General features: G+C 41.6%; 43 protein-coding genes (1 of these 43 running past the window's edge). 16 read left to right on the top strand and 27 right to left on the bottom strand.

Annotated elements, in window-relative coordinates:
- The first annotated feature begins 283 nt into the window (after nt 1-283).
- The 4 genes from D9K81_RS07620 (at nt 284) to D9K81_RS07605 (ending at nt 4,298) form a co-directional block, all read left to right on the top strand.
- The gene (locus D9K81_RS07620) at nt 284-1,648 is read left to right on the top strand and encodes an MFS transporter (RefSeq protein ID WP_120375701.1); all 1,365 of its coding nucleotides are present in this window, start codon (nt 284-286) and stop codon (nt 1,646-1,648) included.
- A 256-nt stretch (nt 1,649-1,904) separates the two neighbouring features.
- The gene (locus D9K81_RS07615; RefSeq protein ID WP_120375700.1) at nt 1,905-3,245 is read left to right on the top strand and encodes an aromatic acid/H+ symport family MFS transporter; all 1,341 of its coding nucleotides are present in this window, start codon (nt 1,905-1,907) and stop codon (nt 3,243-3,245) included.
- 92 nt (nt 3,246-3,337) lie between these two features.
- Entirely contained in the window at nt 3,338-3,976 is a 639-nt protein-coding gene (locus D9K81_RS07610; protein ID WP_120375699.1) for a hypothetical protein, read from the top strand.
- Between the two features lie 10 nt (nt 3,977-3,986).
- The gene (locus tag D9K81_RS07605) at nt 3,987-4,298 is read left to right on the top strand and encodes an ankyrin repeat domain-containing protein (protein ID WP_120375698.1); all 312 of its coding nucleotides are present in this window, start codon (nt 3,987-3,989) and stop codon (nt 4,296-4,298) included.
- An 88-nt stretch (nt 4,299-4,386) separates the two neighbouring features.
- Here D9K81_RS07605 and D9K81_RS07600 read toward each other — a convergent pair whose 3' ends face one another.
- Complete coding sequence (locus D9K81_RS07600; protein ID WP_120375697.1) at nt 4,387-4,932, bottom strand: type 1 glutamine amidotransferase domain-containing protein; 546 nt, start codon at nt 4,930-4,932, stop codon at nt 4,387-4,389.
- A 511-nt stretch (nt 4,933-5,443) separates the two neighbouring features.
- A complete protein-coding gene (locus D9K81_RS07595) occupies nt 5,444-6,484 on the bottom strand; it encodes a TauD/TfdA family dioxygenase (RefSeq protein WP_120375696.1) in 1,041 nt (346 codons plus the stop codon).
- An 822-nt stretch (nt 6,485-7,306) separates the two neighbouring features.
- Here D9K81_RS07595 and D9K81_RS07590 point away from each other — a divergent pair.
- Nucleotides 7,307-7,702, top strand: coding sequence for a tautomerase family protein (locus tag D9K81_RS07590; protein ID WP_120375695.1), 396 nt, complete (start codon nt 7,307-7,309; stop codon nt 7,700-7,702).
- Nucleotides 7,703-7,953: 251 nt separating this feature from the next.
- Here the strand turns inward: D9K81_RS07590 and D9K81_RS07585 are convergent, their stop codons facing one another.
- The 5 genes from D9K81_RS07585 to ribF all read right to left on the bottom strand — a co-directional run bounded on the left by D9K81_RS07585 (nt 7,954) and on the right by ribF (nt 13,537).
- Nucleotides 7,954-8,496 carry an NADPH-dependent FMN reductase gene (locus tag D9K81_RS07585; RefSeq protein WP_120375694.1) on the bottom strand — a complete coding sequence of 181 codons (543 nt, stop codon included), beginning with the start codon at nt 8,494-8,496 and terminating at the stop codon, nt 7,954-7,956.
- Between the two features lie 119 nt (nt 8,497-8,615).
- Entirely contained in the window at nt 8,616-9,098 is a 483-nt protein-coding gene (locus D9K81_RS07580; RefSeq protein ID WP_120375693.1) for an FKBP-type peptidyl-prolyl cis-trans isomerase, read from the bottom strand.
- The gene (gene lspA, locus D9K81_RS07575) at nt 9,091-9,633 is read right to left on the bottom strand and encodes a signal peptidase II (protein ID WP_120375692.1); all 543 of its coding nucleotides are present in this window, start codon (nt 9,631-9,633) and stop codon (nt 9,091-9,093) included. The genes D9K81_RS07580 and lspA overlap by 8 nt, the downstream gene beginning before the upstream one ends.
- Nucleotides 9,626-12,472, bottom strand: a complete 2,847-nt coding sequence (ileS, locus tag D9K81_RS07570; RefSeq protein WP_120375691.1) for an isoleucine--tRNA ligase — start codon at nt 12,470-12,472, stop codon at nt 9,626-9,628. Before ileS ends, lspA begins: the two co-directional genes overlap by 8 nt.
- A gap of 63 nt (nt 12,473-12,535) precedes the next feature.
- On the bottom strand, nt 12,536-13,537 hold the full coding sequence (ribF, locus tag D9K81_RS07565) for a riboflavin biosynthesis protein RibF (protein WP_120375690.1): 1,002 nt from the start codon (nt 13,535-13,537) through the stop codon (nt 12,536-12,538).
- Between the two features lie 206 nt (nt 13,538-13,743).
- On the opposite strand from ribF, the gene D9K81_RS07560 reads away from it, so the two are divergent.
- The 3 genes from D9K81_RS07560 (at nt 13,744) to D9K81_RS07550 (ending at nt 16,977) form a co-directional block, all read left to right on the top strand.
- On the top strand, nt 13,744-14,895 hold the full coding sequence (locus D9K81_RS07560) for a TDT family transporter (protein ID WP_120375689.1): 1,152 nt from the start codon (nt 13,744-13,746) through the stop codon (nt 14,893-14,895).
- A 295-nt stretch (nt 14,896-15,190) separates the two neighbouring features.
- On the top strand, nt 15,191-16,267 hold the full coding sequence (locus D9K81_RS07555; protein WP_120375688.1) for an aromatic ring-hydroxylating oxygenase subunit alpha: 1,077 nt from the start codon (nt 15,191-15,193) through the stop codon (nt 16,265-16,267).
- Between the two features lie 140 nt (nt 16,268-16,407).
- Nucleotides 16,408-16,977, top strand: a complete 570-nt coding sequence (locus D9K81_RS07550) for a phosphorylase family protein (RefSeq protein ID WP_120375687.1) — start codon at nt 16,408-16,410, stop codon at nt 16,975-16,977.
- Nucleotides 16,978-17,048: 71 nt separating this feature from the next.
- On the opposite strand, the gene D9K81_RS07545 is transcribed toward D9K81_RS07550, so the two are convergent.
- The 13 genes from D9K81_RS07545 to ubiG all read right to left on the bottom strand — a co-directional run bounded on the left by D9K81_RS07545 (nt 17,049) and on the right by ubiG (nt 28,207).
- A complete protein-coding gene (locus D9K81_RS07545) occupies nt 17,049-17,663 on the bottom strand; it encodes a TetR/AcrR family transcriptional regulator (RefSeq protein ID WP_120375705.1) in 615 nt (204 codons plus the stop codon).
- A gap of 349 nt (nt 17,664-18,012) precedes the next feature.
- The gene (locus D9K81_RS07540) at nt 18,013-18,813 is read right to left on the bottom strand and encodes an ABC transporter ATP-binding protein (protein WP_120375686.1); all 801 of its coding nucleotides are present in this window, start codon (nt 18,811-18,813) and stop codon (nt 18,013-18,015) included.
- 14 nt (nt 18,814-18,827) lie between these two features.
- Nucleotides 18,828-19,643 carry an aliphatic sulfonate ABC transporter permease SsuC gene (ssuC, locus tag D9K81_RS07535; protein ID WP_120375685.1) on the bottom strand — a complete coding sequence of 272 codons (816 nt, stop codon included), beginning with the start codon at nt 19,641-19,643 and terminating at the stop codon, nt 18,828-18,830.
- A 1-nt stretch (nt 19,644) separates the two neighbouring features.
- Nucleotides 19,645-20,814 carry an FMNH2-dependent alkanesulfonate monooxygenase gene (gene ssuD, locus D9K81_RS07530; protein WP_120375684.1) on the bottom strand — a complete coding sequence of 390 codons (1,170 nt, stop codon included), beginning with the start codon at nt 20,812-20,814 and terminating at the stop codon, nt 19,645-19,647.
- A 105-nt stretch (nt 20,815-20,919) separates the two neighbouring features.
- Nucleotides 20,920-21,882, bottom strand: a complete 963-nt coding sequence (locus D9K81_RS07525) for a sulfonate ABC transporter substrate-binding protein (RefSeq protein WP_120375683.1) — start codon at nt 21,880-21,882, stop codon at nt 20,920-20,922.
- A 331-nt stretch (nt 21,883-22,213) separates the two neighbouring features.
- Nucleotides 22,214-23,560: an amino-acid N-acetyltransferase gene (argA, locus tag D9K81_RS07520; protein ID WP_120375682.1), complete on the bottom strand. Its 1,347-nt coding sequence runs from the start codon at nt 23,558-23,560 to the stop codon at nt 22,214-22,216.
- Between the two features lie 149 nt (nt 23,561-23,709).
- Entirely contained in the window at nt 23,710-24,096 is a 387-nt protein-coding gene (locus D9K81_RS07515; RefSeq protein WP_120375681.1) for an RcnB family protein, read from the bottom strand.
- A gap of 226 nt (nt 24,097-24,322) precedes the next feature.
- Nucleotides 24,323-24,727 carry an RcnB family protein gene (locus D9K81_RS07510; RefSeq protein ID WP_120375680.1) on the bottom strand — a complete coding sequence of 135 codons (405 nt, stop codon included), beginning with the start codon at nt 24,725-24,727 and terminating at the stop codon, nt 24,323-24,325.
- A gap of 263 nt (nt 24,728-24,990) precedes the next feature.
- The gene (locus tag D9K81_RS18415; protein WP_171406895.1) at nt 24,991-25,146 is read right to left on the bottom strand and encodes a hypothetical protein; all 156 of its coding nucleotides are present in this window, start codon (nt 25,144-25,146) and stop codon (nt 24,991-24,993) included.
- A 292-nt stretch (nt 25,147-25,438) separates the two neighbouring features.
- Entirely contained in the window at nt 25,439-25,858 is a 420-nt protein-coding gene (locus tag D9K81_RS07505) for a hypothetical protein (protein WP_120375679.1), read from the bottom strand.
- Between the two features lie 142 nt (nt 25,859-26,000).
- Nucleotides 26,001-26,750, bottom strand: a complete 750-nt coding sequence (locus tag D9K81_RS07500) for a YciK family oxidoreductase (protein ID WP_120375678.1) — start codon at nt 26,748-26,750, stop codon at nt 26,001-26,003.
- 45 nt (nt 26,751-26,795) lie between these two features.
- Nucleotides 26,796-27,494 (bottom strand): HAD family hydrolase, encoded by a 699-nt coding sequence (locus D9K81_RS07495; RefSeq protein WP_120375677.1) that lies wholly within the window; start codon nt 27,492-27,494, stop codon nt 26,796-26,798.
- Entirely contained in the window at nt 27,491-28,207 is a 717-nt protein-coding gene (ubiG, locus tag D9K81_RS07490) for a bifunctional 2-polyprenyl-6-hydroxyphenol methylase/3-demethylubiquinol 3-O-methyltransferase UbiG (RefSeq protein ID WP_120375676.1), read from the bottom strand. The genes D9K81_RS07495 and ubiG overlap by 4 nt, the downstream gene beginning before the upstream one ends.
- 181 nt (nt 28,208-28,388) lie before the next feature.
- Between ubiG and D9K81_RS07485 the strand changes: the two genes are divergently transcribed.
- Complete coding sequence (locus tag D9K81_RS07485; RefSeq protein WP_120375675.1) at nt 28,389-29,006, top strand: thiol:disulfide interchange protein DsbA/DsbL; 618 nt, start codon at nt 28,389-28,391, stop codon at nt 29,004-29,006.
- Between the two features lie 59 nt (nt 29,007-29,065).
- Here D9K81_RS07485 and D9K81_RS07480 read toward each other — a convergent pair whose 3' ends face one another.
- Nucleotides 29,066-29,719: a TetR family transcriptional regulator gene (locus D9K81_RS07480; protein WP_120375674.1), complete on the bottom strand. Its 654-nt coding sequence runs from the start codon at nt 29,717-29,719 to the stop codon at nt 29,066-29,068.
- 210 nt (nt 29,720-29,929) lie between these two features.
- Between D9K81_RS07480 and rph the strand changes: the two genes are divergently transcribed.
- The 3 genes from rph (at nt 29,930) to D9K81_RS07470 (ending at nt 33,139) form a co-directional block, all read left to right on the top strand.
- Nucleotides 29,930-30,646 (top strand): ribonuclease PH, encoded by a 717-nt coding sequence (gene rph, locus D9K81_RS07475; protein WP_106984135.1) that lies wholly within the window; start codon nt 29,930-29,932, stop codon nt 30,644-30,646.
- A gap of 126 nt (nt 30,647-30,772) precedes the next feature.
- Nucleotides 30,773-30,904, top strand: coding sequence for a hypothetical protein (locus D9K81_RS18775; RefSeq protein ID WP_265936183.1), 132 nt, complete (start codon nt 30,773-30,775; stop codon nt 30,902-30,904).
- Between the two features lie 21 nt (nt 30,905-30,925).
- Entirely contained in the window at nt 30,926-33,139 is a 2,214-nt protein-coding gene (locus D9K81_RS07470; RefSeq protein ID WP_120375673.1) for a phosphocholine-specific phospholipase C, read from the top strand.
- A gap of 58 nt (nt 33,140-33,197) precedes the next feature.
- On the opposite strand, the gene nadC is transcribed toward D9K81_RS07470, so the two are convergent.
- Nucleotides 33,198-34,043: a carboxylating nicotinate-nucleotide diphosphorylase gene (gene nadC / locus D9K81_RS07465; RefSeq protein WP_120375672.1), complete on the bottom strand. Its 846-nt coding sequence runs from the start codon at nt 34,041-34,043 to the stop codon at nt 33,198-33,200.
- Between the two features lie 185 nt (nt 34,044-34,228).
- Between nadC and ampD the strand changes: the two genes are divergently transcribed.
- The gene (gene ampD / locus D9K81_RS07460; RefSeq protein ID WP_120375671.1) at nt 34,229-34,801 is read left to right on the top strand and encodes a 1,6-anhydro-N-acetylmuramyl-L-alanine amidase AmpD; all 573 of its coding nucleotides are present in this window, start codon (nt 34,229-34,231) and stop codon (nt 34,799-34,801) included.
- Between the two features lie 77 nt (nt 34,802-34,878).
- A complete protein-coding gene (gene murJ / locus D9K81_RS07455; RefSeq protein WP_171406894.1) occupies nt 34,879-36,429 on the top strand; it encodes a murein biosynthesis integral membrane protein MurJ in 1,551 nt (516 codons plus the stop codon).
- A 113-nt stretch (nt 36,430-36,542) separates the two neighbouring features.
- On the opposite strand, the gene D9K81_RS07450 is transcribed toward murJ, so the two are convergent.
- Nucleotides 36,543-36,701, bottom strand: coding sequence for a DUF1328 domain-containing protein (locus tag D9K81_RS07450; RefSeq protein ID WP_005006601.1), 159 nt, complete (start codon nt 36,699-36,701; stop codon nt 36,543-36,545).
- Nucleotides 36,702-36,892: 191 nt separating this feature from the next.
- Between D9K81_RS07450 and D9K81_RS07445 the strand changes: the two genes are divergently transcribed.
- Nucleotides 36,893-37,345: a YcgN family cysteine cluster protein gene (locus tag D9K81_RS07445; RefSeq protein WP_120375704.1), complete on the top strand. Its 453-nt coding sequence runs from the start codon at nt 36,893-36,895 to the stop codon at nt 37,343-37,345.
- 156 nt (nt 37,346-37,501) lie between these two features.
- Here D9K81_RS07445 and D9K81_RS07440 read toward each other — a convergent pair whose 3' ends face one another.
- A complete protein-coding gene (locus D9K81_RS07440; protein WP_228199852.1) occupies nt 37,502-39,529 on the bottom strand; it encodes a sensor domain-containing protein in 2,028 nt (675 codons plus the stop codon).
- A 378-nt stretch (nt 39,530-39,907) separates the two neighbouring features.
- On the opposite strand from D9K81_RS07440, the gene D9K81_RS07435 reads away from it, so the two are divergent.
- Nucleotides 39,908-41,194 (top strand): replication-associated recombination protein A, encoded by a 1,287-nt coding sequence (locus D9K81_RS07435; RefSeq protein WP_120375668.1) that lies wholly within the window; start codon nt 39,908-39,910, stop codon nt 41,192-41,194.
- A 436-nt stretch (nt 41,195-41,630) separates the two neighbouring features.
- On the opposite strand, the gene purC is transcribed toward D9K81_RS07435, so the two are convergent.
- The 3 genes in view from purC to dapA are tightly spaced (at most 37 nt apart) and all read right to left on the bottom strand, a layout consistent with a single transcriptional unit that may run on beyond the window.
- Nucleotides 41,631-42,350: a phosphoribosylaminoimidazolesuccinocarboxamide synthase gene (gene purC / locus D9K81_RS07430; protein ID WP_120375667.1), complete on the bottom strand. Its 720-nt coding sequence runs from the start codon at nt 42,348-42,350 to the stop codon at nt 41,631-41,633.
- A 37-nt stretch (nt 42,351-42,387) separates the two neighbouring features.
- Nucleotides 42,388-42,993 carry a lipoprotein-34 precursor (NlpB) gene (locus tag D9K81_RS07425; protein WP_120375666.1) on the bottom strand — a complete coding sequence of 202 codons (606 nt, stop codon included), beginning with the start codon at nt 42,991-42,993 and terminating at the stop codon, nt 42,388-42,390.
- A gap of 15 nt (nt 42,994-43,008) precedes the next feature.
- Nucleotides 43,009-43,299 carry the final stretch of a 4-hydroxy-tetrahydrodipicolinate synthase gene (gene dapA, locus D9K81_RS07420; RefSeq protein WP_120375665.1) on the bottom strand. The gene runs 609 nt beyond the window's last position, so the window shows 291 of its 900 coding nt (coding positions 610-900); its start codon lies beyond the right edge, outside the window — the gene reads right to left on this strand; it ends in the stop codon at nt 43,009-43,011.

Below are 43,299 nucleotides of genomic sequence, written 5' to 3'. Positions count from 1 at the left end.
GGTGCGATAAAAAATTAAAGTAGATTAAAAAATCAGCGTATTTAACATAAATAATTAAAAAATATAAGATCAAAATTGCTCAAACTTTCCATTCTAAGCCTAAATAACTGTACCTATAAGTACAGGAATTTGTTTGTTTTTTAGACTTTTGTCGCGTGTCTCACAAAATATCACTGTGATCAAATAATGCTCTTGTATTGGGTTGGGCTAAATCAGTCAAATAATAAAAGCTTCCCGATTGGATCACTACAACAATGATATGCAATCTCACAGGAGGTGAGGCATGGAAAAGAATGCAATAAATGTAAATCAAGTGATTGATCAGGCTAAATTTACACCTTTTCATTTTAAGGTGGTGTTTTGGTGTCTGTTGATTATTTTATTTGATGGCTATGACTTGGCCATTAATGGTGTGGCACTTCCTTTACTGATGCAACAATGGTCATTAACCGCTGTTCAGGCAGGTATGTTGGCCAGTACCGCTTTAGCGGGCATGATGTTTGGTGCCATGTTATTTGGCACATTGGCAGACAAAATAGGCCGTAAAAAAGTCATTATGATTTGTGTGGTGCTATTTAGTAGTTTTACTTTTGCTGGCGGTTTTGCATCAAACCCAACTGAATTTGGTGTACTTCGTTTCTTAGCGGGTTTAGGTATTGGTGGTGTATTGCCTAATCTAGTGGCTTTAACTTCGGAATATGCACCGCAACGTTTACGCGCAACCTTAGTGACGACCATGTTTAGTGGCTATGCGGTTGGTGGTGTGATGGCTGCTTTATTGGGTGCATGGTTCACGCCAAGCTATGGCTGGCAAATTATGTTTTTCATTGCGGGTATACCGCTGTTGTTTTTACCTTTTGTTTGGAAGTTCTTGCCTGAATCATTAACTTTTTTGGTTAAAGCACAAAAAGATGAGCAAGCATGCCAAATTTTACAGCATTTAGATGCGGAGATTGAGCTACCAAAACAGGCGAAACTCGTGCTGAGCGAGGCTAAAGTGTCAGAGCCTGCATTTGTCAGTAGCTTATTTAAACAAGGGCGATCAATCAATACTTTGTTGTTTTGGTTAGCTTTTTTTATGTGCTTATTAACATTGTATGCTTTAGGCAGTTGGTTACCAAAGCTGATGATGGCAGCAGGCTATTCAATGAGCAGTAGCTTAATGTTCTTGCTAGCAATGAATATTGGCGCAGTTATTGGTACGGTGGGTGGCGGTATTTTGGCTGATAAGTTTCATTTAAAACCAGTGATTATTAGCTTATGTTTGGCTGGCGCTGTTGCATTATCTTTATTAGGATTTAATTCACCACAGCCCGTTATTTACTTCTTGGTAGCGGTTGCTGGCGCATCTGCCATTGGTTCGCAAATCTTGCTGTATAGCTATGTAGCACAGTTCTATCCAGTGACAGTACGCTCGACAGGTATTGGCTGGGCCTCTGCTGTGGGCCGGACAGGCGCAATTGTGGGTCCAATTTTAATTGGTATGCTTTTGGGCATGGAATTACCACATCAAATTAACTTTATGGCGGTAGGTTTTCCAGTGGTGATCGTTGCGATTGCGGTTGCGCTGATTGTACGCACGGACAAACAGTCTGTGACAAATGTACAAGATTCTGCAAAGGATGGTTTAAAAAGCATTCGTGCATAAGTGCGAATAATCATATTTGGAATTAAATTGTTGTAGATTAAAAAAACCTCATTTAAATGGGGTTTTTTTGTACATAAATTGGCATAAATTACTAAAACTTAGACTAATGTTGAATTTTTATGGTGGTATAAATTATGTGAATATTAGGCAAAACTACTTTAGTAAATGGCTTCAGCTTTGTTCTAAAAAACAAAATTTTAAACTGAAGGGCGCTAGTTAAAGTGCAATGCAAATAAAGATTTACAGGAGGTGAGTAATGTCAAAAGCAGTGAATGTGAATGATATTATTGATCACGCAAAATTTTCCAAATTCCATTTTAAAGTTTTAGCTTGGTGTTTGCTTATTATCTTATTTGATGGCTATGATCTAGCGATTAATGGTGTTGTTTTACCCTTGCTTATGGAAGAGTGGGGCTTAAGTGCAATGCAGGCGGGTATGCTTGCCAGTACAGCACTTGCAGGAATGATGTTTGGTGCCATGTTATTTGGTTCCTTGGCTGATAAAATTGGCCGTAAAAAAGTCATCATGATCTGTATTGTACTATTCAGTGGTTTAACCTTTGCAGGTGGCTTCGCATCAAACCCGACTGAATTCGCTATTTTGCGTTTCTTAGCAGGTTTAGGGATTGGTGGTGTAATGCCTAACCTTGTGGCTTTAACCTCTGAATATGCGCCACAGAAGATGCGTAGTACCCTAGTGACAGGAATGTTTAGTGGTTATGCAGTCGGTGGTGTGATGGCTGCTTTATTGGGTGCGTGGTTTACGCCAAGCTTTGGCTGGGAAATCATGTTCTTTATTGCGGGTATTCCACTGTTTTTACTCCCAGTAATTTGGAAATTTTTACCTGAGTCTTTAACGTTTATTGTGCAAAAAAACCAGCAAGCTGAAGCACGAAAAATCGTTCGCCAATTGGCGCCAGCAGTTCAGGTCCAAGAAACAACGACTTTTGAGTTAAATCATGTCGATACGCCTGAATCTGCTAGCGTAATGAGTTTGTTCCGTCGTGGCCGTGCCACAAATACCATTTTGTTCTGGATCGCATTTTTCACTTGCTTACTCACGATGTATGCACTAAGTAGCTGGTTGCCAAAGTTAATGATGGCTGCGGGTTATTCTATGGATAACAGCCTCATGTTTATGATGGTGATGAATGTAGGCGCTGTGGTAGGTATTGTGGGTGGCGGTATCTTGGCGGATCGTTTCCATTTGAAACCTGTATTAATGTTTTTAGGGCTTATGGGCGCGATTGTGATGAGCTTAATGGGCTTCCAGTCGAATCAGTTCTTGCTTTACATTTTGGTGTTCTTGGCTGGTGCAGCATCTATTGGTTCGCAAATGCTGTTATATAGCTATGTTGCTCAGTACTACCCTCTTGCGGTACGTTCGACAGGGATTGGCTGGTCGTCTGCAATTGGCCGTATGGGTGCGATTATTGGGCCAATCTTGATTGGTGGTTTGCTCGGGATGAACTTGCCAGCGCACTTTAACTTTATTGCAGTGGGTTTGCCTGTATTAATTACAGCAATTGCGGTTGCATTGATTATGCATGACACGGATTCAGATAAAGTTGAAGTGGCACAGCCTGCGAAAGCTTAAGTTGTAATTCTTAAAAATAAAAGCCTCCGAAAGGGGGCTTTTTTCTAACTAATTATTTATGTATCTTTATTTTTTACAATCAAAATAACCTTATGGATGAATTAAATAAGATTTATCAAAAAAATATGACATTGTGTTTGGAGCGTATCAGAGCAGTAAAAGACTTCTTAAAAGTCTTTCATACCTCAAGCAATATCTTTTATTTAGAGTCTGCAATTCTACAGCTTAGAAAAGCTATGGAATTGATAGCATATGCTTCAATAGCCCCTAATAGACTTCAATATGAGAATTTTAGAAGAAAGTCACAATGTAATAATGATTATCGTAAAGATTTCAATGCAGCGAAAATTATTAAAAACCTAGAATCAGTAAATAGAGATTTTTATCCAATACCTTTGTTAGATCCTATCATTAAATGTGATGGTACTTTTCATTTTGAAAGGAAAGAGGGAGATTTTTTAACGTTAAAGAATTATATAAATCTGTATGATAAATTGGGTAAATATCTACATGCTGACAATCCTTGGGGAAATGAAAAAAATCTCAATGATTTTGTTAAAACATTACCTAGAAAAATTGAAGAGATTGAAAGTTTATTAGCGCTTTATTTCACGACTATTAGAGCTGGAGATTTTCTTGGTGTTTGGGTAGTGAAAACATCTTTAGATAATATTAGTGTCGAGATAATAGCAGGATATGCAGAAACTGATTTTTTAATTAATGACGTTTAAGGAAATTTTAATGAAACTCAACTCATTTTCCCCAATCCCTGAAGATGATGACGAACTGCACCTGCCTGAACTGGTCTATTGGGCATCTTTAGGTGAAGTCGCAGAAGTCGAAAAAAGTCTAGCCAACGGCGTAGACGTTAACCAAACCGATGAAGAAGGTTATAGCGCACTGCATGCGGCAGCAGAAAATGGCTATTTAGATGTGGTTAAACTACTGGTAGAAAAAGGTGCGGATGTACAGCACAAAACACAATACACTGCCTTAGAGCTGGCAGAAATGGCAGGCAATGAGGATGTCATTATTTATCTTAAAAGCCTCTAATCACAATGGATTAAGTGCATAACAAAATCATAAAAACCCCATCATTTGGGGTTTTTATCTTTCTGAAAAAGCATTCAATTCCAATTTACTAAAGCGCTTCGAGCTCGCTCAAAACTGCTTGATTAAATGCAGGAATATCATCTGGGCTGCGCGAAGTAATCAGTGGCCAACCCCCGGTATTACAGCGGTGTACCTCTTCATCCGTCCATTTCCCACCAGCATTTTCTAAATCCAAACGAATGCTTTTATACGATGTCAGATTCTTATCCTGAATGCGTTTAGCATTAATCAGCACCCACGGTGCATGGCAAATGGCAGCGATTGGCTTCTGTGCATCTGCGAACTGCTGTATCAAACGCTGAGCATCTTCATTTATTCTGAGTGTATCGGCATTGACTGTACCCCCCGGAATCAGTAACAGATCATAGTCATCAGCATTTACTTTGCTGAGTAGGGCATCAGGATCATAGCTTTGAGCAGGTTCTTTATCTAATTTGACCGTTTCAACAGGTTGTTGCTCAGGGGCTACGTGAATACTTTCAATGCCTTTAGATCTTAAAAACGCTAAGGGCTTGATCAGTTCATCTTGTTCTACGCCTGCATTTGAGGTGATAAATAACACTTTCTTGGTCATCTGTTTCATCCTAAAGGTGTACGCATTTGATTCACCATAACAAGTGCATTTCAGGCTGTATGTCGTGATTATGAAAAGACTGTAAGCAATATTTTCCAGCACTGCGTGATTGTAAATGTTGAGAGTCGTTTTTTAATAAGATGAATTGGCTCGGTATTTCATCTTGTTCATTCAATTGAAAGCATCAAAATAGAGCCTGAGATGCAAAACAATTTTATGCATGCTCAATATGAACTTAGGTAGGTAAAACACAGGCAATAGATACGAAAAAGCCCCATCTTCCTGATAGGGCTTTTCGATATTTCGTAACTTTAGATATGACTCCTGTCGTATCTCACATCCTGATGTACAAACTTGTTCTTTTTGTTATTAAGTTTGGAAACGTCCTGTTTCCTGATAAATACAGATTATGCTGAATCAGCAGGATTGCCTAGAGGCAAAATTCTGCAAACCATGTAAGCTGTAGCGTACACGCGCATCTTAATAATGGCCAAAATCAATCACAGATGGCTTAAGCTGCATAATGATCGTCTGCATTAAATACATTGGCTTGAATTTGGATCAGCTTACGGTTGCCTTGCTCGCCATTCATGCGCCAATGTGCAATTTTGACATTATCAACTAAGGCAACATCGCCTTTATGCCACTGCAATAACAATGCATCTTTATACATGGCATTGAAGAATTGTTGTTTTTCTTCATCTGTCCATTCAATTTTTTCGCCTTGCTGATTGTAAATTTCCCATGTCAGTTGCATGCCATCTGCTGTGGAATCAATTTCAATGTCACCACGATTAGAAAAACACGTTTGCGCGGCTTGATGTGCAAACGGATTGGTGTTGTTGGCAAATGCCCAAGGTTGTAGGGCCAGTTTTTTAGTGTCTGGATGGTGAATGACTAGGGGCGAGCGTTGCAAGGTCAGTTTGGCTTTTTTGTCTTGGCGCATTTCAATGCTAAAAGGGCTTTTTTGTAATAATAGTCGATCAAATATACTGAGCTTACGCGCGGAGACATAAGAAAAATGATTCCAAGCACCTAAGTATTTTTCTTGTAAGGTTTTGGGGAGTTTATTCCAAATGAGTTCTAAGTTATTAAACCCTGTTTCGGCCAAATAGGTTGATGGTTCTTGGCAGAAAAGTGCGATATAACGGGAACGCTCAGAACGAACACCTCCTTCAACATGTGGACCTTGTACTGAGTTTTCGACGGGGCCAAGTTGTACTGTATTACGGTCGATATAGCGTCGGTAATCACCCGCGCCAAGAATACTTTCACTGTATTTACGCATCCATGATGCAGCCCAGCCTGGCATGTTGGGGTTAAATGCATTCCACGGCTGGAGTTGGAAATATTGCTCTACCAGCATTTGGAACTGTTCAGGTTGCTCTATTTGGTAACCTCGAAAAACTAAAATGCCGTAATCATGCAACTGTTGCATCAGTTCGTTACGGTGCGAGCCAATATATTGTGCCAATGCCGTACTCGAATTGTTTTCAGGGGGCGCTGAAAATACTTTGGTGTATTCGTTTAAAAATTGTTGCTGAGGCTGCATAGATTATTCTCTCATTTCATTTTTTTTATAGTTGCTGCCTGTTCCTTAGACAGTTCTTATACGCGAGCAAACCTTAATGCAAACTGCGTAAAGAATATTCAAATTATAGGTAGAGTTTGATAAAAACGCTTTAAATTTTATAAAGCTATTTTGTATTTACGACCAAATGCAAGTTTGGCCATGATGCTACTTCAGCTTTAGAATGTCTGGAAATGAAAAAAGCCTCAACATTGCTGTTGAGGCTTTTCTAATCTATTACTCAGGCTATCGCCTCATTTTTATTGCTGTGTCTGTTTTTTCTTTTATGTTATGCGCTTAAGCATATTTTTTATGTTCAGCAGTCCTGCTGTATTGTTTTTATTGTGTTCCAAACTTCCTGTTTGGTATGAACTTAATATAATTGTGTTTCTCTGTGTAAAGAAGACGCTAAATTCTGCATCTCTTGTAAGTCATAACGTACAAATTCAACACTAATTAAAAAAACATATTTAAATACAAATAATTGAGAATAATCAGTAGGGGAGTTATAAAAAATTAATGCAATGCTAGACGCAATAAAAAAAGCCCCAACATCCTGTCGGGGCTTTTTTGTGATTCATTGCAAAGGCATGTGTCCTTTCATACCATTCAGCATCCTGCCGTTGTTTCATTTTTTATTTTTCTTATCAGACATCCTGTCTGGCTATGAACTTACTATAGTTCGAAATTTTAAATGCTTATAGAGGTTAATTTCCGCAGATGATGTAGGAAAATGCTTACATTGATATAAATCATAAAAACTCATAATGTATTGATCATAACAACAGAAAAGCACAATACCCCATGCCTTCAATTCAAATCGATATTCGAACCCAGTATAGCCGTGCAGAAGAAGAAGCTTTATTGAATACAGTCTTGGATACGATACAGCAATGTTTTCAGCTCCCCCAAACTGATCGTAATATTCGTCTGTGTGTCCATGCACCTCACCGCTTTCAAGTGTTTAGTCACTTAACCCAACCAGAATTATTTACGCAAATTAGCATTGATTGCTTTACGGGGCGTTCTATAGAAGCAAAGCGTGGTTTATATGAAAAATTAGTTATGAATTTAACGGCATTGGGTATTCCAGCTGACCATATATTGATTCTTCTGAGAGAAAGTCCTTTAGAAAATTGGGGCATTTGTGGTGGTCAAGCGGCATGTGATGTTGATTTAGGTTTTCAAGTGAATGTGTAAATCCAAGATGTTTCGAGTGGCTTAGAGTATAACGAAAAAAGCCTCGACATCCTGTCGAGGCTTTTTCGGATTCATTTCAGCGGTATAACTCCTGTCGTACCGTACGCTTCCTGCGTTTATCCTGCTTATCATTATTGTTTTAGGCTTCGGAGACTTCCTGTCTCTCTATGAATCCTATATTAGTCAGCTTATGAATAAGTGAAAAGTGGCTAATATCCGCAGTTGTTGTAAGCTAAAGCTTACACTGTGATTTATGCGCTGACGTATTTCACGAGTTTATCAAAAGCAGCTTTTAGGGCTTTGTCATCAAATTCATTGCCTTCAAAATTTTCTGCACGGTTACGGGCAAAAATATCACGGATTTCAACCACAGCATTGGTATCTACCAGTCCAAGCTGAGTTGCAACTTGGCGGATTTGATCAATCGAACGTGAACCGTTGCTACCACCATAACTTACGTATGCTGCTGGTTTCCCGTTCCATTCTTTACCCAAATAATCTAAGGCATTTTTGAGTGCAGGGCTGTAGCCGTGGTTATATTCAGGACTAATGAAAATGAAAGCATCACCCTTGGCAATTTGAGCCGCCCATTCTTGTTGCTTGGGTTGGTCATAAATACCCGTCATTGGTGGGTTTGCACCTGCAAAAAAGGGCAGATCCCACGCTTTTAAGTCAACAATTTCTGTTTGAACTGTGCTAAAGCCATACTGTTCAATTTGTGTTTGGACCCATGCAGCCACTTTAATCGCGGTACGACCTTCGCGAACACTACCTACAATAATTTGAATATTCATCAGTTTCTCAAATGCTATTTTTTATTTAAATTAATCTACGGCCATTTGGTTGTATAGTATTGATATGTAATTAATAAAAAAACACCCTAAGGTGCTTTTTTATGATGACTAAACGTCACTTACATAATTTTAATGCCTTGCTGGCCAGCAGGCGTTACCTTAAAAATTTCCACTTCAAAGGTAATGTTTTTGCCTGCCAATGGGTGGTTAAAATCGACTTCGGTGATGTCTTCACCCACGGTTTTGACCACGCCGTATAGGCTTTGTTTGGCTTTGTCTTCAAATTCGATCATGTGACCTTCAGTTGGGCGCTGTTCAAATTTTACAGTGTCAAACTTTTGTACATTTTCGGGGTTCCAAGGGCCAAAAGCATCTTCTGGTGGTAGGCTGACCGTACGGCGGTCGCCAGCACGTAAACCAAATAATGCTTTTTCAAAACCAGGCAATAAACTACCGTCACCCATCACTAAGCTTACAGGTTCAGCACGGCTACGGGTGTTATCAATTTCTACGCCATTTTCAATCGCGACAGAAAAGTGAAGATCAACTTTAGAGCCGTCTTCAATACGAATTTCTTCGTTAGGATGAATCAAATCAGTCATTTTTTTGCGCTTCCGCACGTTGAATACGTTGCTTCTCTAAAAAGAAGGTATCAATCAACAATAAGATGGTACCCAGCGTAATGGCACTATCTGCAAGGTTAAATGCAGGGAAGTGGCTGTTGTTGTAATACACATGAATGAAATCGACCACATAACCCAAAGACACGCGGTCGATTAAATTACCAATTGCGCCACCTAAAATAAGTGCAATTGCAATCGGTAAAATTTTCACGGTTTTTGGCATACGCATGAGCCAAAATACAAAAATAACAGACACCAAACCTGCAAGTGAGGTAAAGAAGTAACGTTGCCATCCACCGGCATCGGACAAGAAACTAAAGGCTGCCCCATAGTTATGGAGTAATGTCCAATTTAAAAAGGGTAGGACTGGAACAGGGTCTGCATAATTCAGACTTGTGCTGGCAATCCATTTAGTCCATTGATCCAAAATAATGGCAACAATGGATAAGCCCACCCACACTAAATTGTGTGGGTAGAATTGAAAGAAACCCTTTTTTTCTTGTGGATTAGGCATATTTTCTCTCTTCGCCTTGACCTGTAGGAAGGTTAATAATACAACGAGAACAAAGACCTGGATGTTCGTGATGTGTATTCACATCGGGAAGCACATGCCAGCAACGTGCACATTTTTCACCGTCAGCTGCCGAAACTTTCACGTTTAAGCCTTCAAGATCCGATGCTTCACCTTGCGCCGCATCAAAGTTATTCACGATCACTTGTGATGTAATGAGGACAAAACGAAGTTCATCGCCCAATTTATCTAGAACGGTTTTCAGCTCGCTTGATGCCCAAAGTTCAACTTTTGCAGACAGGTTTGAACCGACAGTTTTTGCTGTACGTGCAGCTTCAATGAATTTATTCACTGCAGATTTTACAGAGATCAAAGTTTGCCATTCAGCTTCAGAAACTGCATTTGCTGTTGATGCGACTGGAATGTCATACCATTCAGCAGTGAACACATATTTCTCTGATTGCTCAGGAATGAGTGGCCATGCTTCTTGTGCGGTGAAGCTTAAGATTGGTGACATCCAACGCACGAAAGCTTGTACTAAATGATATAGCGCAGTTTGAGCTGAATGACGTGCAGCTGAATCCGCTTTAGTTGTGTACTGACGGTCTTTGATGATGTCTAAGTAGAAACCACCCAAGTCGTTGATACAGAAGTTGGTCAAAGCATTCGTTACGATATGGAAGTTCATATCTTCGTATGCTTGTTGAATAGTTTTTTGAACTTCCGCAGCACGTTGCAAGATATATTGATCAAGCGCGATCAATTGATCCACTGGCAATGCATCTGTTGATGGTTTGAAACCATTCAAGTTAGCAAGCAAGAAACGAAGCGTGTTACGGATACGACGGTAACCGTCAGATGCACGGCTAAAGATTTCTTTACCCGCAGTCATTTCATAACGGTAATCCGCAGATGCGATCCAGAAACGTAAACCATCTGCACCCATATCTTTAATGATGTCTTGTGGTGTGATCACGTTACCGATTGATTTTGACATCTTACGGCCTTTTTCATCGACCACGAAGCCGTGCGTCAATAAGCCTTTGTAAGGTGCGCGTTCATTAATTGCAATCGAGGTTAACAATGAAGACTGGAACCAACCACGGTGTTGGTCTGAACCTTCAAGGTACAAGTCAGCAGGATCAGTGAGTTCTTCACGTTCACGAAGTACAGCAAAGTGTGTTGTTCCAGAGTCGAACCAAACGTCTAGCGTATCGCGTACTGCATTGTAGCAATCTGCATCATCACCAATGAACTCGCGTGCATCACGGTTGTACCAACCATCAATACCCTCGTTTTCAATCAGCTTAGCTACTTCTTCAATCAATTCAGGGGTACGTGGGTGCAACTCGTTGGTATCTTTATGTACGAAGAATGGAATTGGCACGCCCCACGTACGTTGACGTGAGATACACCAGTCCGGACGACCTTCGATCATCGCTTGAATACGGTTTTTACCCCAATCTGGCACAAAGCTGATGTCATTTTCAATTGCGCTTAATGCTTGGTTACGCAGACCCTTCGCATCCATGCTGATAAACCATTGTGGTGTCGCACGGAAAATAATTGGAGTTTTATGACGCCAGCAATGCGGATAGCTATGCTTGATGACTACATGTGCCCAAAGTTTATTTGCTTCAGTTAATGCAGCAATAATTTTTGGATTGGCTTTATAAATGTGCTCGCCTGCAAACAAAGGCGAAGTTGGTAAATACACACCATTACCACCGACTGGGTTTTCAACTTTTAAGTTGTACTGTAAGCCAACTTTATAGTCGTCCACACCATGACCGGGTGCGGTATGTACGGCACCAGTACCACTAGCATCGGTTACGTGTTCACCCAAAATCACAGGTACCTGGCGTTCAGCGATTAACGGATGTTGAAGTACAAGATTCTCAAGTTTAGAACCTGTGAATTCAGCAAGCACTTCAAATGCAGTGAAACCATAACGCTGAGTTGCAGATTCAACCAATGATTTTGCAAGGATGAAGTTTTGAGATGCTTTGTCTTCGCCTGTAGCTTTAACCAATTGGTATTCAAGCTCAGCATGCAATGCAACCGCTTGGTTGGCAGGCATGGTCCAAGGCGTTGTTGTCCAGATCACGATGTCTGTACGATCAGCTACTTCTACACCTAAACGTGCAGATAAATCAGCTAAATCAACAACAGTAAAGCCAACGTCAATTGCGTCAGATTTTTTATCTTCGTATTCAACTTCGGCTTCAGCCAAAGATGAACCACAGTCTAAACACCAGTTCACTGGTTTAAGACCCGGCTCGATATGACCCGCTTTAGCAATTGCACCTAGCGAACGCACGATGTCAGCTTCTTGTTTGAAGTTCATGGTGAGGTAAGGATTGTCCCAATCACCGAACACGCCCATACGTACGAAGTCTTTCTTTTGCAGTTCAACTTGTGTGTAAGCATATTCACGGCAGGCTTTACGGAACGTAGAAGCATCGACTTTTACGCCGACTTTACCCACTTTTTCTTCAACTTTGAGTTCGATTGGAAGACCGTGACAGTCCCAACCCGGTACGTAAGGTGCGTCAAAACCATCCATCACATGGCTTTTGATGATGATGTCTTTAAGGACTTTGTTGACCGCGTGACCTAAATGGATTTGACCATTTGCATACGGAGGGCCGTCATGAAGCACATATTTTTTCTTGCCAATACGCGACGCACGAATCTGCTGATAAATATCATCGGCATACCACTCTTCTAACCATTTCGCTTCACGTACTGCAAGATTTGCTTTCATTGCAAATTCAGTACCGGGGAGGTTTAGCGTGGCTTTGTAATCCACTGCATTTTCAGGAGTTTGCTTATCGCTCATGCAAGTTGTCTTCCAATTTAATCCGATTGTACGGACACGTTTTACAATAAAAAATATGAGAATTTAAAAGGGGAATTGGGGATGATCTTGACGAAACTCAAGTAGCTTCTCAACATCATCATCAATTCCAGCTTTTAGTGCTTCAAGCGAAGGATAATTCTTTTCGCCATGCAAATAGTTTAAGAATGTCACCCGCATTAACAGGCCATACAGATTAGCAGAAACATCAGGAAAATGTACTTCTAATCGCCACTCTGGATGGTCTTGTTGGATGGCTGGTCGAGTGCCGACATGACCTGCACCAAACAGGGCAGTCTCATCATAACCAGCAATACCTTTTTTGCTGTCGTGGGCTTGATCCACTTTGGCTTTTAGGGATTCGGTTTCGCAAATGACTTCGACACCATAAATGCCGTGCAAACACGGTTTATGACGGTTTAAACGCACATTAATGGTTGGAAAATTAATGGTTCGACCAATTTGATCGCCGTATTGCACACGACCCGTGATGCTATAAGGACGACCGAGTAATTTAGCCGCATGAGCTAAATCACCCGCTTGTAGAGTTTGTCGGACCAGCGTTGAACTCACGCGTTCACCATTAACCTCGACATTTTGTATATCGGTTACATGAAAACCGCGCTGGCGTAAAAATTCGCTATTGCCTTGACGGTTTTTACCAAAATGATGATCTTCACCTAAGACTAAACTTTGCGTATTGAGTTTGTATTTTAAAATGTCGCAAAAGGTATCAGCACTGAGGTTACGAAAGTCGTTATCAAACTTTGCCACCACAATATAGTCTACGCCGAGCTCTGTTAAGTATTCGACTTTTTCACGTAACGAAGAAATACGTGGAGGAGCTTCGTAAGATTTAAAAAATTCAAGCGGTTGAGGCTCAAATATCATGACCGCTGTTTTTAAGTTTTGTTGTTTGGCTATGTCTTTAAGTTGGCTGAGCATCGCCTGATGACCCAAATGTACCCCATCAAAATTGCCAATCGTTAAGGCTGTTTGAGGAAATTCTAAGTTGGGCGCTAAAGCATTCAGACGGAGCAGCTGCATGGGCGAATCAAATCGTTGAAAATGTTTGAGTGCTATATATTGCCATATTCTTCAGCATTCGTCTTGTTGTTGTGTTTTTAAGCAAAAGAAATCCGTAGTTTAATTCTTTATATAAGTTTAATTGATTTATTCAATAAATATTAATCAATTTTTCTTATTTATAAAGTTGGTTAAGATAAGACCAGCTTCTAGATGAGGACAACGATATGCAAAACACTATGCTTTTACAGACACGGCTTGAGACGATGATCCGTCAGTTCACTCCGAATTGGTTTACGGTATGTATGGGGACAGGCGTGGTTGCACTGATGGTATCAGAGTTTCCCATCTTTCAAACCTTCACATGGTCTGTTGGGGTGGCGCTTTGGCATCTGAATATGATGATGTTCGTGTTGTTTAGTGCTTTATATGTATTGCGTTGGCTGTATTACCCTGTAGAGGCCAAACAAATTTTTAAACATCCTATGATGTGCTTGTTTTTTGGGGCAATCCCTATGGCGCTGGCGACCATTTTAAATGGCTTTTTAAAATATGGTCAGCCCATTTATGGCGAGGAGGCTTTGCTTTGGGCAGAGATACTTTGGTATATCGATGTGGTCTTGGCTGTTGCGATTGCTTGGTTGGTTCCTTTTGTGATGTATCAACGACAACAACATGAACTCAAAAGCATGACGGCTGTTTGGCTACTGCCGATTGTGGCCTGTGAAGTCGCAGCCACAAGTGGAGGTTTATTACTGGGTCATCTTGCGGTGACAGAGCATGCGGTAGGCATTTTGCTGGCCAGTTATGTACTTTGGGGGATGTCTGTATTGCCTGCTTTTGCGATTTTAACCATCTTAATGCTTCGTTTGGCGTTGCATCAATTACCTGTCAAAGAACTGGCAATTAGTAATTGGTTGGCGTTGGGTCCTATTGGCACAGGTGCTTTTGCCCTGTTAGTGCTAGGTGCTCAAGCACCGACTTTATTGGCCAGCATTGGATTAGCACATGTGGGCCAGATCTTACATGGTGCAGGTATCGTAGGTAGTTTAATCCTATTGGGCTTTGGCTTGTGGTGGTTAGGTTTAGCGATATTGACCACATTACATCACAGACGTGTATTGCCTTTTAACTTAGGTTGGTGGGCTTTGACTTTTCCACTGGGCGTGTATTGCTTTGCAGTCTTGAACCTTGCTGCTCAACTCAACATGGCATGGATTTATCACTTTGGTTACGGTTTAGGTGTTGGTTTGATCGTGCTGTGGCTATGGGTGGCCAGCAAAACCGCACTGGGTTTTTACCAAGGACATTTATTCTTTTCACCGTGTTTAAAAAGCTACTTGGAAGCCACAGCACAGTGCACTGACAAAGCTTTGTAATTGGTTGGGGATTTGCTGAGTGAATAGGCAAACATGAGCATGCTGGGATGACAGCATGCTTTATGGACTGGGCGAGCAATATGATGGCTCATGATACAGAATAGATGGGACATTAAATTGAAGATCTTGCCACTTGACCATACTGATACGATTTATCTGCAGGATGCTATTTTGCAAAATCATTAAACTGTTAGAATATGCTTGGCGACGGGCATATTTTATGCGCTCCATTAATTAAAAAAACGCAATAAAAATTAAATAGATAAAAATTCTATATGGAAATCAGGATTTTAAAATGTGTGAAAAAACTCAATTCTGGGATCAGGCCAAGGGTTTATTAGAAGAATGGTATGTTGCTTGTACTTCTAAAGAATTAAAAAAAGATCAGCCCTTACAAACCACTATTTATGGTAAAAACTTTGTTGTGTTTCGCCAAAAGAACGGACAAGCCGCGGTATTGTTAGATCAATGTGTTCATCGAGGCGTTCCACTTTCAGCAGGCAAAATGACCAATGGCTGTGTGACGTGTCCTTATCATGGCTGGTCTTATCAAGCTGATGGTCAGGTAGCGCACATTCCAAGTGTGAATGGCAAATTTTTTCCAGAGAAACCACATGCGTTTAAACAGCGTAGTTATGACGTTTGTGAGCAAGATGGCCTGATCTGGGTCTATCTAGGAGATAAAGCCCCTACAGCGCGTCCAGAAATATTTAAACTGCCTTTTTATGATGCGCCAGGTTGGCAAAGCTATTATATGGTGGGTAAATATGATGGTGAAATGGGGGCTGTCGCGCAAAATATTATGGATGTCACCCATACCATATTTGTCCATGAAGGTTGGTTTCGTTCTGAGTCAGGCAAAGCTGTAGATGCCACCATTGAGGTGAGTCCACGCAAAGTAGTGGTGGAATATCATGACCATGAAGCCGATGTAGGAATGATGCCATGGCTCACCAATCCACATGGTGCACAGCAAGTACATCGCGATAGTTTTATTGCACCCAATATTACCTTGGTGGAATACCACTGGGGCGAGCCTTCAGGCATGGTCTTTAATAGCCTGATTACACCTGTTGGGCCTTATGAATCACGAGTATATACCTGTGTAAGTTATAAATTTCCAATACCACGTGTGTTGGCTAAAGCGATTCAACCCGCAGTGAACGTGTATACGTGGGTAGTGAATAACCAAGACATTAAAATTTTAGCGGCGCGCCGTAAAGGTTTAGAAAATATGCCAATGACCCATTCACATAGTGTGCGTGGCGATATGGCGCATATTGCATTGGAAAAGATTTTAGAATCTTTACGTCATGATCAGTCCTTAACCCCATCTATTTTGGGTAAGCGACCCATGCAGTTTCAAATTTAAAGCAAGCAAGAGACACTATTGAGATCTATGGCCGAGCTCAGCCCAATCTAAAGCGTTAGATTCAGTGCGTTCGCCATCTGGTTTTATTGTTTTGTGCCAATTTATGGTATATCGGTAGCCATTAACTTGAGGAATGGTGCATGAAACAAGATTTGGCCCTAATGATGGCCTTAGCCAATGAGTCGAAGGGCTTGTTCGAGTCGGCTGGTATTAATGTTCACTACAGTGGTATTGGTAAAGTCAATGCGGCATTTAAAGCCTATGACGTGATTCAAAAAACGGGCTGTAAAACCTTACTAAACTTAGGTACCGCAGGGAGTTCTCATTTTGATGCGCATGCATTGGTTGAGGTGACTGAATTTGTACAGCGTGATATGGATGTGTCGCCATTGGGCTTTGCAGTAGGGGTTACGCCACTGGAAGATGAGTATCCTGCTGGGATTCAGCTTGAGCCTTATTTTAATCATTTAGCACAAGGAATTTGCGGTACTGGCGACAGCTTTGAAACTGGGCTGCCGAAAGTACCGTGTAATTTAGTGGATATGGAAGGCTACGCAATCGCAAAAGTATGTAAAAAACTGGGCGTTCGCTTAATCTCGGTAAAATATATTACCGATGGTGCAAATGACACAGCACATTTGGATTGGGAAGAAAATTTATTGTTAGGCGCGCAAAAATTATTATCGTTATATCAAAGTTTAAAATCTTAAAACTAAAGGTTGGCGGCCATATCGAGTTATGGCCGAATGCCAATCATTGCCATGTTTGGCAATAGAGCGAATTAATTACGAGGTAGTGCACCATAGAGCATCATGTGCACCGTGTGTTCGATCACACGCTGGTTCATGCTACGGTTACGCAGGGTTTTGCCTGTGACCATTTCAATTTGGGTAGAAAAGTCTGCATAGTTTTGAGTAACAGCCCAGATATTCAAAATGAAAATTTCAGGATCGATATCCTTTGAAATTTTACCTTGCTCTTGCCAGTTACTAATCACTTTGGCTTTACGTTTAACCAGTTTCTTTAAAGGTCCTTTTAGGATCTCTAGAATATGTGGCGCACCTTGAATTACTTCGAGTGCAAACAAACGAGATGCTTTAGGCTGTGTACGCGATACTTCAATTTTTTGTATCAAATAATTGGTAATCGCTTCAGCAGGTTCTAAATCTGCTTCTAGTGTTTGCAACGGCGCTAACCATTTTTGTAATACAGTGGTTAACACTTCGACATAAAGCGCTTCTTTATTTTCATAATAATAGAAAATATTCGACTTATGCATTTCTGCAATTTGCGCGATTTCATCTAGGCTAGCCCCATTGAAACCATATAGGGAAAATACGTCCAGTGCGGCGCTAAGCAACTGATTACGTTTTTGAGTACTCTTTTTTTGTTCCATTAGCATTTTAAAACAATGAAAAGGGGGATCGGGGATTGTACGGCAAATCAGCAGCCTTGTGCACAACCAAACTTTGTAATTTTATGAATAATGGTGATTTATTTTATAGATCGTCTATTAAATTATCCTGACAGCCTAGGTAAAATCAAATAAAAAATAGTATGTATAAAGAAAAAAATGATTATTTTTATTCATTAATCTGGTGGAAGTCGTTGATTTCAAATTAAAGCACTCAATTTCTGCACCGTTTAGGTGCTTAAGAAGGGTTTTAAAGTGATTTTTTAGTTTAGCTACACGATTTAAACCCAGCACTGCATGCAGTGCTGGGCATAATGACAGCTTATTTTGCTTAGGTGGCTAGCACGGCATTTAAAACCTGTTGCTCCAGTGTGCTAAAAGCCAGATTTTTTTGTCGTGGGCGGGGCAAGTCAACCTTAAATTGTGAGGCGATATGACCTTTATCCAGCAAAATAATACGATCGGCCAGTTGAACGGCTTCAGAAACGTCATGGGTGACTAAAATGGCAGTAAAGCCTTGTTCAGTCCAAAGTTTTTCAATCAGGTTCTGCATGTCTAAACGGGTCAGGGCATCCAATGCGCCTAAGGGCTCATCTAATAGTAAAATGCGTGGCTGATGCGAAAGTGCACGTGCGAGTGCAGTTCTTTGTCGTTGGCCACCTGAAAGCTGGGAAGGCCATAAGGCCGCTTTTTCTTTTAGTCCGACTTTTTCCAGCATAGCAGAAGCATTGGCGTGTTGCTCTTTGGCTAAGCCTAACTGAACATTTTGTTCAATGCTACGCCAAGGCAGAAGTCGTGGGTCTTGGAACATAACACGAATATCATCGGCGGTAATGCCTTCACGAATATGACGTGCTGATTTAAATTTGATTTCACCGTAGCTCGGTTTTTCTAAATCAGCAATCAGACGTAATAGCGTACTTTTACCACAGCCACTACGTCCAACAATGGCAAGAAATTCACCAGGCTGAATATGTAGATCGAGGTCTTCGAGTACTTTTACACTGCCATAGAACTTATGTAATTGTTCGATGTAAATGTCAGCCCCAATCACAGCATTTGGGTTAATGTCTGTTTGAGTAGGAGAATTTGGATTGTCTTGGGCATGGCGGCCAATACTTAAATCAGTCATGTCATGTGTCCTTTTTATTTTTGATAGCCAGCATGCCAGCGTAATAAATAACGCTCTAAAGCAACGGCTAAAACGTCAGCTAATTTACCCAATAGGGCATACAGTAAAATCCCCACTAGAACGATGTCGGTTTGTAGGAACTCACGTGCGTTCATGGTCATATAACCAATACCTGCTTGGGCAGAAATGGTTTCGGCCACAATCAGAAGAACCCAAACCAAGCCTAGCGAAAAGCGTAGCCCAACCAAGATTGATGGCATTGCACCTGGTAAAATAATGTCTTTATAGAGTTGCCAGCGAGTTAAACCGTAGCTTTTTCCCATCTCGATGAGCTGTGGATCGACAGAGCGAATACCATGATAGGTATTAATATAAATTGGAAAAAATACACCGATTGCGACTAAAAATAGCTTGGCACTTTCATCAATGCCAAACCATAAAATGACCAAAGGAATAAGCGCCAGTGCAGGGATGTTTCGGATCATTTGAATGGTGGTATCGAGTAAGTTCGATGCCACTTTGGATGAGCCATTAAGCAGGCCAAGTAATAAACCCAAACCACCACCCACCAATAACCCCATCAGTGCGCGACCAGCACTCACTTGTACATGTTTCCAAAGTTCACCACTTAATAGCAAAGTCCAGAAGGCACTAATCACAGCGCTTGGTGCGGGTAAAATACGACTTTGTAAAAGCCCTGTGACGGAAGCAACTTGCCAGAGCAAAATCAGTACAATGGGAAGCAACCAAGGCAGCAAACGCTGCCCAAGTTGTGTTCCACGTGAAACCTTCTTTTCCGCGAAGGCTTCGACCGAAACAGGTTTAGACATTTTAAGCTGGCTCCTGAATCGATTTTTTATTTTCATCTGGGGTGTAATTGTTTGCGACAATTTCGCCAAATGGGCCAGTCAGATTAGGTTGAGTGAGTTTCTGCTGGGTTTCGAGTGGTAGTAATGGGAACACTAATTCTGCAAAACGAATAGACTCTTCTAAATGTGGATAGCCCGAGAAAATAAAGGTATTAATGCCGAGGTCTGCATATTCTTGAATACGAGCTGCCACAGTTTCAGGGTCACCGACTAAAGCTGTACCCGCACCGCCACGTACAAGACCTACACCCGCCCACAGGTTAGGTGATACTTCAAGCTTTGTACGGTCGCCATTGTGGAGTTCTGCCATGCGACGTTGTCCGATGGAATCCATGCTTTTGAATTTGGCTTGAGCGGCTTGAATAGTTGCATCATCCACATATTGAATCAGTTCTTCCGCTGCTTGCCATGCTTCGGCATTGGTTTCACGCACAATCACGTGTAAACGAATACCGTAGTTCAGTTCACGTCCTTTGGCTTCAGCACGGGCTTTCACCACGGCAATTTTTTCTTTGACTGCAGCAGGTGGCTCACCCCATGTGAGATAAGTGTCTACTTGTGATGCAGCCAACTCAATCGCATCATCTGAAGAACCACCAAACCAAAGCGGTGGATACGGTTGTTGCACAGGTGGATACAATAATTTTGCATCATCTACACTTAGGCGTTCACCATGGAAGGTATAACTTTCACCTGTATGCGAGCGAGTTAAAATTTCACGCCAAATGGTGGTGTATTCATTTGCAGTTTTATAACGTGTGGCATGGTCTTCATATACGCCATCACCTTTGAGCTCTTGCTCATCACCGCCAGTCACTAAATTGAGTAATACACGACCACCCGACAAGCGGTCAAAAGTTGCCGCCATACGTGCAGCCAATGCAGGTGTAGTTACTCCTGGGCGAAGTGCAACAAGGAATTTTAATTTTTTGGTTGCATCAATCAAGCTGGCAGCGGTTAACCATGGGTCTTCACATGAACGACCTGTTGGAATTAAAACACCTTCGTAGCCTAAGTTATCTACTGCTACGGCAATTTGTTTCATATAAGCATGATCAACAACACGTGCACCTTTGCTCGTGCCTAGGTAGCGACTATCACCATGAGTTGGAATAAACCAAAAAATTTTCATATTTGTTCCTTAATTTTGAATGTGCTCGGTCATCCAACAGGCTGTATCAAATCATCAGATGTTTAATGCCAGTCCTGCGGGAAATAAAATGAAAGTGTTAAAAAATTATTTAATAATGGCAGCATCAATGTTGAGTTTGTTTGGAATGAGCTTTTGCTCATAGAACGCATCTGCAACACGCTGTTGCTCGCTAATCACCGCAGGGCTAATAGGTTGAACGCCAAAACCCATGCGTGAAATAGAGCTTTTTAAGATATTGAAATCTAAGCTGGTTGGCTTTTCGAGTAATTTGGCAGCTTCATCTTGATGACTTGCTACCCATTCTGTAGATAAATTCAATTCTTTAACGACAGCTTGAATGACTTTAGGATTGGCTTCGGCAAACTTACGGTCAGCCAAATAAAATTGATGGTTGCTGACTAAGTTTTCACCGGTGGCCAATACTCGTGCACTAATTTGTTGTTCGGCTGCTGCAAAGAATGGGTCCCAAATCACCCACGCATCTACAGCGCCTTTTTCAAAGGCTGCTCGTGCGTCAGAAGGCGGTAAATAAATCACCTCAATATCATTAAGTGTTAAGTGATTCGCTTCTAATACTTTTAACAATAAGTAATGGACGTTCGAGCCTTTGTTTAAGGCCACGCGTTTGCCTTTCAGGTCTGCTACAGTTTTGATGGTAGAGTTTTTAGGTACCAGCAATGCTTCTGCTTTCGGTGCAGCAGGCTGGTTAGCCACGTAAACTAAATTTGAGTTGGCCGCTTGTGCAAAAATAGGCGGTGCTTCACCCGCTTCACCTAAGACAACACTTCCAACATTGAGTCCTTCTAAAAGCTGTGGCCCTGCAGGAAATTCTACCCATTTAACGTTGACGTCTTGTTCTTGCAAGGCTTTTTCTAAATTGCCACGTTCTTTCACAATTGGCAGAATGCCGTATTTTTGAAAACCAATATTTAATGTAATGGTTTCTTTGGCTTGGTCTTTAGAGCAACCCGTCAGCATCATGACAGCAACAGTCGCAGCAGACAGAGCGAATGATTTTGTCCAAAATTGAGAAGGGATGATGCGCATAGCAGGTTGCTCCTGAACCTAAAATAAGAACGACATGGAATGCACATACGCTAATGAATTTTCTTTTTCGAAAAAAATAAAAAAACTTAAAGTTCTAATGAAGAAAAAAGATAAATAAAAAACAGCAAAACTTATGCAATTTTCTGCTTAAAAAATAATGAGAGATATCGTGTTTTAATGATTTTAATCTATTGAAATATAATGTTTATTTTAGAATATAAGATCTATGCATAAGCTTATCTCTTGTTGCGGATAAGCCCAGAGTGAGGCCTGCGAAAATTTAGAGATAAACTTAGTCAAAATTGAGCTAAGCAGGGCGGTCTAAACCAGCTTAAAGAGTTTTGATACACACCAAGGAATTACGCTGGTAGTTGTATAAAGCCTGACGTGCATTCGGTAAATCATCCACACTGGCAGATTCAAAGCCTTGTTCGATAAACCAATGTGCGGTTCGTGTGGTCAGAATAAACAATTGCTCAATGCCCAACGCTTTGGCTTTTTCTTCTAAATAATGCAAGATTTGACTACCGCGATTGGATTTGCGGTAGCTCGGATGCACTGCAACGCAGGCAATTTCGGCCGAACGTAATTCACCTTCAGCGGTCGGAATTGGGTATAGTGCGGCACAGGCTAAAATTGTGCCGTCACGTTCAATCACGGCAAATTGTTCAATTTCATTTTCTAAGCGTTCACGTGAGCGATAGACCAAAATACCTTCTTCTTCCAATGGGCGAAGCAAATTAATTAAGCCACCGACATCCTGAATATTCGCAGTACGGACTTCTTCATAATGCGCATCGGTAATCATGGTGCCCGAACCATCACGGGTAAACAGTTCTTCTAGCATGGCACCATCAGTGGCATAAGAAATGAGATGTACCCGATGCACACCTTGTAATGAGGCGGTCTTTGCGCCATTTAAATGTAATAAAATGTCGGGGTTGGCATCTTGATATTGTAAAAGATACTCCTCTAGCTGGTGGGGTAAGAGTTCACGAATTAATTGACCGTGTTCATCCATAAGCCCAGCAGATCGACCAAGGAAAATCAATTTATCCGCTTTGAGGCTAATTGCAGTTTTGGTTGCCACTTCTTCAGCCAATAAATTAAACACTTCACCCGTAGTGGAATAGCCTGTAGGTCCAAGCAATACAATATTCTGATTGAGCAAATGGCGCGAAATCGCATCGGTATCAATGCTACGCACTTCACCTGATAATTGGAAATCGACACCTTCACGAATACCGTAGGGTTTTGCAGTCACTAAATTGCCTGACACGACATCAATGCGTGCGCCATACATAGGTGAATTTGCCAGCCCCATCGACAGCAGTGCTTCAATTTGCAAACGAATCGAACCAGACGCATTCATTACTGCGCCTAAAGATTCACGCGTCGTCACACGGCGATGATGGTGAAATGGTGTTGTGAGCCCGCTGGCTTGGAGGTTCTGATTAATTTGTGGGCGTGCGCCATACACTAAAATTAAACGGATACCTAAAGAGTGAAATAACGCAATGTCATGAATAATATGTTGGAAGTTTGCGTGTAAAACCGCTTCACCATCAAACATAATGACAAAGGTTTTCCCGCGGTGAGCATTAATATAGGGTGCAGAATGCCGAAACCAATGCACGTATTGTAAAGTTGTGCTTTGAGAAACGTCCATTGAAGTCATGTGCAGGCCTATGCCGAGATTACGGGTATATTGATTCTAATCAAAAAAACCATACAGAGAAAATAGAAAGGCGCTACGCAGACAAAAAAACACCTGTATAAGTTGAATTATACAGGTGCAAAAGGGGGGGCTTCACCGAGGTTTAGGAATTAGCCCATGATTCGTACGATGCGATCGTTACGTTCATTGACGAGGACATAGTCACCATTTACTTTGTACCATTGTTGGTAGCGTCCAGTATTTGGCAATTTACGTGCTTCGCGGTCACTGACTTTATAGCGTGTTGACTGAAATTCACGTGGTAAGGTCTGACCACTACGCCATTCACGGCTTGGGTTAACGCGTTGTTGATTCCACTGATTTTTATTGTTCCATTGTTGTGAACGGTTATGGTCCCAACGTGCATCTTGGGCTTGCATGTGGCTTGGTGATGGGTTGCCACGACGGTCATCAAAACGATGATCAGGCGCCGCCATTGCCGAAGTTGCGATTAAACCTGAAAGTGCAAGGGTCGCAAAAGAGATCAGTTTTTTCATTTCATTCACCTAAATTGCTGTAGTGCTTTACTGTTTCGATAACTTTAAATTACCGACAAAGTTCAGAGAAAGCGTGAGCGATATAGAGTGGAATTGTGAAATGTGTGAAGAAAAATAGTAGGCTGAGAATAGGCTATGGCTCTATCCAGGGCTGAAGCTACGAGCATGCAAAAAGTAGTGGCATAAAAAAAGCCCAAACGATGTTGGGCTATGCAGTGTAAGGGGTTTAAAGACCTAAAATACGCATAATGCTGTTGGTCTCTGAGTTCACTAAAATATAGTCATTATTGATTTTGTACCATTGTTGATTACGATCTGGGCGTGGCAAGTTTTGGTCTCGATAATCGACTTTATAACCATCACCACGATAATGTTGTGGGAGCACGTAACCCGCTTGCCATTTATGTTGTTGCAAACGTTTTACACCGCGTTCTTCACGCATACGGCGCATATCCATACGTTCGTCATCATTATTTTCACGGAATTCACGATATTTTTTCGCCTGCCCACGGTTAAATTCACGGGGCTGATCATAACCATCCTTGTGGTCAAAATGAGGACCAGCAATAGAAATACTGCTTGCTGTCAAAGCACTGAAAGAGATTGCGAATGCAGTCAAAATCTTTTTCATGTTGAGTCCTCATTTAAATGATTCATAGTGTATAGGATTACTCTACGCAAAAAATGCAGAGAAACTGTGAAGATATTGCGATAATTCTTTAAATAAAGCAGAGATAATCAGGATATTATGCGTCAAAAATGCAGATCTATAAATGATCAAATCTGCTTATTGTGATGAATATGAATGTTGGATTGAATAAAGCAAGATGTTTTTATTCAATCCTTTTGGGCTGGTGAATAGATGAAATTGTATGGGCAAGTGAGGCTTTGGCTTTAGTTCCACTGTTCACTCAAGCCTGATAGGCAATATACAGCTTCAGCGACTGCTTCTGCTGAGTTTGCATGATCCAGTGCCATAATGAGTGCTGTAGACAATTGTAGTTGTTCAATTGAACGAATAATTTCAGTTTTACGTTGTTGATCGACCATGATCTATCTCCCAAGTGTTGCGACTACAAAATTAATGCAGTGAGCATAGAGGAGGTCGATTTATTTTAAAAACCGAATAATATTATAAAAATAATTTAAAAATACGATTAATGCTGTAAAGTAGCCCATTCAGAATGTGTACAGAACTTAATGATATCAAAAAGGGTTGGCAAAAAAATCACACAAGGCACACTGAGTTGCCTTGTGATGGCGCGACCAATAGTTTTAAACCTATAAGAAGGATCTAGCTTTAGCCTGAGCCACTCAAAATAGGAGGGAGCTCGATACAGGCTTAGTAAGCAAATTGAAGGTCGGTGTAGTCTGTAAGCGATTTTTGCAAATGTGCTTGAATAAATTCACGGACATCTTGCTCAGTCATTGGAACACCTTGCTTGGTAATCACGTGTTCAACAGGTGGTTGGCCTTCTGCTGTAATGCGGTAAACAAAACTTTTTGCAGTTGCATAGCGGTCATCTTGTTTCACAATACAAAGCACGTACTGGTAACGATGTTCGAAGTTTAGGTCAGTATGTGAAAATACAAACTGTTCAAATAGCTTCACATTCTGGCCATTTTCTAAGGCTTTTAGGTCATCCAAAATACTTGGATCAAACTTCATCCCATATTTTTCAGAAATAGCTTTGCCATCAATCAATAGATTGAGCATGCCATCTTCGGTTGGCGTTACAGTAATATTGCTAAAGTCAGACATGTCAGACACTCATTGCTTAAAACGTTTGGCATAAGTATCCGCATATTGTCTGGAATTACAAGCCAATGTGGCATGAATGTATATGCCCTAAAAAAGGAGGCCAGAGCCTCCTTTGATTTCATGCATCAGTTAAGCCAAACACTTAAGCATCTTGTGCATCTATGCTGGCACCATTTAAGGCTAAGCTGTCATCGCCCATTAAGTATAAATAGGCAGGCATAATTTGCTCTGGTGTCGGTAAGATTTTTGGGTCTTCATCTGGGTAGGCTTTTGCACGCATAGCAGTACGTGTTGCCCCTGGATTGATGCAGTTAAAGCGAATGTTAGGGTGCTGATTTTCTTTGGCAAATAAAGTGCTCACAGCCTCAATGGCTATTTTAGACACAGAATAAGCGCCCCAGTTTTCACGTGCTTCACGACCTACACCTGAACTGGCAAAAACTACAGAGGCATGCTCTGATTTTTGCAATAGAGGCAATAATTCTTGCGTGAGAACAAACGGGGCACGTAAGTTTACCGCCATCACATCATCCCAAACATCGGCAGGGTAATGTGCCAGTGGCGTACGCTCACCCAAAATGCCTGCATTATGCAAAATACCATCCAAACGACCAAATTGGCGTTCGAGCGTATCGACTAATAACTCATAATCACGTGAAGAAGCACTAGACAGTTGAAGCGGTAAAATCGCAGGTTGTGGTGCGCCCAAACCTTCAATTTCATCGTAAATCACTTCAAGTTTGTTCAGTGTACGACCATGCAAAACCACCGTTGCGCCATGAAGAGCATAAGTGATTGCGGCTGCACGACCGATACCATCGCCCGCACCTGTAATTAGGATAATGCGATCTTTGAGTAGATCGGGGCGAGGCTGATATTCTGAATATTTCATTGTCTATCTCCTCGTTTTATTGTGTTTTTTCAGTCTTTATTTTGGCTATATTTGAGCAGGATGGATGCTGTTTGTACCCATAACGTGCTGACGAATGACATCGTGTAATTCTACAACAGTATTCACTATACAATCTGCATGCCAGGCTGTTAAGTCATCTTTATACTGAAGTGGCAAATAGCCATAGGCTGCTAAAATCGTGTACATGCCTGCACTGCGCCCAGCGTCAATATCACGTGGATGGTCACCCACATAGATGCAATCTTTGGCGGCAATCTGAATCTGATCGGCTGCCAAATACATGGGCTCTGGATCTGGCTTAGTGTTACGGACATCTTCAGGGCAAACCAACACCGAGCAGCGCTCAGTTAAGTTTAATGCTTGTAGCAAAGATTCACTCAGCCAGCGGGGTTTGTTGGTCACAATCCCCCATGGAATCTGTTGCTGCTCAAGTTCAGTCAATAACGCTTGCATGCCAATAAATAAGTCGGTGTCGACGGCAATATCGGCGCCGTATCGATCCAGAAAGTCTTGGCGGTGATCGAGAAACACAGGGTCTTCTACATCCAGCTCTGGATAAACCAATTTCACCATCGCACGTGCGCCTTCCGACACTTGCGTACGGATCAAATCGGCATCCACGACAGGGCAACCTTTCTCGCGGCACATGTCTTGCAAAATCCGAATAAAGTCGGCTGCAGTGTCGATGAGCGTACCGTCTAAATCAAACAGTACGGCTTTCATTGTGCGCCTTCACTGATGGTATGAACCATATAGTTAACGTCTACATTAGGTGCGAGCCAATAGCGTTTGGTCAGTGGGTTATAGTGTAAGCCAGTCATATTTTTAAGTTTTAAATTTGCACCACGGATGTCATGTGCCAGCTCTGAAGGCTTAATAAATTTATGATAGTCATGTGTGCCTTTCGCCAACATGCGTAATACGTACTCAGCACCAATAATGGCAAATAAATAAGATTTTGGATTACGGTTAATGGTCGAGAAAAATACATGGCCACCTGGTTTCACCAACTTTTTACAAGCTGCAATAATTGAGGCTGGATCTGGTACATGTTCAAGCATTTCCATACACGTCACAACATCATATTGCCCCGCGTGTTCTTCTGCCAATTGTTCTACGGGCACTTGACGATATTCAATATTGTTCACACCTTCTTGTTCGGCATGCAGGCGTGCCACATTCAGCGGTGCAAGGCCCATATCGATACCTAAGACTTGCGCGCCACGACGTGCCATGCTTTCTGCCAAAATACCGCCACCGCAGCCGACATCAAGGACTTTTTTACCTGTAATACCACCCGAATGTTCATCAATCCAGTTTAAACGTAGTGGATTAATCATGTGTAATGGGCGGAATTCAGAGTTCTGGTCCCACCAGATGGCAGCGAATGCTTCAAACTTAGCAATTTCTTGTGGATCAACATTCAACTGCGACATGGGTTCACCTCAGGCAAGGGTTATATTTTAAAATAAAGTCAGAGGCTTATTAGTGTAGCGCTTATTCTAAAAAAAGCGATAAAAGCGCTAAAAAACTTCACAGAATGGAAACGAAATTTGTATAAATGATTTATAGTGATCGCATAAGCTAATCATAATGAGTTAGAGGACTATAATCTCAATGAAAAAATTCCTTTTCGGCAGTTTGGTCACTGCTGTTTTTGCCATTTCTGGTAGCGCGATGGCCGCTGACTTTGTTGCAGGAAAAGACTATACAGTGCTCGCAAACCCTGTACAAGTTGAGGTTCCGGGGAAAATTGAAGTTCGTGAATTCTTTTGGTACGGCTGTCCACACTGTTTTAAACTTGAACCACACATGCAAACGTGGTTAAAGAAAATGCCTAAAGATGTACGCTTTGTGCGCACACCTGCGGCCATGAATTCAGTATGGGAACAAGGTGCGCGTGCTTATTATGTGTCTGAAGCATTAGGCATACGCCCAAAAACACATTTGATGTTATTCCATGCAATTCATGAAGGCCAACAACCTATTTTAGAAAAAGCTGCTTTTGCAAAATACTTCACCCAGTTTGGTATTCCAGAAGCTAAATTTAATAGTACATACGATTCTTTCCCAATCGCATCTAAAATTGCGCAAGCTCAAGATCTTGCAAAACGTTATCAATTGACAGGTGTGCCTGCAGTAACGGTGAATGGTAAATATGTCATTCAAGGTGAAGATGGCAAAGTAACTCAAGTATTAAATTACTTAATTGAAAAAGAGCGTTCAGGCAAATAAGCCAACACTCAATAAAAACCCGCAAGTTGCGGGTTTTTTTTATGCTTAGAGATTGCGTCTTATACCGATGACTGATTGCGATCCCAATGCAAAATCCCACGGAAGAGCAGTTGAACTTGAGTAATTGCGCCGAGTTTGAGTTGTTCTTGTTGCGCACCAAGTTCTTCAGGGCTAACAGAGCGCTGTAAGTCCATCCAGCTCATGGCCCAATTGAAAGCCAAGCTCATTAATATTTGCGACAAGACCTGTAAATCATGCTGTAGATGAATGTGATTTAGGGTTTGGGTACGGCCCAGATCTGCACTTAAATCGGTGGTTAAATATTGAATCTCACGTTGTATGGCATAGCGTAAACATGCCGAGCCACCCCAGCGTTCTGCAATAAAAAAAATCCAAGGCTCTGGGTGCATTTGAATATGTTTAAACAGTAGCTGAATACAGTTTTGAATGCGTGTGTCGGGCTGATGTTGAACCACTTGTCCCATTTGATATTGCATTTGTTTGAGCTGTAAGGCGGTTTGATCGACCAGTTCTAAACCCAGCTCATCCATATCATTAAAGTGCCGATAAAACGCTGTGGGCACTAAGTTGGCGGCTTTGGTAATTTCACGCAGACTCATACTGCTAAAGGCACGCCCTTGCCCACTGAGTGTTAAGGCTGCATCTAAAAGTGCTTGTCGACTTTGTTGTTTACGTTCATCGCGTATCGACATGTTATGTTCCAAAAATCCTTTTTTGCAGTCTAGCAAAAATTGGATGTCCCACCTAGAGATGATCTGGCATGGAAAATAGGGGGATACCGTATGCGAACATGATTTGAATTCATGCAGTGTTTTGTAAAAGGCAGAGTACGGTGGTCAAACTCGAAGCAGGCTTCTGCTATACTGAAGCGCATTGTAATTTAGTAAAATGAAGGACCCTTTATGCGTATCGACCAGCGAGCATTAGATCAATTACGTGATGTCAAAATTACCCGTAACTACACACGTTATGCCGAAGGTTCGGTATTGGTTGAATTTGGTCATACAAAAGTGTTGTGTACTGCCAGTATCGATCACTCAGTACCGCGTTTTTTAAAAGGCCAAGGTCAAGGTTGGGTTACAGCAGAATATGGCATGTTGCCACGTTCTACGCATACACGTTCTGACCGTGAAGCAGCCCGTGGTAAACAAAGTGGTCGTACGCAAGAAATCCAACGCTTAATTGGCCGTAGCTTACGTGCCATGGTGGATTTGAAAAAATTGGGTGAGAATACCATTACGATTGACTGTGATGTGATTCAAGCTGATGGTGGTACACGTACGGCATCTATTACAGGTGCGGCTGTTGCATTGATTGATGCAATGAATGTGTTGCTTGAAAAGAAAAAGATTAAGCATGATCCATTAAAAGGTTTAGTGGCGGCGATTTCTGTAGGTATGTATCAAGACGAAGCGTTACTTGATCTTTGCTATGAAGAAGACTCAAATTGCCAAACAGATTTAAACGTGGTGATGACACAAGCTGGCGAGTTCATTGAAATTCAAGGGACTGCAGAAGATAAACCATTTACTCGTGCACAGTGCAACGAAATGCTTGAATTGGCAGAAAAAGGCATTCAAGAATTGATTAAGAAACAACAAGAGGCATTGGGTTGGTAAGACCACAGTGACCAGAAAAAACGCACCTTCGGGTGCGTTTTTTTCATCTGTTTGACATGAAAGCATCATGTTTTGGTCATCGCTGTACGCTATTTCTATGGGGGTATTTACAAAGAGGAAATACAAATGCGAATTTTTTTTGTTGGACTCATGATGAGTTCAGTCCTGCTTTTGAGTGCATGTAAAGACGATCAGGCAGAAGGGAATGTACAACCGCCAACAGCTGAATCCAATTGCAAAATGCACTGTGCACCCTAAGAATAAAAACAGGATATTAATATGAACCGTCGTGATTTTTTAGTGAATTCGTCAAAAACCCTTTTGGGTACGGCAGCTTTAGCGGGTTTTCCGCTCAGTATTCAAAAAGCTTTAGCCATTGATGCAAAAGTAGAAACAGGTACTCTTCAAGATATCAAGCATGTGATTATTTTAACTCAAGAAAATCGCTCCTTTGATAACTATTTTGGCATGCTCAAAGGTGTACGTGGCTTTGGAGATCGCTTTGCGATTCCATTGGTAGACGGACGACAGGTTTGGGCACAGTATGATCAAAATAAAAAGGTATATTTTCCTTATCATTTAGACAGCCGATTAGGCAATGCACAGCGGGTCAGTGGTACGCCACATTCATGGAAAGATGGTCAAGCGGCTTGGGACTGTGGTCGTATGGGCAATTGGGTAGAGCATAAGAAGCCCCAATCGATGGGCTATTTTAAAAAAGCAGAAGTTGAATTTCAGTATGCACTGGCAGATGCATTTACCTTGTGCGATGCCTACCACTGTGCCATGCATGCAGGAACCAACCCAAACCGTCAGTTTATTTGGACGGGAACGAATGGGCCTACTGGGGCCGGGGTGGCGAGTGTTGTCAATGAGTTTGATGAAATGGGTAGTTCAGCGCTAGGCTATGATTGGATGACCTACCCAGAGCGTTTACAGCAAGCAGGCGTGAGCTGGAAAATTTATCAAAATATGCCCGATAATTTTACCGACAATCCATTGGCAGGCTTTAAGCAATACCGTGCTGCCAATGAGCGTTCGGGTCAGCCTGTAAGCCATGCAGTCGCTGTTTGTCCGGCTTATGATGAAGTAATTGATGCAAAAGAGCCATTGTATAAAGGCATTGCCAATACCATGCCGAATGACGGTGGTCTATTGGGTCAATTTAAACAAGATTTGCAACAGAATAAATTACCGCAAGTGAGTTGGATTGTTGCGCCAGCAACTTATAGTGAGCACCCTGGGCCATCGAGCCCTGTTCAAGGTGCTTGGTATATTCAAGAGTTACTCAATGCACTAACGGATCATCCTGAGGTGTGGAGCCAAACTGCGCTGTTGGTCAATTTTGATGAAAATGATGGCTTCTTTGATCATGTGCCTTCACCTTCAGCACCTTCGCGTGAGATTAATGCGCAAGGCGATATTCTAAAACAGCACGGCAAAACGACCTTATCGGAACAAGCACTTTCTTATGAATATTTTAATCATCCAGCTGTAGCAGGGGCGGTGAGCCAACCTCGCCTTGAATTTGTGAATGGACAGAACAGTAATTTTTGGCATGGAGTATATGGGCCAGGTATTCGGGTGCCCATGTATGTAATTTCCCCTTGGAGTCGTGGTGGATGGGTCAATTCACAAGTATTTGACCACACCTCAATTATTCAATTCTTAGAGCAACGCTTTGGTGTGCATGAGCCGAATATTAGTCCTTATCGACGTGCGGTATGTGGCGATTTACGTTCAGCTTTTGATTTTAAGACCCCAAATACCCAAGTATTGCCTACTTTAGAAGGCAGTCGAACTAAGGCACAAGCAGACCTGATTCGTAGCAACCAAGAAAAACTCAGCCAAGTTCAAGTACCAACTTTGCAAACCAAGCCTATGCAAGAAATAGGCGTGCGTCCATCGCGGGCTTTGCCTTATATATTGCATTGCAGTGCCAAACTCAATATGACAACCCAGCACGTGAAATTACTGTTTTCCAATACAGGCACACAAGCTGGCGTTTTTCATGTGTATAACCAGCTCGATTTAAATGCGGTACCCCGTCGTTATATGGTTGAAGCGGGTAAGCAACTGGATGATGACTGGATACTTCAAGATGGAAAATATGATCTGTGGGTATTGGGACCAAATGGTTTTCATCGGAGCTTTAAAGGCGATGCTCAAGACAAAAACCAGCGAGAAGTTTTGCCTGAAATTCGTGTATGTATGGAAGAATGCGCACCACGTATTTTTTTGAAAGTCCGTCAGGATGGAGCGCAAAGTGCAGAACTTGCCGTAAAAGCCAATGCTTATTTAGATGGCAAAACATGGGTTATAAAAACCACTTCAGGCAGTGAAGCAGAATTGATGCTGGACATGAGCAGTGTGCATGGTTGGTATGACTTTAGCGTGAGTCTAGGTGCATCATCAGGTTTTGAACGTCGCTTTGCTGGACGGATTGAAACCGGTGAGCATGGCTATTCAGATCCATTTATGGGTGCTGTTTAAGCAAAAAATACTGCATAAAAATAAGCGTAGCTTTGGCTACGCTTTTTTTAATGATGCATTAGGCATTAAAACGCATAGACAGATCTACAGCGATTACATCTTTGGTCAGAACACCCATAGAAATATAATCAACACCCGTTGTGGCAACTTCACGTAAATTCGCGATGGTAATATTACCTGAAGCCTCTAGTTTGCAACGACCTGCGACATGCTTCACTGCATCAATCATTTGTTGCTGACTAAAGTTATCCAGCATCACAATGTCTGCTTTCGCTTCGAGGGCTTGGTTTAACTCATCCCAAGTTTCCACTTCTACTTCTACGGGTTTACCCGGTGCAATGCTATGTGCTTTGGCAATCGCTTGAGCAATACCACCGGCTGCCATAATGTGATTTTCTTTAATTAGAAAAGCATCAAACAAACCTAAGCGGTGATTTTGACCGCCACCCACGGCGACAGCATATTTTTGTGCAATGCGTAGGCCAGGCAAGGTTTTACGTGTATCAAGCAGTTTGGTTTCTAAGCCTTCAAGCTGTTGTACATAGTGAGCTGTTTTTGTAGCAACAGCAGACAATGTCTGTACAAAGTTTAAGGCTGGGCGTTCTACCGTTAATAAACTACGTGCTGAACCCGCTAATTTTAAAAATGCTTCATTGGCTTCTACACGATCACCATCATTTTTAAGCCATGTGATTTGTACATTTGAATCGTAGGCCTGAATGAGTGCATTCACCCATGGCTGACCTGCAAGAATCATGCTTTCACGGCTAATGATAGTTGCAGTGGCTTGTTCTTCCTCTGGGGTAAGTAGCGCAGTGATGTCACCTTCACCAATATCTTCTTGTAGCGCCTGTTGAATATTGATTTGAATAGTTTGTTCAAGCAAGGTTTGAGATATGCTCATAGAAGTTCCGTCTCTTTTTTACCCGAGGAAAATTTGCGCGTTATATTAGCATTGTTCATTAAAAAATGAGCGATATTTCCGCGGGGGATCGGTAGCTCGAATTGAGATTTTAGATTGAAAGTTTTAGCATGGCAGAAGGTCGTATATTACATACGGCATGACATCAGATGAATTAGGATTGATTTATGCCAAGAGAGGCAAATTTTCAGGTCTGTGAGGGCCAATTGCTGGGGGCGCGCCAAGTGCCATCGCCTAATTATAATCAGCGCCCTGAACAGACCGAGATTCAATTGCTCGTGGTGCATAATATTAGTTTGCCTCCATCACAATTTGGTGGCGGTTATATTGAGCAGTTTTTTCAAAATCAATTGGACTGGTCACAGCATCCCTATTTTCAGACTATTGAAGGTATGCAAGTTTCAGCGCATCTGCTGATTTTACGCAGTGGGGAAGTACTACAGTTTGTCAATTTTAATGACCGTGCATGGCATGCAGGCCGATCTAGCTATTTAGGCAAAAAAGAATGCAATGACTATTCCATAGGCATTGAGCTAGAAGGCAGTGATGATTTACCGTTTACACAGGCCCAATATGATGTGTTGACCGAAGTCACCGCATGTTTGCAAGTGGCTTATCCTCAGCTTCAACAGCATTTGGCAGGACATTCAGATATTGCTCCAGGGCGTAAAACCGATCCAGGCCCTTTTTTTGACTGGGCATTGTTTCGGAAACAATTACATCATTTTAAAAACAAATAAATAACCAAACTAGCGCTAATTTAACCAATGAAATGTTGGCATAACTTTCATTACAATAGCGCCAATTTAAAAATTAGGTGAAGACGATGGCACTTTGGCGGTCAACCGTTATAGTCAGTGCAATGACCATGTTGTCACGCGTATTGGGTTTGGTACGAGACATTGTTTTGCTCAACGTATTTGGTGCAGGGAAGGACTTCGACACCTTTGTGGTGGCGTTTCGTATTCCAAACTTTTTTCGGCGCTTATTTGCCGAAGGGGCATTTTCACAAGCTTTTATTCCTGTACTAACGGAATATAAAACCAGTCGTACGCATGCCGAGGTACAAATTCTCATTAGTCGCGTATTTGGCTGTCTCGCAAGTTTTATGACTGCGTTGACTTTCTTGGCCATGATTGCTGCACCTGCAATTTTATATATTTATGCGCCAGGTTTTCATAATGACCCAGAAAAATTTGCTTTGGCAACAGAGATGTTTCGTTTAACGATTCCGTATTTACTGTTTATGTCGTTGACTGCTTTTGCCAGTAGTATTTTAAATAGTTATGGCTCATTTTTATCGCCAGCATTTTCCCCCGTATTGCTGAACTTAGCCATGATTGCAGGTGCATGGTGGCTTACGCCGTATATGGCAGAGCCGATTATGGCACTGGGTTGGGCCGTATTTATTGCGGGTATTTTGCAGTTGGTGATTCAAATTCCAGAGCTTTGGAAGAAAAAACTACTGATTCCACCCAAAGTCGATTTTAAACACGAAGGTGTGGATCGCATCATGAAATTGATGCTCCCTGCGCTCTTTGGTGTGTCAGTGACGCAAATTAACCTGTTGCTTAACACCATTTGGGCGTCCTTTATGCAAGATGGCTCTGTGTCATGGTTATACAGTGCAGAACGTATGACAGAGCTACCTTTGGGCTTAATTGGGGTTGCGATTGGTACGGTTATTCTACCGTCACTGTCAGCCCGCCATGCTGAACAAGATCAAGCCAAATTCCGTGGCATGATTGATTGGGCAGCCAAAGTAATTATTTTGGTGGGTATTCCAGCCAGTATTGCTTTATTTATGTTGTCTACACCTATTATTCAAGCCTTATTCCAACGTGGCGCATTTAGCTTAGAAGACACACAGATGACCGCTTTGGCACTGCAATGTATGAGTGCGGGTGTAATTTCATTTATGTTAATTAAGGTGTTTGCACCGGGATTTTATGCGCAGCAAGACACTAAAACACCAGTACGTGTTGGCTTGATGGCGGTTGCAGCCAATGCCATTTTAAACGTTATCTTTATTGGTTTCTTTAAACTGATTGATTGGCATGCAGAGCACATGGCCTTGGCTTTGGCATCTTCTGGTTCTGCTTTGGTCAATGCGGGTATGCTGTATTTCTATCTGCACAAACGCAATATTTTCCGTTTTGGCGCACATTGGAAAAAGCTGGCTGTGCAATTTGCAGTGGCCAATATCGTGATGATTGGGGCTTTATGGTATGCCTTAACATGGTACAACGGTGATGTATCTCAATGGATGCGTGTTATCGAAGTGATTGGTCTATGTGTGGTTGGCGTTGTGGCATATTTGATTGCATTAATCGCGATGGGTTTTAGACCCCGTCATTTAAAACCTTAAAGATGTAGTCTAGGTGACGATATCACCTAGAATTGAGTCCAAAAAAAACAGCATATGAGGTGCTGTTTTTTTGTGTCATAGATATTATGGCATTTCAGAATTTAACGTCGCTTTTAGACTTTGCCTCGTGAGAGAAAGCCTACGATTGCTAGAATCACTGCAATAACCAACAGAATCACAGCAAAGTCTTTAGAAAGACCAGCAACACCACCAAATCCTAATAAGCTGGCAATGAGTGCAATCACAGCAAATATAATCGCCCAACGGAACATTGTTATTCTCCAAGTTTTTCTTTTCATATTCAGTATAGTGTGATGAAGTTCAAGCTAATGTTGATCTTTCGTTGGCAATCTGTTGATTAAGTTTTAATCTATTTCAGCATGCTTAAAGATCTGATGGAATCCGCAAAGGCCATAAATGTACTGCTATACTGATTGTGCTTTTTTAGACTGATACGATGATGATGACGGAAACTTTACGCCCTCAATTTTGGAACAACTACACGCTTGCAGAGTTAAATGCGACTGAATGGGAAGCGCTATGTGATGGCTGTGGTTTGTGTTGTCTCATCAAACTTGAAGATGATGAAACTGGGGAAGTGGCGTATACCAATGTTGCTTGCCAGTTATTGGATTGTAAAACAGGCCAGTGCTCGGATTATACGCATCGTAAAGACTCAGTACCTGACTGTATTCAACTAACGCCAGTACAAGTGGATACCATTCGTTGGTTGCCTTCAAGTTGTGCATACAAACGGGTTCAAGAGGGAAAAAAATTACCTTCTTGGCATTATTTGATTTCGGGTAATCGACAAACTGTCATAACGGCAAAGAAAACAGCTGCGGGCCGTTGTATTAGTGAGTTGGATATTGATCCTGACGAAATTGAGGAATATATCATACGCTGGGTACGTTAAGTTGAGCGCGATTTTTTAGCACATAGAATAGTTGGTTTTGGCGAGCCGTCACCTGATTGATTGCATGTGGCTATATCATTGTATTGCGTTGCCGTGTCTATGTTGCCATATATGTAGATGGTTATGCATGGTAATCCTAGAGCATGAATGCATGTACTAACGGACTTCTAACAGCGCGCTGATATGTTCAAAGCTCATAGGGCGATAAAAATAGAACCCTTGGCCTTTTTGGCATTCGCAGTCTTTGAGTACATTGAGCTGCTCCGTATTCTCAATTCCTTCAACCAAAATATCCATGGAAATACTAGAGCCGAGCTGTGTAATCGCTTTGACAATCGCAAGTGCAGAAGAATCTTTGGTCATGCGTTCAACAAAATTACGATCGATTTTAATACAGTCAATTGGATAGTCACTCAGACGAGTTAGTGATGAATGCCCTGTACCAAAATCGTCTAACGAAATACTCAAGCCTTCTTTTTTCAGGAGGTGTAAAGCACGAATAACATAATGAGACCCTCGTTCAGACAAGCTTTGCTCGGTAATTTCCACTTCCACTTTATCATGTGGAATTTTGTACTTTTTCAAGCGCAAAAGCATTTTTTCTGCATAGTCGTCTCGTAAAAATTCGACGGGTGCTGCATTAATTGAAATAGGTAGTAATTCTAAGCCTTGGTCTTGCCATTCATTCATGTCTTGGAAGATTTTATTCTGCATGGTTTCACTAATACGTGAGGCCAAGTCATAATCTTGGAAGGCTGCATAAATATGGGAAGGCAATTGCAATACACCATGTTGATCTTTCCAGCGTAGTAAGGCTTCAAAGCCAATAACACGGCTATCTTGTAGCTGAACCTTTGGTTGATAGAACGGTTCAATTTGATCATTTTTAATGATACTGCGTGCCAAAGTAAGTTGCCGTGTCGTGGCTTCGAGTGCTTTAAACATGTCTAAATTAAACATGCGTATGCCACCACGTCCGCTAATCTTTAAATCATTCAGGGCGATATCGGCACATTTCATTAAGTTAGAAGAACTTTGTGCATCACGCGGGTAGATCGAACAGCCGATACTCATACCACCATTAATGAATTGCCCTGTGTAGCTAATGGGCATATCCAGTTGTAGCCAAGCTTGGTGGGCCACATCCATCAGCTGTTGCTCATCGATAAGCTCTGGCACCAAGATTGCAAATTCATCGCCACCCAAGCGTGACACAATAATATCTTCAGAAAAACAGCTTTTAAAACGTTGACCGAGAGTATGTAATAAATGATCACCAGCAACATGACCGAGCGTATCGTTGACATGCTTAAAGTAGTCGAGGTCAATCAGCATTAGGCCAATTTGATGATCATAATTGAGCGCATATTGCAGGTGTTTTTTAAAAATTCGGGTAAAGGCGCGACGGTTAAATAGGCCTGTCAGCTCATCATGTTCAATGACTTGTTGTAGACGGCTTTCAGCTATTTTTTGTTGGGTCACGTCACGTGATACACATAAAATACTTTCTGTTACCCCATTTTCGTCCAAGATAGGGGTCAAAATATTGTCCCAAAACAGAGGGGTTTGTTCACCATTCAAGCTTTTGCCTGCAAAACGGGTATTTTTGCCTTGGCAGGCTTGTGCTAAGGCTACTGAGCCTGCTTCACGAATGTCTGCTGGTAATAAATTTAACCACGGCATGCCAAATTTTTTTTCGGCGATGGGAACGCCTAAGGCCAGACAACCTGAACGGTTCATGTGGGTTAAGTTGCCATCGGGTGCTAAGATTTTAATGCAGTCGATACTGGCATTCAGCATTTTATTTTGTGCTGTTACTTGTTGGCTTAAGGCTTGTTGTTTTTCATAACTGTCATGAATATCGATAAAACTGACGGAACATTCAAATAATGTACCAGAGCTGTGTGGAAATTCGGTGTGAACTGCACACATACGATAGCCAAGTTGATGATGTTTAAGGCGACATTCTTTTTTAAAATTTTGTTTGGTTTGCTGTGCTTTTTGCCAAAGGACAATAAAATGTTCGAAGTCTTCAGGATGAATATAGTTGAGCCATTTTTCGGGTAGATGCTGGTTCAGATCTAAATCGATAAACTGACAAAGCTTATTGTTACTAAAAGTCGAGCCTTGAGCAGTTTGTAGCCACAGTGGCAAGGGCATATTATTGGCAAATTGTTGAAGCATAACGTCATCGACAACATTGGGCTGTGCGGTATGTAAAGTCGTTCTAAGCTCAGCATCATACTGAGCGTGTGGCACGGCTGGCTTGTTCTTCGATGAAGATTTCATGGGGTCACCAATGTGGCTATGGCAGCAGAAGCAATCCTTGTTTCTGTACGTGTTATCTTCTCAAGCATAGCGTGAAGCCATACTTTCAGGAAGTGTTTTACAAATAACTAATCATATTTATTTTAAACTTTCCACAAAATTCTGACCATCCAACAATTAGCCGATGAACACCCAAAAACTTCTGTGATTGCAACAGAATATTGCTGCAGAAATCAAAAAAGCTAGTGTTAGAATAGAGCTCGATGTATTTTTCAGCAGCCGTGAATTTAGACAATGTCAGACAGCAATATTCCGCTTCCAGAACGAATTAGACCCCGCGACCTTTCTGAGATTATTGGGCAGGATCACCTGCTGGGAGAGGAAGCGCCATTGCGTCAGATGATTGATCAAGGGCATTTACCTTCGATTATATTTTGGGGCCCGCCTGGCGTCGGTAAAACCACCATTGCATTGCTATTGGCGCAGGCCATAGATCGCCCTTTTGTGAGTTTGTCTGCATTAAATACAGGGGTGAAAGAGTTACGTGAAGTCATCGCAGACAGTGGCGATCTACTCACGCCCGTGGTGTTTATTGATGAAATTCACCGCTTTAATAAGTCTCAGCAAGATGCATTATTAAATGCTGTTGAAAAAGGCAAAATTACATTAATTGGTGCGACCACTGAAAATCCATCATTTGAAGTGAATAGCGCACTATTGTCGCGTTGTCAGGTGTATACCTTAAATGCTCTAGATGAAGCGTCTATACAAAAATTATTAAAACATGCAATTGAGCAAGATCAATTTTTAAAAGACCGTTATATTCAAATAGAAGAATATGAAGCTTTAATCCAATTTGCTGCTGGAGATGCACGAAAGGCACTTAATTTATTGGATTTAGTAGCAAGTACATTTGAAGCAGATGTAGAAAATATCATTACTAATGCGGTAGTCGTAAAAGTTGCTCAGCAAAATATTGCACGCTATGACAAATCTGGTGAGCAGCACTATGACTTAGTCTCTGCCATGATTAAGTCGATTCGTGGCAGTGATCCTGATGCTGCTTTGTATTGGCTGGCACGTATGCTCAAAGGTGGTGAAGATCCCGTATTTTTAGCACGCCGTATGCTGATTGCTGCATCTGAAGATATTGGTAACTCAAATCCAAATGCCTTATTACTGGCGGGCGAATGCTTCCGCTCTGTACAAGCGATTGGTATGCCAGAAGCACGAATTATATTGGGTCAATGTGTAGTGTACTTGGCGACCAGTGCTAAAAGTAACAGTACATATTTAGCCATTAATAAAGCAATGGATTTGGCCGAGAAAACCGCCAATTTGCCTGTACCTTTGCATTTACGCAATGCACCAACCAAGTTAATGAAAGAACAAGGTTATGGAGTGGATTACTTATATCCACATCATTATCCAGAGCATTTTGTGCGTCAAGAATACCTACCTCCTGAATTGAAGGGCACGAAACTCTATGAGTCGGCACGTAATAAGCGTGAGGTTGAAGGCGAGCGTTTACAACAACGCCGTTGGCAAGAGCAGCAACAGCAACAGCAACAGCAACAGTAAAACCTTGTCCATGAGTGCAACCCCAGTATTAAGCGAAAAGGCATGGACAAAAAAAAGCCCAGTTTCTTGGGGGAGAACTGGGCTGAAAAAGAAAGCTGATCGGTCTGGCATAGATGCAAGACAAAATAATTTGGTCGACAGCGCATACATGATTGGTTTGAGATCACTCTGCCTGTCTAATCTGTATTCATGATAGGGTGCTTTGTACTGTTTGTAAAAACGGGCATTTTTATCAATGTGATTTGTTTTTTAGATCAATTTAAAAGTAATTGAATTTATTATTAAAAATAAAGTAATTAATTTTACGACCGGTAAAATATTTTTATTTTGATGGTTTTTTACCAACAAATTTTTTGAGCTTTAGCAAATATTGAGGCTATAAAATCAAAAAAACCGAGCATCGCTCGGTTTTTTTTGATTGAAGTTTCAGAATCGATTAGATGTCTGAAAGGTCGATGCCAATACGTGCAGCAACTTCTTCGTATGCTTCTACAACACCGCCTAGGCCTTGACGGAAACGGTCTTTGTCGAGTTTTTTCTTGGTATCTTTGTCCCATAGACGGCAACCATCTGGAGAGAATTCATCACCCAGTACGATACGGTCGTGGAAAACACCGAATTCAAGCTTGAAATCAACAAGAAGCATGTTGCCAGCAGCAAAAAGTTCTTTCAATACGTCATTAACTTTGTAAGTTAAGTCTTTCATTTGAGCCAATTGCTCAGCAGTCGCCCAACCCAAAGAAATCGCTTGAGATTCGTTTACCATTGGATCGCCAAGTGCGTCGTCTTTAAAGAAAAGTTCAAATGTTGGTGGGACCAACTCTTTACCTTCTTCAACACCTAAACGACGGCATAATGAACCAGCAGCATAGTTACGTACTACACATTCCACAGGAATCATGTGTAATTTTTTCACTAAAACTTCAGTTGGAGAAAGAAGTTTCTCAAAGTGAGTTTCAATGCCAGCAGCTGCCAATTTTTCCATGATAAAGGCGTTAAAACGGTTGTTCACCTTACCTTTACGATCTAGTTGTTCGATTTTCTCGCCATTGAATGCAGAGGCATCGTCACGGAAGACTAGGATGAGGTGATCTGCACTGTCTGTTTCATAAACAGATTTCGCTTTACCAGTATAGAGCAAGGTTTGTTTTAACATGGAGGGAACCTTTTTCAAAAAAAATGCCTAGAAATGTCTAGGCTGGCCAATTTTGGTAAATCTGAGCTAACAATTCTGCAGCGACTTCTTTGTCTGCAAAAGTGTTATCGGCATTGAATACAGCTAGATTATTGCTAGAACCCACAGAAGACAGTCTTAACACATACATTTTTTGGTCGACTTTCACAGTTACTTCATAACGGTTTTTACTTTGACCAATAATGGTGTGATTGAGACTACTGAGGGTGGCAAGTGTGTATTGCCAAATTGTAGCAGAATTTCCATCTATTTTGAGTAAAGGATTTTGATTTCCATCACTTAAAAGCTGTGGGCGTCCTGGCATAGCTGTAGTATTCGTGTCATCTGCAGCGGATTGTTCCTGAGCTGCATCTGGGCGTGGTAAAGCAAAACGGTTGCCACGTTTGTTTTCAAGTTTTGGTGCATGCTCAATTGCAAGCGCATCAACCGTTGGAGCAGGATACAATGGCGCTACTGGTCGCACCATTGAGCCTTCAGGATATTTCAGCGGTTCTAAAGTCGTGGTTTCTTTATAATCTAAGGTGCCATTTTTAAAGGCCAAAGAACTACAACCTGCTAAACTGAATACTGAAAGTGCAAGGGTGAGACCTAAACGTAATTGCATAATTTTTACTGCTCTTTATTTGATTACGCCCGCTTGATTAAGTGCTTCGTTTAGCGGTGCGCGGTATTGTTCTGCAAGCGGTGTCAACGGCAGGCGGATACCTGTGCTGATTAAGCCCATATCATGAAGTGCCCATTTCACAGGAATTGGGTTAGATTCACAAAATAAAATATTGTGTAGATTTGCAACTGTTGCATTAAATTCAGCAGCTTTCGCATGATCACCTGCAAGGGCAGCTGCACAAACGTTGCTCATTGCTTTTGGTGCAACATTAGCTGTTACAGAGATATTGCCTTTTGCGCCATG

The organism is Acinetobacter chengduensis (assembly GCF_003664645.1).
Lineage (GTDB): Bacteria > Pseudomonadota > Gammaproteobacteria > Pseudomonadales > Moraxellaceae > Acinetobacter > Acinetobacter chengduensis.
The sequence above is the reverse complement of the archived record's forward strand: the minus strand, read 5'-3'. Positions and strand labels throughout refer to the sequence as shown.

What these genes read in the sequence shown, in the direction of transcription:
- D9K81_RS07620 (WP_120375701.1), top strand. Translation starts at nt 284, where the DNA reads ATGGAAAAGAATGCAATAAATGTAAATCAAGTGATTGATCAGGCTAAA.
- D9K81_RS07615 (WP_120375700.1), top strand. Translation starts at nt 1,905, where the DNA reads ATGTCAAAAGCAGTGAATGTGAATGATATTATTGATCACGCAAAATTT.
- D9K81_RS07610 (WP_120375699.1), top strand. Translation starts at nt 3,338, where the DNA reads ATGGATGAATTAAATAAGATTTATCAAAAAAATATGACATTGTGTTTG.
- D9K81_RS07605 (WP_120375698.1), top strand. Translation starts at nt 3,987, where the DNA reads ATGAAACTCAACTCATTTTCCCCAATCCCTGAAGATGATGACGAACTG.
- D9K81_RS07600 (WP_120375697.1), bottom strand. Translation starts at nt 4,932, where the DNA reads ATGACCAAGAAAGTGTTATTTATCACCTCAAATGCAGGCGTAGAACAA.
- D9K81_RS07595 (WP_120375696.1), bottom strand. Translation starts at nt 6,484, where the DNA reads ATGCAGCCTCAGCAACAATTTTTAAACGAATACACCAAAGTATTTTCA.
- D9K81_RS07590 (WP_120375695.1), top strand. Translation starts at nt 7,307, where the DNA reads ATGCCTTCAATTCAAATCGATATTCGAACCCAGTATAGCCGTGCAGAA.
- D9K81_RS07585 (WP_120375694.1), bottom strand. Translation starts at nt 8,496, where the DNA reads ATGAATATTCAAATTATTGTAGGTAGTGTTCGCGAAGGTCGTACCGCG.
- D9K81_RS07580 (WP_120375693.1), bottom strand. Translation starts at nt 9,098, where the DNA reads ATGACTGATTTGATTCATCCTAACGAAGAAATTCGTATTGAAGACGGC.
- lspA (WP_120375692.1), bottom strand. Translation starts at nt 9,633, where the DNA reads ATGCCTAATCCACAAGAAAAAAAGGGTTTCTTTCAATTCTACCCACAC.
- ileS (WP_120375691.1), bottom strand. Translation starts at nt 12,472, where the DNA reads ATGAGCGATAAGCAAACTCCTGAAAATGCAGTGGATTACAAAGCCACG.
- ribF (WP_120375690.1), bottom strand. Translation starts at nt 13,537, where the DNA reads ATGCAGCTGCTCCGTCTGAATGCTTTAGCGCCCAACTTAGAATTTCCT.
- D9K81_RS07560 (WP_120375689.1), top strand. Translation starts at nt 13,744, where the DNA reads ATGCAAAACACTATGCTTTTACAGACACGGCTTGAGACGATGATCCGT.
- D9K81_RS07555 (WP_120375688.1), top strand. Translation starts at nt 15,191, where the DNA reads ATGTGTGAAAAAACTCAATTCTGGGATCAGGCCAAGGGTTTATTAGAA.
- D9K81_RS07550 (WP_120375687.1), top strand. Translation starts at nt 16,408, where the DNA reads ATGAAACAAGATTTGGCCCTAATGATGGCCTTAGCCAATGAGTCGAAG.
- D9K81_RS07545 (WP_120375705.1), bottom strand. Translation starts at nt 17,663, where the DNA reads ATGGAACAAAAAAAGAGTACTCAAAAACGTAATCAGTTGCTTAGCGCC.
- D9K81_RS07540 (WP_120375686.1), bottom strand. Translation starts at nt 18,813, where the DNA reads ATGACTGATTTAAGTATTGGCCGCCATGCCCAAGACAATCCAAATTCT.
- ssuC (WP_120375685.1), bottom strand. Translation starts at nt 19,643, where the DNA reads ATGTCTAAACCTGTTTCGGTCGAAGCCTTCGCGGAAAAGAAGGTTTCA.
- ssuD (WP_120375684.1), bottom strand. Translation starts at nt 20,814, where the DNA reads ATGAAAATTTTTTGGTTTATTCCAACTCATGGTGATAGTCGCTACCTA.
- D9K81_RS07525 (WP_120375683.1), bottom strand. Translation starts at nt 21,882, where the DNA reads ATGCGCATCATCCCTTCTCAATTTTGGACAAAATCATTCGCTCTGTCT.
- argA (WP_120375682.1), bottom strand. Translation starts at nt 23,560, where the DNA reads ATGACTTCAATGGACGTTTCTCAAAGCACAACTTTACAATACGTGCAT.
- D9K81_RS07515 (WP_120375681.1), bottom strand. Translation starts at nt 24,096, where the DNA reads ATGAAAAAACTGATCTCTTTTGCGACCCTTGCACTTTCAGGTTTAATC.
- D9K81_RS07510 (WP_120375680.1), bottom strand. Translation starts at nt 24,727, where the DNA reads ATGAAAAAGATTTTGACTGCATTCGCAATCTCTTTCAGTGCTTTGACA.
- D9K81_RS18415 (WP_171406895.1), bottom strand. Translation starts at nt 25,146, where the DNA reads ATGGTCGATCAACAACGTAAAACTGAAATTATTCGTTCAATTGAACAA.
- D9K81_RS07505 (WP_120375679.1), bottom strand. Translation starts at nt 25,858, where the DNA reads ATGTCTGACTTTAGCAATATTACTGTAACGCCAACCGAAGATGGCATG.
- D9K81_RS07500 (WP_120375678.1), bottom strand. Translation starts at nt 26,750, where the DNA reads ATGAAATATTCAGAATATCAGCCTCGCCCCGATCTACTCAAAGATCGC.
- D9K81_RS07495 (WP_120375677.1), bottom strand. Translation starts at nt 27,494, where the DNA reads ATGAAAGCCGTACTGTTTGATTTAGACGGTACGCTCATCGACACTGCA.
- ubiG (WP_120375676.1), bottom strand. Translation starts at nt 28,207, where the DNA reads ATGTCGCAGTTGAATGTTGATCCACAAGAAATTGCTAAGTTTGAAGCA.
- D9K81_RS07485 (WP_120375675.1), top strand. Translation starts at nt 28,389, where the DNA reads ATGAAAAAATTCCTTTTCGGCAGTTTGGTCACTGCTGTTTTTGCCATT.
- D9K81_RS07480 (WP_120375674.1), bottom strand. Translation starts at nt 29,719, where the DNA reads ATGTCGATACGCGATGAACGTAAACAACAAAGTCGACAAGCACTTTTA.
- rph (WP_106984135.1), top strand. Translation starts at nt 29,930, where the DNA reads ATGCGTATCGACCAGCGAGCATTAGATCAATTACGTGATGTCAAAATT.
- D9K81_RS18775 (WP_265936183.1), top strand. Translation starts at nt 30,773, where the DNA reads ATGCGAATTTTTTTTGTTGGACTCATGATGAGTTCAGTCCTGCTTTTG.
- D9K81_RS07470 (WP_120375673.1), top strand. Translation starts at nt 30,926, where the DNA reads ATGAACCGTCGTGATTTTTTAGTGAATTCGTCAAAAACCCTTTTGGGT.
- nadC (WP_120375672.1), bottom strand. Translation starts at nt 34,043, where the DNA reads ATGAGCATATCTCAAACCTTGCTTGAACAAACTATTCAAATCAATATT.
- ampD (WP_120375671.1), top strand. Translation starts at nt 34,229, where the DNA reads ATGCCAAGAGAGGCAAATTTTCAGGTCTGTGAGGGCCAATTGCTGGGG.
- D9K81_RS07450 (WP_005006601.1), bottom strand. Translation starts at nt 36,701, where the DNA reads ATGTTCCGTTGGGCGATTATATTTGCTGTGATTGCACTCATTGCCAGC.
- D9K81_RS07445 (WP_120375704.1), top strand. Translation starts at nt 36,893, where the DNA reads ATGACGGAAACTTTACGCCCTCAATTTTGGAACAACTACACGCTTGCA.
- D9K81_RS07440 (WP_228199852.1), bottom strand. Translation starts at nt 39,529, where the DNA reads ATGCTTCAACAATTTGCCAATAATATGCCCTTGCCACTGTGGCTACAA.
- D9K81_RS07435 (WP_120375668.1), top strand. Translation starts at nt 39,908, where the DNA reads ATGTCAGACAGCAATATTCCGCTTCCAGAACGAATTAGACCCCGCGAC.
- purC (WP_120375667.1), bottom strand. Translation starts at nt 42,350, where the DNA reads ATGTTAAAACAAACCTTGCTCTATACTGGTAAAGCGAAATCTGTTTAT.
- D9K81_RS07425 (WP_120375666.1), bottom strand. Translation starts at nt 42,993, where the DNA reads ATGCAATTACGTTTAGGTCTCACCCTTGCACTTTCAGTATTCAGTTTA.